Raw genomic sequence first — 57,671 nt, forward strand, 5'->3', positions numbered from 1 at the left:
AATGGCGAAATTTATGGAAGAAGGGGAATGGAATCGCCATATTAAACGCATGCGCCTTGTTTATAAACGAAAAATGCAGCACTTCGTTTGTGAATTAAGGAAGCATTTCAAACAACATATTTCTATCATTGGCGAGCAGTCTGGATTGTACTTATTAGTCAAAGTACACGTGGAGCGTTCAGAAGAATGGCTCATTCAACAAGCTTCCCTTCAGGGAGTGAAAGTCTATCCTACTTCACTCTATTTCATTAAAAACAAAACCGATCACCCAATCATCAAACTTGGTTTCAGTAATTTATCAACTGATGAAATCCAACTTGGTGTAAAGCTCTTAAAAAAGGCTTGGTTATAAAAAAGCTTTTAAGCGGGGACAAACACCCAAGCTGGTAAGAGAAAAAAGAAGAAATAAGCGAAAGCCTTTGGGATACCAACCGAAGCGCAATGGAAAAAAAGAAACCTGCCTTTAGCGTCCACCTCTGAAATACTTCGCAGAGGCGCGACTTTGGACGCGGGTTTCTTTTTTTCCATGGAGCTGGGCAGGGATGACCCCTTAGGAAGTAGCCCAAGAACTTGAGCGTTTTCTTCTTTTTTCTCCCCACCACCAAAGGCTCGATTTAGACCAAAACAATAAAGGCTTCACTGAAAAATCAGCGAAGCCTTCGTATCCACATGACTACTTTGTTTCTTCCATTCTCTCCAAAGCACCATGCACAATGTTCCCTTTAAACATAACAGCAGCTCGACGAGATTTTCTCGCAATCGCTTCCGCAGAGCAGGAGCTTTCTGCAAACACGATGCTTGCATCGTCGCCAATCATTGGCCATGCACGGTTGCCATCTTTATCGAGCGTTGTTTTTCCTCCGGTGATGAAGTACAACGATTGCACCAATGATTTCTCATCGACCCAACGGTAGCGCTCGACCAGACGGTTTAGCTTATCCAGCATATCGCCTGTTCCATATGGCGACCACGAATCGTAGAATCCATCGTAACCAAGTGCGACATGTACGCCTTTGGCATGAAGCATCGGAACAGGTGGCATGGCACGATTAATCGGAACTGTTGTCATAATCATCGTTCCCAGCTGGGACAATCGGTCTGCCATGTCCGAGCTTTCCTCCATCGACACGTCTCCGAGCGCAAAGGCATGACTGATCGCCATACGGTTCTGCCAGCCAGCTTCTTCAGTCAGATCGAGCAGTCTTTTGATCGTATAGAAGCCGAGTGTCCCCGGATCATGCAGGTGAATATCGACATCCGCATCTGCTTCCACCGCAATGTCCATCATTTCACGCAAGGAGCCTTCCAATTCATTGTCAATCCCAGCCGGGTCCAATCCCCCAACCAACGTAGCGCCTTCCTTCATCGCTTGTCTCATCAAGGAGCTTGCTTGTGTACGCAGGAGCCCCTGCTGCGGGAAAGCAACGATTTCATACGTCAGACGATCGCTGTACTCTTCCAGGGCTGCACGCACACCCTCCAGGTTTTTCAGCCCGATGTATGGATCGATGTTGACGTGTGTGCGCACATGTGTGGCACCGCCTTTGATATGCCACTGGAGCATTGCTTGTGCGCGTTCTTTGGTCGTCCCAGTCATCAGCGGCATTTCTTTTGCTTCGAACTCCAAGCGATCGATCAATTTTTTCGGAGGGAGGCAAGATTTCCAGGTTGCGCCCGCATACGTTTTATCCAGATGGTTATGCTTCTCGACAAAAGAGGGGAGGGCCAATAAACCTTTTGCATCTTCTTGCGGTAAAGTGGTGTCGAGTGGTTCGCTCGCCGATACGATCTCTGCGATTTTGCCGTCTTCGATCTTCAAATGACAGATTTCTGAGATTGTGTGAAAGACGCCGTCGTCACCTGTTTCAAATCCTTTATCGAGACGAACGTTGGTTAACCAAAAAGCTTGCATCACTAGAAATCAGCCCTTTCTCTATATTGCATGTAGTGGATGAGAGTCCAGTCTAGCTGTCTATGTTAATTGTAGTGAATATTTCGAACAAGGTTGTTCATCTTTTTTACTAGTTTTTGCATGATTTTTACGTATTGCTTGGAATCTTGCCTGTTTTCGAAAAGGAGTAAAGATTGTGCAAATACACGTAAAAGTTTTGAAACATATTTTACAGAATATTTCCTATAATAACGAAGGATACAATGGAGTGAAGAGGCCGGAACGAGAAAGAGCAGGGAGGATCATCATGAAAAAGAAAATAACCGCAAAATATGTCATCGGTTTTGACGGCGAAGATCATGTGATTATCACAGATGGGGAAGTCGTTTACGAGAATGACACCATTGTGTATGTGGGGCACCATTTTGATGGCGAGGTAGATGAAGTGATCGATGCTGGCAATGCAGTAGTCAGTCCGGGCTTCATTGACCTGAATGCGTTGGGGGACATTGATCACGACATCGTACATCTGGAGCAAGCTTCTGCTAGAAACAAAAACATGCTTTGGTCAGAAGACTACTACCGCAAAGGCTACCATGAGGTAATGACCCCTGAGGAAGAGGCGTTCAAATCTCTTTACGCTTACAGCCAATTGATTCTAAACGGGGTAACGACAGCGATGCCGATTACATCGGTCTTCTACAAGCGCTGGGCGGAAACGTATGAGGAGCTGGCAGCCGCAGCCGATCATGCAGGACGCTTGGGATTGCGTATGTACATGGGGCCGAGCTATCAATCCGGCATGCGTGTCGTGAAGGCAAATGGAGAGATCGAAGTACTGTGGAACGAAGCAGAAGGACAAGCAGGTCTGGAGCGAGCTGTACAATTTGTCAAAGATTTCGATGGGGCTCACAACGGACTCATCCGTGGAATGCTGGCGCCAGAGCGAATCGAGTCACAGTCTGTAGAGAACTTGATCAACACAAAGCGCTACAGCGAGGAGCTCGGATGTCCTATCCGTCTGCATGCTGCACAAGGTCTCTATGAATATACGGAAATCCATCGTCGTCACAACCAATCACCGATTCAGTTCCTGAATAAGATCGGCTTCCTTGGAAAGAAAACGGCAATTCCGCACGCACATTTCATTCCAGGCTTTAGTAAAGCGAAATTCGGAGAGGGAGACGATTTGGCGATCCTGCAAGAGACAGGTACGACCGTGATTCACTGCCCGCTTGTAGTTGGTCGTCATGGCGAGGCACTCGAATCGTTTGCCCGTTACAAGCGTCGTGGCGTCAACATCGCGATTGGAACCGATACGTTCCCACCTGATTTCATCCAAAACATTCGCACAGCCAGCATGCTTTCCCGCTTGGTGGAAGGCGATGTCGCAGATTCCAGCTACGCGGATATTTACCGTGCAGCGACATTGGGCGGCGCACGTTTCCTCGGCAGAGATGATCTGGGTCGATTAGCGCCGGGGGCAAAAGCAGATATCATTGCCATCGATTTGGACGGTTTCCACATGGGTGCGGTTGATGATCCAATCCGTACGATTATCACGTGTGGCTCAGGTCGTGATGTGAAGCTCTCCATCATCGCTGGACGCACCGTAATGAAAGACCGCCTCTTGCCAGGAGTTGATCTGGAAGAGATCAAAGCAAAGGGACAGCGCTACTTTGACAAACTGCGTCTGGGCTACGTGGAGCGCGACTATCAACAACTGGGCGAAAAGGAGCTGTTCAAGCCTTCTTTCCCAATCGTGAGCAAACGATAGCCTGAACAAATAAGAAGAAGCACAATCTGCTAGAAACGGCGGATTGTGCTTTTTTCACTTACCGGATGAACCCGCCTTCGGAATGAATAATCTGTCCGGTAATCCACTCCGCTTCGTCACTTGCCAGAAAAGCGACAAGACGCGCTGCATCCTCGGGCTGTCCAATCCGTCCCAAAGGAAATCGTTGCAAAATGTTTTGCTTGATTTCGTCGTTCATCCAGCCTGAGTCGGTAGGCCCGGGATTTACAGCGTTGACCGTAATCCCTCGCGTAGCTACTTCGGCAGCAAGTGTCGTCGTCAGGGCATCCACGGCTCCTTTTGTTGCGGCATACGCGATCTCACCGACCATCGCGCCTTTGGACTGACCAGATGTCATGTTGATGATTCGTCCTCCGCGTTGCTGAGAGAAGCGACGTGCAAATTCCACACTGAGCATTGTGGTTGCCCGCACATTGATGGCATAATGTGCGTCCAAACTGGCGATATCCAGTGCCTCGTAGCCGTCATTTGTCGAGTAGCAAGCATTGTTGACGAGGATGCTTGGTTCGCCCAGTTGTACTGTAGCTGTGTCGAGCACCTTCTTGTAGGCATCAGGCAGTGACAGGTCGATCTCGATTCCCGCACATCTGACTCCGTAGCGTCTGATCTCTTCCTGCAAGATAGCGGGTTCATCCTTTTGAATCCCATGCGCCATGGATTGGTCATAGGCGGTCCAATACGTATGGAAAATATCGGCGCCGTGTGAGGCCAGCATTTTGCAGATAGCAGCCCCAATCCCTTGAAGGCGGCTGGCTCCTGTTACGATGGCAATTTTTCCGTGCAAGCGAAGATGTGTGGTCATACATATCCCTCCTCATTCTGTCCCTATCCATTCTTTTCGGGGTACCTATTCCTTTCATCCTGCCTACGAAGAAAAAAATCGATCACGAAAATTTTGCGAAGTTTTCGCTAAATAACCATAAATTGTAGGGGTAGCAGAAACTTACGCTGGAAATCATGCAAAATTGTTGCTATTTTGTATATATAGGAAGTTGTTCAAATAGTGGATTTAATACTAAGGGAGATGTAGAAGATGGAGTGTCAGTTAACAATTACCCGGACAGAACAGAAAAAAGAGAAACCAGCTTCTGACAAGCTGGGGTTCGGTGTTCATTTTACCGATCATATGTTCACCATGGATTATACAGAAGGTAAAGGATGGCATGATCCACAAATCGTCCCATACTCTCCGCTGACATTGGACCCGGCAGCAATGGTTTTCCATTACGGGCAAGCTGTATTTGAAGGCTTGAAAGCTTATCGTAATGAAGAGGGCAAGGTTAGCTTGTTCCGACCTGATCAAAATTTCAAGCGTATGAACCGTTCACTGGAGCGTATGAGCATGCCGTTGATCGACGAGGATTTCATGGTCGAGGCATTGAAACAGCTGGTAGCGGTAGATAAAGAATGGATTCCAACAGAAAGCGGACAGTCTCTCTACATTCGTCCCTTCGTAATTGCGACAGAGCCATGCTTTGGTGTGCGCGCTTCGCATACGTACAAATTGGTGATCGTGCTCTCTCCAGTTGGAGCGTACTATGCGGGTGGCATGAAGCCTGTGAAAATTTATGTAGAAAACAACTACGTGCGTGCGGTAAGAGGCGGAACAGGAAACGCAAAAGTGGCAGGTAACTACGCAGGCGGTCTGAAAGCACAAGTAGAAGCAAAAGAAAAAGGCTATGAGCAAGTGCTGTGGCTCGATGGTGTAGAGAATAAATATATTGAAGAAGTAGGCAGCATGAACGTGTTCTTCAAGGTAAAAGGGGAAGTGTGGACCCCAGCATTGAACGGTAGCATTCTCGAGGGTATCACGAGAGATTCGACCATCCAATTGCTCAAGGACTGGGGAATTCCAGTCGTAGAGAAGCGGATTTCCATGGAAGACCTGCATACCGCTTACGTCAACGGTGAGCTGGAAGAAGCATTCGGTACCGGAACAGCGGCTGTTATTTCCCCAGTCGGTGATCTGAACTGGAACGGACATCAGATGATCATTAACGGTGAAAAAACCGGGGAATTGACAACGAGACTGTACGATGAGATGACAGGAATCCAGTACGGTGAGCGTGAAGACAAGTTTGGCTGGTCGGTAGAAGTGACAGAATAATCACGTCAGTAAAACAAGAGGCATAGCCTTCTCTTTTTCGGAAGAGGGCTATGTCTTTTTTGATCGTGTAGGAAAGTTCAATCACTTCATCTCTTGACAGGGGAGAGTGTAAAATACTACCATTTGTGGTAATACCACGAAAAGTGGTTGTAGGACCATCATTACAGGGAGGCGACAATGACAGCGGAGAAAAAAGGGGGAAAGAAAGAACGCTCGTCGGATCAAATTGAGATGAAATTAATCAAGGCAATTTTGACTCGAGAGTATCCTACAGGAGGTACGCTGCGGCCGGAACGGGAGTTGGCAGAATACTACGGGGTAGGTCGGCCAACCGTTAGAGAAGCACTGCAACGTTTGGAAAGAGATGGCTGGATCACTGTGCGGAAAGGACATCCGGCAATTGTCAACGATTATTGGCATCAAGGCAATATAATGACCCTTGTCCATATCATTCAAAACCAAGACGATGTTACAGATGAGTTTATTTCGCACTTGCTGGAACTGCGGATATCGTTGGCGCCTGTTTACATTCGTAACGCAGTTGCTGCTCATCAGCCGAAGGTAGTCGCATTGCTTGCCAATCTCGATCAACTGAAACCTGATGCTGATTCTTATGCAGCGTTTGACTGGGAGCTGCAGAAAAATCTGACGAGACTTTCCCCAAATCCTATCTATTTACTGATTGTAAACAGTTTTGATTCCTTTTACCTAAATATGGCACGAAAGTATTTTTCTATCCCAGAACACCGCGAGGCATCTTGGCACTATTACCATGAACTGTTGAACGTCGCTTTACAGGGAGATTTCATCGAAGCAGAGCGTGTAGCCAGAAAGGCAATGGAAAAAAGTTTGGAGCTGTGGAGAAACCGAACCGTGATGGAACAAGGTAAGTGAAGGAACACAAGAGGAGGGCGTTCTGTTGAAGGCAAAGTTTCTGAAAGAATTCTTTACGTTTCCAGATATCCTCATCATGAGCATCCTATTCCTGATTAGCTTGTCTTTCACTATTTCTGAATGGTACGTGTTGGAAACATGGGTGGCACTTGTGGCGGGAATGATTGGATATGCGGCAAGCGAATACTTGATTCATCGATTTCTCTTTCACCTCAAACCGCCTCGAAATCCATTTTTTCTCCAATTGTTAAAGCGCTTACATTACGATCATCATGCCGATCCGAACAACTTGCACCTGTTGTTCTTGCCCGTGTGGTATAGCTTGCCGCTCATTGTAGGAACCGGAGCCATTTGTTTTCTGCTTACTTCCGACTTGATTGTGACCAATGCCTTTGTTACAGGCGTGATAGGATTTCTGCTATTTTATGAATGGAAGCACTATATCGCCCATCGACCGGTTCAACCCATATCTCCATGGGGGCGCTGGATGAAAAAGCTCCATCTATGGCATCACTTCAAAAATGAACATTATTGGTACGGTGTTACCAGCCCTGTTTTTGACGTCATCCTGGGAACTTACAAGAATGAACAGGATGTCGAGAAAAGTTCGACGGTGAGGGATCTGGAAAGACGCTGGGACAAAGATGTTGAACTGTAAATGTTCTTTCTTTGCCCGTCATTTGTATTCGTATAGAAGAGCACATTCCATCATCTTTTGCACGCCCACCCTTTTTTGAGGGATGGGTTTTTTCTTTCTAAGTTTTAGAAGGTATCGAAAACCGCCAAAGCTAGTGAGAAGAAAAAGCACAGGGCTCGCAGACCTTGACAATGCCTACCCAGTCGGAACTTAAAAAAGGGGACCACGCTTGTCGAACACTTCTTCTTTGAGAAACGTCCGCCCGTAGGGTGGCTTTGGCTCGACGGGCCCCTTTTTAAAGTGGAGACGGCCAGTGAATCCCCCTTGCGGGCATGTCAGAGTCGAAGAGACCTGTGCTTTTTCTTCTCCTCCATTATGTAGCTAGCTTCAATAGAGTTATTTTGAACATTCAAAAACCACATGGTAAAGAAAATGAAAAGAAAGGTAAAGATAATGAAAAGATTAATAGTAAGAAAATTAGTAATATTTAGTCATGTCATATTCTTTTCATTCTATCATCCAGAATAAGGGGGCATTCACAGTGAAGAAGAAGCACATGCTAGGATCTATTCTTGCCCTGTCTGTCTTGCTTTCCACAGTTTTGGCAGGCTGTGGTGGCGGTCAGACATCCAGTGGGACGAATTCCGCGTCCAACTCCAATCAAGCTTCGACTAGCCCCGCGTCTTCATCGGCCGCAGCGGGTGGAGGCGGTACCTTGATTATTGCGCGCTTGTCCGATGCGAATAATCTGGACCCGCATTTCAGTACCCAGATTAATTCCATGGCAGTGACGCAGCACAAGCTCTATGAAGGTCTGGTCATGATGGATCGGAATAGTGAGTACAAACCTCTTTTGGCAAAGGAATGGAAGCAAAAAGACGATGTTACCTGGGAATTTACACTGCGTGACGGTGTTACCTTCCATGATGGGGAACCCTTCAATGCGGAAGCTGTGAAAAAGACAATCGACCGTATTTTGGACAAAGACAATCCGACTCCGAAAGCAAACATGTTTGGCATGATTAAAGAAGTGAAGGTCATCGATCCATTGAAGGTGGATATTATTTTACATTATCCGTTCGCAGGGCTCTTGTCCGTACTAGCGAGTGCAGAGGGTGGCATCATCAGTCCGAAGGCGATGAAGGAATTTGGCAAAGAGTTGTCCAAGAAACCAGTAGGAACGGGGCCGTTCATCTTTGAATCATGGACGCCTGGACAAGAAATCGTCATGGTGAAAAACGAGAAGTATTGGGGGAACCAACCGAAGCTAGAAAAAGTCGTTTTCAAGACCATTCCTGAGGATGCGACACGTGTAGCCATGGTGGAGACAGGTGAAGCTCATGTCGCAGAACAACTACCGGTCACTGAACTGGAAAGGGTACAGAACTCGCAGAGCATGTCTTTAGGCCGGTTCGAATCATTCGCAGTTGACCACATCGGGATGAACGTCAAGCAGAAGCCTTTTGACGATGTTCGCGTCCGTCAGGCCATCGCCCATGCGATCGATAAGGAAGCGATTATTAAAGGGGTTTACAACAATGTCGGAAAAGTAGCCATCTCGTCATTAGGGCCAAAAGTCATCGGCTACAGCCCGAATATTAAAACGCCGGAATACGATTTGAACAAAGCGAAGCAATTGCTCACCGAAGCAGGCTACGCCAACGGATTCAAGGCAACGATCTATCTCAATGACAACAAGGCACGGATTAATGTGGCAGAAGTGCTGCAATCCCAGCTGAAGGGAATCGGCATCGACTTGCAGATTCAAGTGATGGAGTTCGGTGCGTACCTGGAATTGGCGGCAAAAGGTGAAGCGCAAATGTTCATTAGTGGCTGGGGCAATGCGACCGGGGATGCAGATTACAACCAGTACAACCTCTTCCACAGCACGTCAGCAGGTGTGCCAGGAAACCATTCCTTCTATAATAATCCGAAAGTCGATGCGTTGATTGAAGCGGGGCGTAAGGAGAAAGATCCAGAGAAGCGCAAGGAAATCTACGCAGAAGCACAGCAAATCGAGATGGAGGAGGTGCCATTGCTGCCATTCCGCAGCAGTGAAAACCTCGCGGCCATTGCGAAAAATGTACAGGGAGTGTATATCAGTCCGTCCGGATACATTGACGTGAGCCAAGTGACGATTCAATAGCAGGAGCTTGAGACCTTCTCCAACAAATGGAGAGGGTCTTCTTTAGTGGTTGTTCCAAAAGTCGACTTTTTGAACAACCACTGTTCGCATAAAAGTAGAAAAAGTGAAAAAAAGAGTAAAGAAAGTGAAAATACAAGTAAAGAGAGTGAAAATGCAATGACAGAATAGTGGGTAAAATGAAATATGCGCGAATGGTCAAAATATTCAAGTGCATCTGGCGCAAAAAACGGTCACGACCGTTTTTTTGACCGCAAGCGGTCACATCAACATTTATGAAAAACGTCGAGACGTTTTTCACAAAAGAGGGGGATCACTACATGAAAAAGACGCGCTTTTTCCAGACGCTGCTTGCCATGACCGTTGCGGTTTCTACAGCGTTGGCAGGCTGCTCACAAGCACCTGAAGCAGGAGGGAGTACCAATTCTTCAGGGCAAACCAATGCTTCTGCACCAGTCGGCAAAGAAGGCGGGACACTCGTCATCGCCCGTTTGTCTGATGCGAACAACCTTGACCCGCATTTTCTAACGCAAATCAACTCTGCTGCCATCATTCATCACAAGGTATACGAGGGTCTTGTTCGGATGGACAAAGAAAGCAAATATGTAGGCTCACTCGCTTCCGAATGGAAGCAGCTCGATGATGTGACATGGGAATTCAAGCTTCGCTCTGGTGTGACGTTCCACGATGGCACGCCATTCAATGCGGAAGCTGTGAAAAAGACGATTGCTCGTGTCCAGGACCCGGCCGTAGGCTCTAACCGCGCCAATTTGTTTGAAGCCATCAAAGAAGTAAAGGTCGTGGATGATACAACGGTTCAATTCATCCTGCACTATCCATACGCACCACTCCTGTCCGTACTCGCCAGTGCAGAGGGTGGCATTTTGTCACCAAAAGCGATCGAACAGTATGGGAAAGAGTTGACCAAGCATCCAACGGGAACAGGGCCTTACAAATTCGAATCATGGACACCTGGTCAAGAAGTCGTCCTGGTGAAAAATGATAGTTATTGGGGCGACAAACCGAATTTGGACAAGGTCGTCTTCAAGACTGTTCCAGAGGATACGACCAGACTCGCGATGGTCGAGACAGGAGAAGCGCATATAGCTGAGCAATTGCCAGTGACAGAAGTCGATCGGGTGAAAAATTCTCCGAGTATGGCACTTGGTCGTTACCCTGCATTCGCTAGCGATCATATCGGAATTAACAACTCGAAGAAGCCATTCGATGATGTACGCGTTCGTCAAGCGATTGCACATGCGATCGATAAGAAAACCATCATTCAAGGGGTCTACAACGATGTCGGAACGGTTGCTCATTCTTCCATTACCCCGTCCATGGTTGGTTACAGCCCGAATGTAAAAGACTTGCCTTACGATCTGGAAAAATCCAAAAAGCTGTTGGCGGAAGCTGGATACGCGAACGGTTTCAAAGCAACCATTTACTTAAATGATAACAAGGCACGGATTAGCTTGGCAGAAGTGCTGCAGCAACAGCTGAAACAAATCAATATCGATTTGGAAGTGAAAGTGCTAGAGTTCGGTGCTTATATTGAAGCAGCTAACAAAGGCGAAACAGAATTGTTCCTCAGTGGTTGGGGCAATGCCACAGGAGATGCAGACTACAACCAATACAATCTGTTCCACACGAAGTCGCAAGGGGCAGCCGGTAACCACGCTTTCTACAGCAATCCGGAAGTGGACAAGCTGATCGATGAGGGCCGCAAAGAGAAAGACGAAGAAAAACGGAAGCAAATCTACGAAAAAGCACAGCAAATCGAAATGGACGAAGCGGCAATGGTACCGTATCGCTTCTCAGAAAACCTCGCAGCGATTCAAAAAGGTGTAGAAGGAGTTTGGATTAGCCCAGCAGGACACATTGAGATCGACAATATATCATTGCCATAATTTTCAGCAAAAAATGCTTCATGATCAGCATAGCTTCGCCCACTGGGAACGAGCTATGCTGATTGATTATACAAAGAAGAAGTAAATGGGGGCGAGTCTATGAAAAAACAAAAAATGATAGGTTCAATGCTGGCAGGTATCCTGAGCGTTGGCCTCGTGCTTACAGGCTGTTCATCGGGTACAGAGCAAGGTGCGGCAGGAACTCCGACTGCGAAGGAAGCTCCAGCAACAGATCAGACGCTGGTGATTGCGCGCCAGTCAGACGCAAACAATCTAGACCCGCACTTTATTTCAGCGATCAATGCAGCGAGTGTCGTTCATCACAAAGTGTACGAAGGTCTTGTCCAGCGAGATGATAACATGGCATTCAAACCGATGCTAGCCACGGAATGGAAGCAATTGGACGATGTCACCTGGGAGTTCAAGCTGCGTCAGGGAGTTCATTTCCACGATGGTACGCCGTTTAACGCCGAGGCGGTGAAAGCAACATTCGCACGGGTCCTCGATGAAAAGGTCGCCTCTCCACGCGCGTCTCAGTTCAAGATGGTATCGGAAGTCAAGGTAGTGGATGATTACACCGTCCATTTCAAGCTAGCCTACCCGTATTCCCCATTACTGTCGATCCTCGCCAACCACGAAGGTAGTATCATTAGTCCAAAAGCAATTGAGCAATACGGCAAGGACCTGAGCAAACATCCCGTCGGTACAGGGCCGTTCGTATTCGAATCATGGACACCTGGCCAAGAGATCGTACTCGTGAAAAATGACAACTACTGGGGAGAAAAGGTAAAATTCAACAAGGCCGTCTTCAAAGTCGTACCAGAGGACACGACACGAGTAGCCATGGTCGAGACGGGAGAGGCGCATATCGCTGAACCATTGCCGGTGACAGAGATTGACCGTGTCAGTAATTCCCCTCATATGAGCTTGTACCGGACAGAGGGATTGGGGACAGATTTCATCGGGTTCAATACCAAGAAAAAACCGTTTGACGACGTCCGTGTTCGCCAGGCGATCAACTATGCGATTGAGACCGATGCGATCATCAAAGGTGTGTACAACGATGTCGGAACGAAAGCGAATTCCGCAATGAGTCCGAAGGTTCTGGGATACGATGAGGCGTTAAAGGGATACGAGTTTGATCCGAACAAGGCGAAGGCCCTGTTGAAAGAAGCAGGTTATCCGGACGGCTTCAAGACAACCTTGTGGACAGGCGATCGCAAGGAACGAATTAATGCCGCGGAAGTGATCCAATCCCAGTTAAAGGGGATCGGCATCGAAGTAGAGGTAAAAGTGCTTGAGTACGGAGCTTATTTAGATGCAGAAGACAACGGTGAAACAGAGCTGTTCATCAGTGGCTGGGGCAATGCCACTGGCGACGCTGACTACAACCAGTACAATCTGTTCCACTCCAGCTCTTTGGGCAAAGGCGGAAACACAACTTTCTACGTGAATAAAGAAGTGGACAAGCTGATCGAAGAGGGGCGCCGCGAGCAGGATACGGAAAAGCGCAAGCAAATCTATGCAAAGGCGTTGGAGATTGAAAAGCAAGAAGCACCAATCGTCCCAATCCGCAATCTTGAGCATGTCGCTGCAATCAGCAAAAACATCAAAGGCTTCTGGATCAGCCCTTCTGGGTACATGATGATCAATGGCATTACGATTGAGTAACGCAAATATTTAGAGAGGAAAGGATGGAGACGGAGCATGAACGAAAGCTTGTGGATCAAAAATGCGAGTCTGGAATGTGGTTATACAGAGGCGAATGGCATCGTGACGGGAACAAAGACGGAGCGTTTTCATGTCTTGCTCACGGACGGTCGCGTGGAGAAAATCGTACCTGCTTCGTTGGATATACCTGGTGGGGTATCTGTATGGGATGCACAAGGTCTACTGATGCTTCCTTCTTTCCGGGAAATGCACATTCATTTGGACAAAACATTTTATGGAGGTCCGTGGCAAGCTGTTCTTCCTGCTCCCAATCGTTTTTTTCGAATCGAACAAGAGCAGGAGCTGTTGCCTCGGCAGCTTCCCGTCGCCCGTGAGCGTGCAGAAAAGCTGCTGGAGTTAGTGCAATCGCACGGTGCTACCCACGTACGAACCCATTGCAACATTGACCCGGTCATTGGGCTGAAAAACCTGGAAGCCACATTGGAGGCATTGGCAACTTATCGTGAAAAACTTTCCTGGGAAATTGTCGCGTTTCCCCAACATGGGTTGCTGCGCAGTGATTCTGTTTCCCTCGTTCGCGAGGCGATGAAGCATGGAGCTGGTCTCGTCGGTGGTGTCGATCCTGCCACGTTTGACGATGATATCGAGAAATCTCTTGATACGATGATGGACATAGCGGTAGAAGCGAATGCGGATGTTGACCTGCACTTGCACGAGCCTGGACATTTGGGTGTTTATATTATGAAAAAACTGGCTGCTATGACGAAGGATGCGGGGTGGCAAGGTCGAGTCACTGTCAGTCATGCTTACGGGCTAGGAGAGGTTCCGACTGCTGTGGGAGAAGAGGTTGCGGAGCTTTTTGCCGAGCAGCAAATCGCTGTCATGTCAGCTGTGCCCATTGATATGCCGACCATCCCGATTCCATTGCTTCATGCCAAAGGCGTCCATGTTGGATTGGGCAATGACAACATCACCGATCACTGGGACCCATTTGGAACCGGAGATATGCTGCAAAAAGCAAACCGTTTGGCTGAACGGTTCCGTTGGATCGATGAGCGATCTCTATCGCAAGCACTGGGATTCGTTACAGGTGGCGTGACTCCACTGGACCAAGCTGGGAATCAGGTTTGGCCGAAAGCCGGAGATGAGGCAAATGCGGTTTTCGTCCGTGCCAAATGCTCCGCCGAGGCTGTGGCTAGACTATCTCCTAAGGAAGCAGTGGTTTTCTCGGGCAAGCTGGTTTGGCAGAAATAATAAATAATTTGGAACATATCCGATCTTCTTCAGGAGGTCGGATTTTTTGTTTATAAAAGTGGCCGTAGTAATGGAAGAAGTGCATTTCCAGTCTACGCTTCGGCCTCCGCCCCGCAAGGGGGTGAAGTCTGTCCGCTTCGGAATGAATGGCGAGAGCGCTTCAAACGTAGACAATTTCGAGGAAGTATCTCATAAGTGAAGCTGAAATTCCCCACCATTAATTCCTACGCTGGGACGGGCTCCAGAGGCGCTTGGACTGAAAATGCACTTCTTCGGGCGTAGCTTTGATTGACTACTTGGTAGTCGATCAAAGAAGGTTACTTAGCTAATTACATGTGGTTTTCATATCAAATTCATTCAATAGAAAGCTACAAAAGAACAATCAAGAAAAACAGTCAATGAATTTCTTGCTGCTTTTCATTTATAGATCGAAAAATAGACAAAAGCAACGTCAAAAGAAGCGTGTTTCCAGTCAGAGCGCCTCTGGAGCCCGACCAAGCAGAGGGATGAATGATGGGAGCGTATTTAGCTTCAACGTGCGAATACATCATCGAGGCTACCACTTTTGAAGCGGCTCCCGTCATTCATACCGGAGCGGACAGTCCTCCCCCTTGCGGGGCGTAGGCCGAAGCGTAGACTGGAAACACGCTTCTCCACCGAAGCTACGAATCCAAGTATCTTTCCATCTGCACGAAATTAAATAAAAGTAAAAATATTATAAATTGATGTAAAGATGCTGAAAGGTTCGATTGGGAATCTACCGTATAATGCAAATAAGAAATACATTCAGAATTTTCGACAGTATTCTACAGGGGGTAGACACAAATGAAGAAAACGCGCATGGTCGGTTCCTTGTTGGCTCTGACATTGACGGTTAGTGTTGCGCTGACTGGATGTGGTGGTGCGAGCTCGGAGCAATCCGGTTCGACAAATACAACTGCTGCTGAAGCTCCGAAAGAAGGGGGAACCCTGATTGTAGCCCGCAAAGCAGACGCCAACAATCTGGACCCGCATTTCATCTCCAATATTCCTTCGGCAAACTATGTGTATGGAAAAGTATATGAGAGCTTGGTTTCTCGCGATAAAAACGGCGAGTACAAGCCTACACTCGCAACTGAATGGAAACAGCTCGACGATCTGACATGGGAGTTTAAGCTTCGTGAAGGCGTTACGTTCCACGATGGTACACCGTTTACAGCAGACGCTGTGAAAAAGACGTTCGAACGTGTACTCGATCCAAAGGTTGCATCACCGCGTGCATCCAACTTCTCCATGATCAAAGAAATCAAGATTGTGGATGACAAGACTGTACATTTCGTGCTGGAGTATCCTTTTGCACCGCTGCTCTCGATCTTGGCTAGCTCAGAAGGAAGTATCATCAGCCCGAAAGCAATCGCAGAGCATTCCGATACATTGGCGAAGCAGCCTGTGGGAACCGGGCCTTTCAAATTCGCATCGTGGGCACCGGGCCAAGATATGAAACTCGCAAAAAATGATACCTACTGGGGTGAAAAGCCAAAGGTAGATGAAGTATTGTACAAGGTCGTTCCAGAAGATACGACCCGTGTAGCGATGATCGAAGCAGGCGAAGCGCACATCGGCGACCAGCTTCCTGTGACAGAAGTAGAGCGCGCACAGGCATCTCCTGGCATGAACATGGTACGTGCAGAAGGCTTGGGTGTGGATTATATCGGCTTTAACGTGCAGAAGAAGCCATTTGATGATGTACGCGTACGTCAAGCTGTCGCGCATGCTATCGAAAAGCAAGCCATTGTACAAGGGGTATACAACAATGTAGGGACACAAGCGGTTTCCTCAATGTCACCAAAAGTAATTGGCTATAACCCGAATCTCCAGGATTACTCGTATGACGTCAATGCAGCAAAAGCACTGCTCGCAGAAGCAGGTTACCCGAACGGCTTCAAAACGTCCATCGTGACAGATGACCGTAAAGAGCGCATGAACGTAGCAGAAGTCATCCAGTCACAGTTGAAAGGTATCGGCATTGATTTGGAGATCAAAGTAATGGAATACGGTGCGTATCTGGAGCACACAGACAATGGTGAGCATGCGATGTTCATCGGGGGCTGGGGCAATGCAACAGGGGATGGCGACTACAACCAGTACAACGTCTTCCACAGCACTTCGAAAGGCAGCGCCGGTAACATGGCGTTCTACAACAACCCAGAGGTGGACAAGCTGATTGAAGAAGGACGTCGCGAAAAAGATACGCAAAAACGTAATGAAATTTACGCAAAGCTGCAAGAAATCGAGCTGAAGGAAGTACCGATCCTTCCCATCCGCACGATTGACCATGTGGCGGTTACATCCAAGAATGTAAATGGCTTCTGGCTGAGCCCTGTTGGCTACTTGATGCTAGATGAAGTATCGATCAACTAATGGTGATAGAAGGGATGGCGTTTGTCGCTGTCCCTTCTTTCGTCCATAGAGAGGAATTCACGATCTGGACCGGGAATGTAACTTGGGGAAAAGAAAAGCGCAAGAGACAAGTCATGGGGTGGAAAACATGCAGGAAGAGCAGCTAGACATATTTGACGAAGCAGGACAGCACATCGGGGTTGAAGCGCGTAGCGAAGTACACCGCTTGGGGCTGTGGCACCAAACCTTTCACTGCTGGATTTACCGTGTAGTAGATGAACAGATCGAATTGTTGTTCCAAAAAAGACATCCACAAAAGGATACTTGTCCGAACTTGCTCGACATTACCTCTGCCGGTCATCTTCTCGCTTCGGAACAGCCATGTGACGGCGTGCGGGAATTGGAGGAGGAGCTGGGCTTGTCCGTGGGCTTTGAGGAATTGGACAAGCTAGGCGTGATTCGTGATGTAACGGTTGCCCCCTCCATCATGGATAAGGAAATGTGCCATACCTTTTTGTATGAATGCGATCAACCCTTACGTGCGTACCGTGTACAGGAAGAAGAAGTCACGGGGCTCTTTTGGGTCAATCTGCAAGAGCTCGAGCGGTTGTTTGCGAACGAAATCGGGCAGATAACGGTGATTGGATTTTTGCTATTGGAAAATGGTGAGCAAAAAGATACAGCGATGATCGCGGCAAAACCTGACTTTGTTCCACATGAAGTGTATTATTACCAGCAGGTGTTTGCAGCAGTGAAACTACGCGCAGCCAATCGATAACCCTGATCGGAAAAACAATGCCTCGCTTGTCATCGACAAGACGAGGTTTTTCGTTGGGCGAGAAAGATTGGCGAAGACACGTTCTCTAATGTGATATACTAAACAATGCTTTTTCACTGCTCGCAATCATGCGTAGATAGAGAGAGGAGATCGAGATGAGACTACAGATTATGATTGCCCTAATGCTCTCGACATTCCTTGCTGCGATGGAAGGAACGATTGTGAGTACAGCCGTACCACGCATTACGAGTGATTTGGCAGGCTTTGAACAGGTGAGCTGGGTATACGCCATCTACATGCTTGCCACTGCCGTATCTGCTCCCATTTACGGCAAGCTGGCTGATTTATTTGGCCGAAAAAACGTATTGTTAATCGGTATCGGTATCTTTTTGTTAGGTTCCACGCTCTGTGGAGTGGCGACGTCGATGTGGCAGCTCATTGTTTTCCGTGCCATTCAAGGCTTGGGTGCAGGTTCAGTCATGCCGATTACGATGACTATCATCGGAGATTTGTACACCGAGCAGACTGCCAGAGCAAAAGCGCAGGGCTGGATTAGTGCTGTATGGGGACTTTCCGGTGTGGCAGGTCCGTTGGTCGGAGGATTTTTGGTCGATACTCTGACGTGGCGTTATATCTTTTTTCTTAACTTGCCTTTTGGCCTCGTATCGTTTTTCATGCTCGTCTTTATGTATAAGGAAAAGCTTGCCGTCAAAGAAAAGCGTCATATCGATTATCCGGGCGCGCTTATTTTTTCGGTCGGGACCATCGCTTTGTTGTATGCCTTGTTAACAGGTAGTCAGAATCAATCCTGGACCAGTCCGGTGACGATTTCCTTGATCGTATTTGCATTGGTGAGCTATCTAATCTTTGTATCAGTGGAAAAGAAATCGCCTGAGCCGCTGATTCCGCTGTCGCTTTTTACCAATCGAAACGTGACCATGATCAATTTGCTGACACTCTTGACCAATGGAATTGTCATCAGCATGGTGGTTTACTTGCCGATCTGGAGCCAGGGAGTCTTGGGAGAAAGTGCGACAATGGCTGGCTTTGTCCTGACACCGATGCCGGTTTGCTGGACGATCGGCTCTATCCTTGCAGGAAACTTGTTAGGCAAGCTGCGAGCTGAACAGTTGTTTGTCGCAGGAACTGCCGTTCTGACGGTAGCGACAACATTGTTGAGCTTCCTGTCCGCTCAGTCAGCGGGATACCTCATTTATGTGGCTGTAGGCTTAATTGGTTTGGGAATGGGACTCATTTCTCCGATCATCATGGTAAAAATTCAATCGTCCGTTGCAGTAGACAAGAGGGGCACAGCGGTTGCCCTCAATACGTTCACGGGTACATTTAGCCAAACCTTCGGGGCAGCTGTATTCGGAATGTTGTTCAACATGGTGACTGTAGCAAGTGGTCATGCGAATTTAGGGGCCTCGTTTGAACACGGATCGATTCCAGTGGCACAGCTGGCACAGATCCGAGACTTGTTGGCTAGTGGTGTTCATGTAGTCTTCACAGGCACCTTAGTGCTTGCGATAGCCAGCTTTGTTCTGACGCTTGTGATCGCAAAAGGAAACCGAGTCAAACAGACACACTAAATTCAAAGACGTCCGCCGAGTGCGGGCGTTTTTCAAATAATTGGTTACAGTTTTCCAAAAAATACAAACTACATATTGCCAGTTGGTACATTCATCGATACTATTTTCCTAGATGCCCAAATTCTTGCGGACAGGAGTGCATGGGACGATGGAGGAGATTCGACCAGTTTCCATTGACGATATCGATGAGGTCGTTAGGATTGCAGCGATGAGCTACCCTGGAAGCAATCTACTGGGTGCAGAGAGCAGACAGCGATTTGCCGAACGGGTAAGGGAGACGATCGAAAACGACCCACATGTCAGCTACCACGGATGCTACCGTGATGGACGACTAGTGGGGATTATGAAATGGTACGATTTTCCTATGAATGTTCATGGTACACCGCTTTTGACTGGCGGGATTGGGCTGGTCGCCGTAGACCTTTTGCATAAAAAGGAAAAAGTGGCCATGTCGATGCTGCGAGGTTTTCTTTCCAGCTATCGGGAGAGGGGAATCTCGCTGGTCTCTCTCTATCCGTTTCGTGTTGATTTTTACAAGCAAATGGGTTTTGGAGTAGGGACCAAGGTTCACCAATACAAGTTCAAGCCGTCCAGCCTGCCGTTTGTAGGCAAGGACAAAATCGTCTATATAGGAAAAGAGGACAAAGAAGAACTGTCTGCTTGCTATCATCGAATCGCACGTGAAACACATGGCATGATTAAGCGAACAGAGCGGGACTGGGACAGACTCCTCGATGTTCCAGAAATGATTGTCGTCGGCTACAAAAAGGAAGGAAGGTTAGAAGGCTATCTCGCTTTCCAATTCCATGGCGCCCATGAAAAAAACAAACTCTTCAACAACATAGAAGTAAGAGAGCTTCAGTATGAGAACCGCGAAGCACTCGCGCAATTGCTCTCTTTCCTTCGTAGTCAAGCCGATCAGATTCAACGGATTGAGTTCACGACGCCGGATGAAGACTTTCACTTGTTGTTATCTGATCCGGGTAATGGAACGGATACAATGTTGTGGAGCATATATCATGAGAGTCATGCATCTGGAGTCGGTCTGATGTATCGGATCATTGATGTGCCGGGATTTTTCCGTCAGCTGTCCCACCACCATTTTGGTTCGGAAACGGTAAATGTGAAGCTGACGATCCGCGATTCGTTTCTGCCTGAGAATGCAGGAACATGGCTCATCAAGTTTATCGATGGTCGTCCGGAACTAGGGGAGGCAGTGGAGCCTGACATTGCGGTGCAGCTAGATATTTCGGATTTTTCTTCACTCGTGATGGGGGTAGTAACTGCCCACAAGCTGTATCAATACGGCCAAATGGAGCTGGATGCTCCAGAAAAGCTTCCGATTTTGGATAGGCTGTTTGGTGTTCCCGAGAAGCCGCGATGTGTGACTACCTTCTAAACAAGAGGATTTGTCACGTTTTTGACACATTTGGTTATCTTATTTTGCTTCCTCCCATATGTTGTTAGTAAATGGGAGGAGGCAGGTTATATGATCTTTCTTACACTGGTTATCTTTTTTGCGTTTCTTTTGATTGTTTGGGTGGTCGTTAGACTCCTCTTCCGGCTGGAAAGGCATGATTCCATCACACATGATGAGAGAGAATTATGGAATCGCTTTCAGGTGAAAGAGCAGGAGATCAAATACCGAAAGCCCAAAAAATAAAAAGAAAGGCGCCAAGGTGACAGGCGCTCTTTCTTTTGCGTATTACCCACTATGAGAAGAGAAAGAAGGAGAAGACAATGCCAGGTAGATCAGAGGGGCATCAACGTGAATTTTTTCGCTTACGTCTAGAATACGCCCTCTGTGCAGACATGACTATTGTGCTGATCAAAGGGAAAACCATGGAGATTGGGAGCACACAGGTATTGATCGAGGATATCGGAGCAGGTGGACTTCGATTTCTCTCTCATCTCAAAATGCCAGCCAATGACCAGCTCGTTCTGCAGTTTGCGACGGAATTGTGCGGACAGGCTCTGAAAATGTACGGCCACGTCGTTCGCACGATTCCGTGGGAAACGGACTATTACGAATACGCCGTACGTTTTACAATGGAAGAGGAACAGCATCTGGAGATCAATCGTATGGTAAACCGCTTGGCGATCCGCTATCGGCAAAACCGGACATCAACAGAGGGGCGTTTCTATAAAGGCGATCGCCTGGTATTTTTAAAAGAGCTGGCCCAAGCAAGTCTTGCGATGCGAGCCAGTGAAGCATAGACAAAGAGGCTTTCTGTTGTGCAAATACACAACAGGGAGCTTTTTTGTTTGACACAAAACAAACGCAGTGATAAGTTATCTATAATAAATCAAACGATTAAAGGTTGTGTTTATATATGAGTCTTCATGAAGCATTTTGGAGCGCTTCCCTTCAAGAATGGAAGCAAGGTTACATCGAACAAGACGAACATTATATGTGTTTGCTCTGTGGGGAACAGGTGGAGAAAGGAATTATTTATCCAGTGGAGGGTGCCCTGTACGAAGCGTCCCGCTTTATGCGCCATCACATCGAGGCTGTGCACGGTTCTGTCTTTACTCACTTGAGCCAGTTGGATAAACGATTGACGGGCTTGTCTGATCATCAGGTTAATTTGCTTCGCCTCTTTTACCAGGGCAAGACAGACGCCGAGGTTCAAAATGAAATGGGGATCGGCAGTGCATCGACGATTCGTAATCACCGCTTTGCACTCAAGGAAAAAGAACGTCAGGCCAAGGTGTTCCTGGTCATGATGGAGTTATTGCATGAAACGGATAAACATCAAACGACCAACGATGCCAAATCAAGCAAGCAAAAGAATACCTCGAAAGATGGCGATGCCGCAGAGTATGCCGCGATCATAAAGAAACTCTTGCCGAATGGACTATCAGGTCGATTAGAACGATTCCCGCGCAAGCACAAGCATAAACTCATCTTACTCGAAGAGATTTCCAAAAAATTTGAGCTCGATCGTTTCTACACGGAGCGGGAAGTGAATGAGATTTTGGAAGGTCTCTACGACGATTATGTGACCTTGCGGAGATATTTAGTCGATGTTGGTTTGATGGATAGACAGGCGGACGGCAGTCAATATTGGCGGATCGCAGTGGAAAATGAAGGAGAGGAACGGGGGGCGCAACAGATGAATCGCAAGCAAGAGCTCAAGCAGATGTACAAGGAAGTAGAAACCGATGCAGGCGTTTATCAAATTAAGAACAAGCAAAATGACAAAGTGTTCATCGCCAGCACGAATAACCTAAAAACGATCAACGGTAGAAAGTTCATGCTTCAGCATGGCTCACATCCTAATCGTGAGCTGCAAAAAGACTGGGATAAATACGGTCCGGACGCTTTTGAAATCGAGGTATTAGAGAAGGTTGAGAAGAAAGACCATCCGTATTTTGATGGAAAGGATGCACTGGAAAAACTCGAAGATAAATGGATGAAAAAGCTGGCGCCATATGGTGATCGAGGCTATCACGTGCAAAAAGATCCGTCCTAGTCTCGTCCATCATCCAACATACGGAAGCGCTCCAAGTGATCCCACAGACCTTCCTTATGCAAAATCTGAATTTGTTTTTCACCAAGTAAATCAAAATGTGGGAAGGGTGCTCGGTTATGAATGTAGACAGGATCGAGCCCGTTGGCAAGGCACCAGTCTGTCAGTAACGAATAATTGGCACAGCCTACTTTTGTAACGGTTTTGATTCCAGGAAACCGTGGGTCCAGCCAATAGTGGGTGAGAAATGCCAATTCGCCTCGACTAACGGCTTGCTTCCAACGGTTCAGTTCGTCTCGTGTAATCCCAAATGCCACTCTTCCTCATCCTTTGCAAAGCGGTCGTGTTTCTCACTCATTAATAGCATGGAATGGTGTAAACGTCAAAAAGACAGTTCTCCCCCGGGGATAGCCGATGGAAACTGTCTTTTTGTGCTTGGTTGCTTACCGAACTCCTGTTGGAAGCTGAGGCGGAATGTAATTCAACTCTTCGTCCGCAGTGATGTAATCGGTGTTGACCATGAGGAGCAAATAGCGTTTGCCGGTTTGCGGATCGCTGATAATGATGTGGTCGCGGCCAGCTGTTTCGAGGACACCACGGAAAATTTTGGCGTTCCATTGGCTATTGTTTTCAAACGTTTGGTACACCGTAATGACTTTGCCTCGATTCAGGCGAAGGATGTTTTCGATGTACGATTCTTCCATCACTTGCCCAGGAGTAATGGGCATTCCAGGAATCAAGGATCCGCTTGGCTGCATCGGAACCAGTTGAGGTTGCTGCTGCTGAATCATCTGCTGCTGTTGCTGAGGCATACCGTATGGATACTGGGCGGATGGGTACATGTCGTAGCCGTATTGTTGTTGAGGGAAACCAGTGTAAGGCATTTGTTGACTCATGATGAACTCGCTCCTTTATCTATCTAATCCTTTTAATAGACGCGTGGACAATCTGCTGGTGTTGGAACGAAGAAGCAGTGTGCCTTATAGCGACCGGAGTTTTGTTGATCCCACCAGGTAGGAGGACAGTTTCCGGCAGGACGGTAGAACCACAATGCGTTGCTCGCGGGGCGGGTTTTCTCTCCATTGACTGCGCGCTGTGCCAGTCGTTTGTCTCTTTCCCTGGCACGTTGATAGAAATACGGCTTCTGGACCGCTTCGAATCCTCCCGGAGATTGATAGACCATGTCACGCATGCTGCGAATGTTTTTGAAGTCAAGGCAGTTCCCTAAAATCCGATTTACCCCAACGTTGCCAACCATCAACATGCCCAACTCACCTTCACCCTCAGCCTCAGCCCGAATCAGTCTGGCAAGCATATCGACATCACTGGAGTTCGCTTTAATGACGGCCATTGCTTCACCTCCTTCCACAAAAATCACAATAACAATATATGGGCGAATAATAGATTGGTGATTGGCCCGATAAATTTTTCATCAAGTTGACGTTTACGTAAACGGCAGTTACAATCATTTTATTCGGTAAATTTAGAATTTTATAAATGTAAGTGAGGGGCGCTGGACATGAGCAGAGAAGGAATACAGAAGGATGAATCGTGGACCATCTCTGATCTCGCTCAACAATTAGACGTAAGCACCCGAACGATTCGGTACTACGAAGAGCTCGGCTTGATTTTCCCCAGTCGGACAGAGAAGGGAAGCAGGTACTACAACCGAAAGGATCGTGCCAGGCTACGACTCATTCTGCGAGGAAAGCGATTCGGATTTTCGTTGGATCAGATTCGCGAGATGATTGAGCTGTTCGACGAGGACCGTACAGGTCGTGCGCAGCTTTTGCGAACGATTGAGTACGGCAACCAAAAGCTGGCTGAGATCGACGAGAAAATCATGGAACTCCGACAACTGAGAGAAGACATTCTCGTCTACAAGCAAAACTTTGAACAAAAATTGCTTGAAGAAAACGAGGAGGAGAAACGATGAATGTATCAGCTCTGCTCGCAGCAAACGGAAGGAAATACCCTGACAAGTCCGCGCTGATTGCAGGAGATGTAGAGGTCAGCTTTTCCCAGTGGGACACACGTTCTACTCAGTGGGCTTGCCATTTGCAAGAGCTTGGCATCGAGCAAGGGGATCGGGTTGTCATGTTGATGCCCAATTGCCCGGAGTTTGCCATTTTTTACGTCGCCGTCATTCGCAGTGGTGCCCTCGTCGTACCGATCAATGCGCGCTCAACCCAAGAAGAAGTACGACATATATGTGAACATGCCGGAGCAAAGGCACTTCTTGTTCACGATGCCCTCGTGCCTATCGTAAATGAGTGGGTCCTGCAAACGTCACAGCTTGTGGCAATTAAAACAGGTGCGAGCCAAGGGAATTGGCATGGAATCGCTGACTGGGATGCCAGTGACGTGTCTTTCGAAAAAATGAATACGCTTTCTTCACAGCCGTATTTGGCGAACATGAACGAAGATAGCGAGGTTAGCATCCTGTATACATCTGGCACGACTGGACGCCCTAAAGGGGTGCTCTATACACATAGAAACTTGTTGACTGTCGCGAAGATGATGTCGATTGAACTGACGGTGACACATCGTTCGCGAATTTTGCATTTGATGCCGCTGAGTCATTCGGCTCCCCTCCATCTCTTTTTCATTGCAGGGCTCATGCTTGGCGCCACCCAGGTAATGGCCCTGACCTTCTCGCCGCAGCTTCTCTTGGATTTGGTGCAGCAGCATCGAATTACGCATTTCTTCGGAGCGCCAGTGGCCTATTTGCTGACGATGAAGCACCCAGAGTTTACGGCGTACGATTTGTCTTCGATCGAATATTGGATGTATGGCGGGGCTCCGCTGTCCAAAGAGATGGCTTCGCTTATGGACGCGATAAACTGGCGTGCGTCTACGGCTTGACGGAGGCAGGGCCGACCGGAATGTGCCTCTTACACCGAGAGCATCCGGACAAAATCGGCAGTATAGGCAATCGTGGTGTATTGTTCGTCGAAATGGAGGTTGTTGACGAGCGAGGAGAGCAATGCGCCAGTGGAGAAGCGGGCGAAATTCGCTTGCGCGGAGAAGGGACAATGAAAAGATACTATAACAATCCGGAGGCGACAGCAGAAACTATAAGGGATGGTTGGGTGTACACAGGCGATATTGCACGCGTGGATGAGGATGGATTTCTGTGGATGATTGATCGCAAAAAAGACGTGATGATTACGGGCGGGGTAAACGTCTACCCCAAGGAAATCGAGCAATTGTTAGAGCGTCATCCGTCGATTGGTGAGGTAGCTGTTGTAGGTTTGCCGCATCCTGAGTGGGGTGAGACGGTTACGGCCTATGTGGTACTGAAACCAGGAGTCGATACCAATCGAGAGTGGCTAAAAGAAATCCAAGGCTCTTTGCGTGGTCATCTCGCCGATTACAAGCTCCCGCGACAGGTGAATATCGTTCCTTCATTGCCGCGGAACACGAGCGGAAAAGTCCTGAAGCATGTACTACGTGATGTCAGTTCCCAAAAGGAAGTGGAACTGCGATGAGTGATTTGCAAACGAGCATTGATCAGCGAACATACAGCGATAACATCCCGCACCCGCGTACGCCACAGGCACAAAACTTTTTCAAAGCAGATCCTAACCTCGATTACTTGCTACAACGCTATCTCCCTGCTTCCATGCATGAATGGGCCAGACAGCAGTTGAGCTGGCTAGGGGCGCAAGTGGCAGGCCCCATCGATGAGCGTGCCGCCTATACAGACAGAGAAGGCAAGCCGAGATTGCGCAAGTACAATCGGCTGGGTGAGGATATTTCTGAGATCATTACCAATGAAGGCTACAAGGAAACAGTAGCAGAAGTTTACGGAGCAGGCATCGTCAGCTACTTATATCAAGACATTCCTGAGTTGGGGAGAAAAGCGCCGTACAGCTATTCCTTTTTCATGGGCTATCTCGTGAGTCAGTCTGAGCCGGGTTTCTATTGCCCTGTCACCTTGTCGATGTCAGCCGCTTATTTGATTGATCGTTACGGCAGCGAAGAACAGAAGGAGCAGTACCTGACAGGACTGACCTCTCGCGATCGTACTCGCTTGTATGAAGGAGCTACTTGGCTGACAGAGAGACAGGGCGGTTCGGATGTCGGTGCGAATTTGACTGTAGCAGAGCCAGTAGCAGACCGGCCGGGTGTGTACCGATTGACAGGAGAAAAGTTTTTTGCGAGCAATGCTGGCGCATTTGTTGCCACTGTTTTGGCGAGAATCGATGAAGAGAAAACGGGGACAAAAGGGCTCGGACTGTTTTTGGTGCCTTGGATAAAGCCTGACAACGAACGCAATCACATTCAGGTCCGCCGCCTAAAAGATAAGCTGGGCGTTAACGCCGTACCATCTGCGGAGATACTGTTGAACGGGGCAGAGGGCTATTTGATCGGGGAGCCGGAGAACGGCTTCAAGTACATGGCAGAAGCACTGAACCTCTCTCGCATTTGCAACGCGATTGCTTCGATTGGGATCATGCGTCGAGCTTTTTATGAAGCGAGGTATTATGCCGAGCAACGTCGTGCATTCGGGAAGCCAATCGATCAGTACCCGATGGTAAAAGAAATGCTGGTGAGCCTCTTATTGGATACGGAGGTGAGCACGGGTGCGGTGTTTGATATGATTGCTGTTTATGATCGCTTGCAGTCTAATTCCGCTAGCAAAGAGGATAACGCGCTTGCTCGCCTGCTGATTCCTTTGCTGAAATACCGCACAGGGGAAGAGGCTGTCGAATCGACCCATACCGCAATTGAAATTCATGGCGGTAACGGTTATATCGAGGAGTACGTGACGCCGCGTCTATTGCGTGATGCGCAAGTTTTGACCGTATGGGAAGGCACCTCGAATATACTCGCACTCGATATTTTGCGTGTGATGCAAAAAGAAAACAGCCACGAAGTGTATTGCAGATTGCTTCGGGAGCGTATAGCTGGCTGGAAGCATGCCTTTTCGCAGCCGTATGCCGAGTTGATTCGGACAGAACTGGCCATCCTGGAGGAGAATATCGCCTATCTCATGCAACAGACCCACGATTATTTAACGTATAAATTAAAAACGCTCGCGGATCATATGGTAGATTTGTACACCTTATCATGCATCGTCAGTGAAGCAGAGGATCAGGTGACCGGGGAGGGAAATGCGCGAAAATACATTTTGGCAAAGCTGTATGCCGAAAAGCATTTCCATTCACAAGAAAAACGGGGGATTCAAGCCGATTCTTTGCTGGATGTACAGTTCTTTACCCAACTGATGGAGTATCAGTCTGTCAGCGTAGAAGAGTGGACCCAACAGTCCGCTATTGTTCCGACCCGATAATCAAAAAGCGCCTTTAGACCACTTGTTGAGGTGGCGAAGGCGCTTTTGATTTTTACGCATACCGCTTGCGGCGCATACTCCAAATGAACCAGATCGCAGCAACCCCTGTTGCGACCGCCAGCAGAGTGATCTCAAAGTATTCATCGATCAGAACCTTGGCGTGTTTTCCATATAAATAAAACAAGGTGCCAATCAAATAAAACTTCAATCCCCGCCCGATGATCGCATAAAACATGAGCTTGGTCAGCGAGTAATTGAATACGCCGGAGAGCACAGTGAAAACCTTGAAAGGAATGGGGGTAAAAGCTCCGATCAGTACGGCAGCATCCCCGTTTTTTGCGAATTTTTCCGTCGCTACGATCACCCATTTTTCAGGGAGAAGCTTGTGCAAAAGTGGTTTTCCTAGCCATCTCCCCAACAAAAATCCGATGGGAGCGCCGAGGACGGAAGCAGTAAAGGCTACTGTTGCAAACTGAATCGCTGAGCCTGGATCGAGCAGACTCATCGCAATTTGCATAAAAAACGGAGGAATCGGACTAATAAATGAGTCCAAAAATGCCATGGCAACAAGTCCCCACATCCCATATTGCATGAATAGCTGTGTGATATGTTCGAGCATGAGCATCTCCTTAGAAGGTTTTTTCTATTGTAGCTATCCTATGCCAGTTTGTCCAAAGAAAGACCACAACTGAAGGTGGATGTCGAGAGGGAAATTAAGGAAATGGGACGATTGGCCCATCAATCGGTTTCCAAAATATCCCGAAGATAAGTTGGTATGGAAGTCATTACGAAAGGGATATCTTTTACATGAAAATGCCATTATCAATCAAAGTTATTCAAGGGTTAATGCTGTTGCAAGTCATCGTATTGGGGGGACTATATTTTGTGGTTTCACAGGTAGATCCGATGAACTTGAATCACTGGGCCAGTAAAATGGTTTTCAGCGTTGTGACTATGCCAGAAGATATGTTAGATCAAAGCTATGTGTTAGGAAGAATGCAAGGAAGATTAATGCTTCCGCTGATCATCACGACTTTATTGTTCATCTTCATACAGATGAGGTTTCTCAAGTCGGCGATTGTCTGCATAAGTCTGGCGATTTTACTGGATATAAGCAACGGAGCTTTCTTGATTGCAATCGTGTATGTAACTCTTCTTTTGGTTGTGACCCACAACAAACAATCGAAGGCATATTTTAATCGGAATCATCATCAAGTTATCCAAACGGTTTCAAAATGAGTGGTCCAATGAGCTTATCCTAGGTCGAATATTGATATTGAAGTCCTTGTTTTTTCATTGACGCTAGGAAAGATTATCCACTAAAATGTAGGGAAACAGGACAAACATCATGGGAGGAACCAATGAAAACATTGGGTTCGGGAAAAGTCGTTTTCTATGCGCCAAACGGGACTAACTTGCAATTGTCAGGGGAAATTGACGTACGTGGTGATCGGGTATCCATAACAGAAATCATTTATTTTAATGGCCAACCAAACGGAGCACGCGAAACGAATTTGCCACTCGCGCAAACGGTGATTTACTGGGAGCCAGAAGTATACGAACAGATCGGATATGAAGAACAATAAGAATAATGGCGATTCCAAGCCCTGTCTCTAGCAGGGTTTTTTCGCGTATGGCAGCGAATCTGCCAGCACCTCGGGCTATAGCCGATGTCCCGGTATTGTGATATGATGTGGGATGGAATTTACGTATGGTACAAGGAGTGATCCTTATGATCGATTCTATATTGGAACGTGCTCTCGCAGGTGAACGTCTGGGTCTTGAAGATGGTCTGGCTTTGTTTGCGAGCAATGAAATCGAAAAGATCGGACATTACGCCAATCTGGTCATGCAAAAGCATCATCCAGAACCGATTGCGACTTTTGTTATTAGCCGCAACGTCAATTACACGAACGTATGTGACACCTATTGCCGATTTTGTGCTTTTTATCGAGCGCCAGGCTCTTCGGAAGGATACGTTCTACCCAGAGAGACTATTTTCGAAAAAATTCAAGAGACCGTAGACGTAGGCGGTACGGAAATCTTGATGCAAGGCGGTACCAATCCGGATCTGAAGCTGGATTATTACACCGACCTGTTGCGCGCGATCAAGCAGCGCTTCCCGCAGATTACGATGCACTCTCTGTCTGTAGCGGAAGTGATGAAAATCGCGGAAGTTTCCAACATGTCTGTCGAGGAAGTGCTGAAAGAGCTGAAGGCAGCGGGTCTCGATTCCTTGCCAGGAGCGGGTGGCGAAATCCTCGACGATCGTACACGTCGGAAGATTTCCCGATTGAAAGGCTCTTGGACTGAATGGATTGACACCCAAAAAGCCGCACACCGTGCAGGGTTGCCTGGTACTGCTACCATGGTAATCGGTTTTGGGGAAGAGATGGAGGAGCGCGTACTGTCCCTTTTGCGCATTCGTGATGCCCAAGATGAGACAGGCGGATTCAAAGCGTTCATCGTCTGGACATTCCAACCGGACAACACCAATATGAAGGCAGTCAACAACACGCCAGAGGAATACTTGAAAACACTGGCAATCAGCCGCCTCATGCTGGATAATATTGAAAACTTCCAATCTTCTTGGGTGACGATGGGCCCACATTACGGTCAGCTTTCCCTCTCTTACGGAGCGAATGATTTCGGCCAAACGATGATGGAAGAAAACGTGGTTTCCGCAGCGGCATGTACGTACAAGGTCAACACGAACCAAATTTTGGAGCTCATTCGCGGCGCAGGCAAAATCCCTGCACAGCGCAACACAAAGTATGACATTCTGCGCGTTTTCAAAGACGGAGAGATGTCAGAACGTGATTTTGTCATGCAAAACTAAATAACCTCCAAACGCTTCTCTGCCCCCTCCCAACAAAGGGAAACCGGCAGGGGAGCGTTTTTTGGTTTTTTATTCAGGAATTTTTTACCTGCAACCTTCCCTGAGTTTCCAACCGTTTAAAAGTATATCGCTCCTGACGGGACATATACTGTAACTACAATGGCGGTTGGGGGGATGGTTATGCAGACGTTTCGCGTATTGCTGGAGAATGTCCCTGAGCATTGTGACACGTATCGGGCTATCGTAAATGAGATGACGGAGCGGGTCAACACTGCACCGGTGCGCATTACATACAGGGAGCAAGAAGAGAATGGATACCTCTTGTTCTACTTTCAAAGCTGGTGTGAGACTGAGTATGACGCGCAGACCATCGAGTGGGCGAGAGCCTTCGTTGCTCTTACATTAGCCGAATGGGTCATTCAGGTGAAGGAACCGAAAATTATGGAAGAAATGGCCGATGACTTACTCGCTGCCGAACAGATGGAGAACGAGTGGGCAGAGATTTTTCCTTATATTCAACGCATGTGCCAAGAAGTCGAGCTTGATGGTAGGGAACTGTTAACAGCTACGACACGCAAGGCAAACGTATATCGCAAAGTTTTCACGTATCTGGAGTGGGAGAGAACGATCAACGTCTTGGGCTTCGTTCGGTTTCGACTGCAGGAGCATTGGAACGAGCTATTCGAGCTCGTGGAAACTGGCATTGATGAATATCTGGAAGACAAGCAATACCAAGAGTTTGTCGAGTTGTTGCGCTATTTCATCGCTGTACAGGAAACGAAGCAGGAAGTCGTTCATGTCGTTCCTAGTGTGGACAAACCTTTCCATCTTTATGACAAAAAAGGGGATCGTCTTTGGCTTGAACAGTTGGATACCGTTCTGAACATGGATGAACAAAAATGCAGGGACGAGGATTATTTGGTCAGTGCTTTGGTTACACTGGCTCCTGAGAGTATCGTGCTCCATATGGCTTCGGAAAAGCCTGGGCTTGCACAGACGATCCGCAGTATTTTTGACAGTCGGCTCGTTACTTGCCACTCTTGTTCGCTTTGCCTATCCGAGCGACGTGTACTTGACGGGAATAATCCCTCTAAACTATAATAGCAACAACAACTTTACATCGCTTATAAATACGATGAGAAGGACACGGACAATAGTAAGGACGCTCTAGAGAGGCGGGCCACAGGCTGGAAGCTCGCTGCGAACTGTTATTGATCTACCACCTTCGAGTAGCTGCCGGGAACGAAGCGTAGGCTTTTACTATCGGTATGCCGGTTAAATACCGTTACATGGAATGAGGAGTCTGTTTTTGTGAACAGACTTGAAGTAGGGTGGTACCGCGAGAACACACTCGTCCCTTTTTGGGATGAGTGTTTTTTTATTTTCTCAACCAAACAAGATACAGGAAGGAAGAATCCGCAGTGGCACAAATTCATGTTACTTTCCCAGATGGAGCCGTTCGTCAATACGACGCTGGGATTACTATCGAAGACATCGCAGGCTCCATTAGCTCTAGCCTGAAGAAAAAGGCAGTAGCTGGTAAAAAAGACGGCAAGGTTGTCGATCTGTACACAGAACTCACAGATGACGCAGCGATTGAAATCGTTACCCTCGATTCTGCTGACGGGTTGGAAGTATACCGCCACAGTACAGCTCACTTGCTCGCTCAAGCGGTAAAACGCATTTACGGCGCTGAAGTGAAATTCGGAATCGGTCCTGTAATCGAAGATGGCTTTTACTACGACATGGATATTCCGGTCTCCCTTTCCCCAGAGGATTTGGGCAAAATCGAAGCGGAAATGGAAAAAATCGTGAAGGAAGACCTGCCGATTCGCCGCAAAGTCGTAAGCCGCGAAGAAGCAACTACGATTTTCCAAGAACTGAACGATCACCTGAAGTTGGAGCTGATTCGCGACCTGCCAGAGGATGCGACTATCACGCTGTATGAGCAAGGCGAATTTTTCGACCTCTGTCGTGGTCCGCACTTGCCGTCTACTGGCTTCATCAAAGCATTCAAGCTGATGAGCGTAGCAGGTGCATACTGGCGCGGTAAAGCAGAAAACCAAGTTCTGCAACGCGTATACGGTACAGCTTGGCCGAAAAAAGCAGACATGGATGAATATCTGCACTTCATCGAAGAAGCGAAAAAGCGCGATCACCGCAAATTGGGTAAAGAACTGGGACTGTTCATGTTCTCCGAGGAAGCGCCAGGCATGCCGTTCTACCTGCCAAAAGGCTTCACTGTTCGCAACGAGCTGGAGCAATTCTCCCGCCGTCTGCAACAATTGGCACAATACACAGAAGTTCGCTCTCCGTTCCTCATGAACGAGCGTCTCTGGAAAGAATCCGGTCACTGGGATCACTACAAAGAGAACATGTACTTCTCTGAAGTAGACAACGCGACTTACGCCTTGAAGCCAATGAACTGCCCGGGTCACATGCTGATCTATAAAAACGAGATGCACTCCTACCGCGACCTGCCGATCCGTTACTCCGAGTTCGGGCAAGTTCACCGCCATGAGTACTCCGGGGCATTGAACGGAATGCTGCGGGTGCGCACCTTCTGCCAGGATGACGCGCACGTATTTGTCCGTCCTGATCAGATCGCGAGCGAAATCAAAGGCATGATCACTTTGATTGACAGCATCTACAAGGTATTTGGCTTCGAATACAGTGTGGCTCTGTCCACTCGTCCGGAAGATTCCATGGGCTCTGATGAGCTGTGGGAAGCAGCAGAAAGCTCTCTGAAAACAGTGTTGGATGAGCTCGGTATGGCCTATGAAATCAAAGACGGAGACGGTGCGTTCTACGGACCGAAGATCGATTTCCAAATTACCGACGCGCTGAAACGCCGTCACCAATGCGGAACGATCCAGTTGGACTTCCAAATGCCTGAGAAATTCGACCTGACTTATGTTGGTCAAGACAACGAGAAGCATCGTCCAGTTGTCTTGCACCGTGCGATGTACGGCTCCATGGAGCGCTTCATTGGTATCCTGATCGAGCACTACGCAGGTGCATTCCCGATTTGGCTGACTCCAATTCAAGCACGCATCATGAACATCAGCGAAGTGCACATGCCATACGCAGAACAAGTAAGAGAAAAGCTGCAACAAGCTGGCATTCGCGTAGAGTTGGATGGCCGCAATGAGAAAATCGGCTACAAAATCCGTGAAGCACAAGTTGAAAAAATCCCTTACATGCTGGTCATTGGTGAAAAAGAGGTGGCTGACGGTACATTGTCCGTCCGCAAACGCGGAGTGGGCGATGAAGGCGCGATGACAGTGGATGCGTTTGTAGAGAAAATCCGCGCTGAAATCAATGAAATGAAGTAATAGCGTATAGGAGTAGAGCCGCCCTGAAGTTTCGGGCGGCTTTTTTCATTATACGTTTACTTGGAAAAAAGAACGGGAAAAGGATGTAGGGTAATTATAGATATGGACATCAAGAAGAACTGCGGGGGATACGTATGCGGGTAAGCATCAAACAAAGACTGATAGCAGCATTTCTTGCCATTATTTTAATCCCGATTGGAGTGATTAGCTCATTTGTCTATGTCAAAATGGAGGAGCGAATCCAGACTTATTTTATTGAATCCACGACAAAAGAAGTGGCTCAAGTAGACAATGCGATTAACTTGCATTTCGACTCGATTCGTGAAAACGTAAACCTGATAGCAGGCAGTCCCTTATTAAAAAGTGCAGATAACACCATTACGACGTATATGGACAAACCAACCAAAACCAAGCATACGCCCCTGCAAAATGGCGGAGTAGAGGCGGCCATTTTTCAAGATTTCCTGCGATTTGTCGATTCTCATCCGAATACTGCATTTATTTATTTAGCGACCAAGTACGGAGGATACATACAGTGGCCGACAGATGATGTCATTCCGAATTACGATCCGCGTACAAGGGATTGGTACAAAAACCCAATGGGAAATCCCGGAAAAGTGATCACGACAGATCCGTATCTCTATTTGGGCGATAACAGTCTCGTGATCAGTAACGTGACGATGCTTGCGGATGACAAGGGTGAACCACTGGGCGTTGTTGGACTGGATGTGAATTTAAAAGGGCTAACCGATATTTTGAAAGACATTAAGATCGGCAAAACGGGTTATCTCATGCTGGTTGGCAAAGACGGAACGATTTTGGCTAATCCCAAGAACCCCGAGCTCAATTCGAAGAACCTGAAAGATACGCAAATTCCTGAATTGGCTGCTATCGCAGAGAATACCGCAAGCAGCTTTTCGGTCACGATGAACGATACCGAGTATTTGGCTAACGTCTTTACTTCAGAAAAAACTGGCTGGAAATATATTTCGTTTATTGAAAAAGCTGAGCTCTCTGCTGAAGCCAATCAAATCGGTTTCATCATCGGGGCATTGAGCCTTTTGTTTGCTTTATTAGCGGTTATCGCTTCCGTTCTTTTCTCGCACAAATTCACCAAGCCATTGCTTGCTATCGTTGACCAGATTGCGCAGATCGGACGTGGTGACTTTACCGGTGAATTGCCCAAAAACCTTTTGGAAAGAAAAGACGAAATCGGCATGCTTGGTCAGAGCATTCAGGTGATGCAAGTATCCATCCAAGGACTCATTCGGGAAGTCCAAAAAGCGGTTAACACCCTCTCTACTTCGTCAGACAACATATCGGTTCGCTTGGCAGACAATGTAGACACTACGAACAAGATTTCTACCACGATACAGGAAGTAGCGAGCGGGGCGCAAAATCAGCTCAGAGGTGCGGAAGAATCCGCAAGAGCGATGGAAGAAATGTCGATCGGTATCCAACGCGTGGCGGAAACAACCTCCATCATCTCCGAATCATCTACATGTACGGCGGATGAAGCGCAGCTAGGAAACCAGTCCATCCAAAAAGCTATCCAGCAAATGGACTCCATCCGTGGCTCTGTGGAACATTCCGTATCCGTCGTCAAGCAATTGGGTGAGCGATCCAAAGAAATTGTGCAAATCATTGACGTGATTACAGGAATTGCTTCCCAAACGAATCTGCTTGCTCTCAATGCAGCCATCGAAGCTGCCCGTGCGGGAGAGCATGGACGAGGTTTTGCTGTCGTAGCAAATGAAGTAAGAAAACTCGCTGAACAATCGGATGAGTCTGCTCGGCAAATCGCCAACCTCATTCAGGAGATCCAAACAGATACGACCATGGCGGTCAACTCGATGGATTCTGTCAATCAAGATGTTCAGGATGGATTGTCTACTGTACTGGAGTCAGGGGAAGCCTTCCGACGCATCTTACAAGAAATTCGACAAATAACGGATCAAATTCAGGAGGTATCTGCTGTCTCTGAGCAAATGTCTGCCGGATCGGAACAAGTAGCAGCATCTGTGGACGAGACTGCCCAAATTGCAAGGATTTCAGCGCACAATGCTGAAAATCTGGCTGCTTCCTCCAATGGTCAATTGGCCACTATGGAAGAGTTTGCCGTTTCATTTGAATCCTTGAATCAGATGGCTCGTGAACTGGAAAGAATGATCAGTAAGTTTAAAATATAAGAATGCATAACGGAAAGAGTACGAATGTCGGGAGGTATTCGTACTCTTTTTTTGCAAAAGTAGTCCCATTTATGACACAATGTGCTGTTTGCGTTTGAAAATTTGGCTATTTCGATTTATGATTATAGACTGGTACTAAGTCGAAATGCGATATGATAGTAATGATGAAGGGGAAAATTCGTCCTATATAGATAAAAGGAGAGTGAACATCTATGTCAGAAAAAGTGCTTGATTTGCGGAACCGTCCTCTCCGAGATTTACGAATATCTGTCACCGATAAATGTAATTTTCGTTGTCGTTATTGCATGCCTGCCGAAATTTTTGGACCGGATTTTGAGTTTTTGCCGCAAAGTAAGTTGCTGACCTTTGAGGAAATTACCCGTTTGACCCAGATCTTTACTTCACTTGGGGTTGGGAAAATCCGCATTACCGGCGGAGAGCCATTAATGCGCAGAAATCTGCCTGAGTTGATTCGAATGATACGTGAAGTAGAAGGCGTTCAAGATATTGCCATGACGACTAACGGTTCTCTCTTGTCCCGCCATGCGCAAGCACTAAAAGAAGCGGGTCTGGATCGGGTGACGGTCAGCCTGGACAGCTTGGATAATGAGCGCTTTGGGGTGTTGAACGGAAGAGGCTATCAGGTAGATGCCGTGCTGGAAGGGATTCGCGCAGCGGCAGATGCCGGGCTTTCGATCAAGATCAACATGGTGGTACAACGCGGAGTCAATGATCAAGATATTTTGCCGATGGCACGGTACTTCCGTGAGCAGGGGCACACCCTTCGATTTATTGAATTCATGGATGTGGGAAACAGTAACGGGTGGCGGCTGGATCAAGTCGTTCCTTCCCGTGAAATTGTGCGCATGATCCATACAGAGATGCCGTTGGTAGCGACTGAAGCGAACTACTATGGAGAGGTGGCTTCTCGCTATCGCTATGAGGGATCGGACCAGGAGATCGGGTTGATCTCATCGGTTACCCAAGCTTTTTGCTCCACTTGTACGCGAGCTCGCTTGTCAGCAGAAGGGAAATTGTACAACTGTCTCTTTGCTTCATCTGGAGATGATTTGCGCGAACCAGTCCGCGATGGACGCACGGATGAAGAGATTCGCGAGCTGATACGTGCAATCTGGGAGCGGCGTGACGTGCGCTACTCGGAGGAACGACTAAGTGAAACGCCTGGTCTCGCCCAGCGTGAAAAGGTCGAAATGTCCCATATCGGGGGATAATTAGGTATGAGCCTTGACAAAACCCAAGCTACCTTGTAATATAAATTGCGTGTATAAACACTTCATACTTCGAGAACAAGCAGAGGCGCCCAGCTTCTCACCTGGGTCGACGTCGTATACGACTGTTGACAGGTAACTCTTACGCAAAGATCCTCGGATCTGATGAAATTGCTTAGGTGAGATATGTGCGGGCGCAGAATGCGTTCGCACATTTTTGTTCCTTCTCGAAATTGACGGGGGTGGCAAGTATTAGCAAGGATCAAATGTTAATTAACGAAGCGATCCGTGCCCGTGAAGTCCGTTTAATCGGTGCTGACGGGAGCCAATTGGGAGTCGTACCTTTTAGGGAAGCATTGCGCATTGCCCAGGAAGCTGAATTGGATCTGGTAAACGTTGCTCCTACAGCCAAGCCGCCTGTATGCCGTATCATGGACTATGGAAAGTTCAAATACGAGCAGGCGAAAAAGGAAAAAGAAGCACGAAAAAACCAGAAGATCATCGAGCTGAAAGAAGTGCGTTTTTCTTCTAACATCGAGGAACACGATTTTCAAACAAAGCTTCGCAACGTCCGCAAGTTCTTGGAGGATCAACACAAGGTGAAGTGTACGATCCGTTTCCGTGGACGTGAAATCACCCACTCCGAAATTGGACTAGGCGTTATGGAACGTGTAGCTGCCCAGTGTGAAGATCTCGCTACGCCTGAGCGCAAGCCGAAGATCGAGGGCCGCAGCATGATCATGATTCTGGCTCCGAAAGCGGAAAAGTAAGATAGTAGTTTAGACAGGAGGATTTTTCAGATGCCTAAAATGAAAACCAACAAGGCTGCTGCGAAACGTTTCAAAAAGACTGGAAGCGGCCAATTGAAGCGCGACCGCGCATTTGGTAGCCACTTGTTCGCTAACAAAACGACTAAAGCAAAACGCCACCTGCGTAAAGCTGCACTCGTTTCCAAAGGCGATCAAAAACGCATTGAGCAAATGCTCACTTACCTGTAAGTTATTTTTTATTACACACCATTACGCAGCATGAGCTCCCTAAGCGCCTAGCAGTAGGCCGCCATGCTGGAAAGACCAGGAGGAGTTTAGTATGCCAAGAGTAAAAGGTGGCATTGTTACACGCCGTCGTCATAAGAAAATCCTGAAGCTGGCGAAAGGATACTTCGGTTCCAAACATCGCCTGTTTAAATCCGCTAATGCGCAGGTAATGAAATCCCTGCTGTATGCATACCGTGACCGTCGTCAAAAGAAACGTGATTTCCGCAAACTGTGGATCACTCGTATCAACGCGCAAGCTCGCATGAACGGTCTGTCCTACAGCCGTTTGATGCACGGCCTGAAAGTTGCTGGCATCGAAGTTAACCGCAAAATGCTGGCTGACTTGGCTGTTAACGACAAAGCTGCGTTCAACGAACTGGCAACAGTTGCAAAAAGCAAACTGAACGCTTAATTTTTGAATAGAAGAGCCGATCTTTCCGATTGAGGGAAGGGCGGCTTTTTTGTTGTGGTCTAGATGGTGGTAGAAATCAGAACGTAGATAGGGAAATTTGAGTCAAAGAAAAAACAACCGAAAACACATTCGGTTGTTTTTTCTATTTTTATTCAACAAATGATTCGCTGTCGAATGGCGTCCGCCACACCTTGTGCGCGATTTTGCACACCGAGCTTTTTTAAGGCGGACTTGATGTAATCCTGCACGGTAAACTCACTAATTCCCATCCAGTCCGCCATCTCCTTAACGCTTTCGCCCCATGAAATCCGCTGCATGACTTCGACTTCTCGGCGTGAGAGCTTGACGGTTTTAGGGCGATGGGAGTCGGTTGCCAATACTTTGCCCAGCATCAGACAGTATGCGCTCAAAGATTGTACCAATTGTTGGTTGATGCCAGAACAGCCATCCTGATGCCAGGAGATACCGGCGTAGCCGAGTACGTTAGGCCCGTAGCTGATAGGGAGAATGAGCGCATAAGGGGCGCCGTACACTAAATTGGGCGGGAATTGACGGATTGCTTCAGAATCTAGCAGTACGGCTCTCTGTTCACGGATCGCATGCTGGATAAGGGGCATGTTGCGCATGTCCACCCGTATATCGCGGATGGAGCATAACTCTTGGTCAAGGATCGACCATAGTCCCTCACCCATTTGACTGAGCGTCGAGTAATTGCACAGAATGGCTCCCATGAAAGGAAAGAGATCCACGAAGCCACGTACAGCAAGCACCAGTTTCTCCTCGTAAAATGCCGTTTCTTCGATTCGATCGATGTACATGTTCAGCTCTGGACTGACCATGGAGTGATTGCCACCTCCATTTGAGTGATGAACACCCCCTGATTTTTGGGGATATGAACGATCGTTCAGCTTGACCTATAATCAACCTATAGCGCCTTCATTTTATCAAATGGCTGATCTGAGCGTAAAGAATGGAATTGGTATAAATTAACAATATCATGACTTCTTTCATTCATTCGAAATAGAAGGCGTATGAGAAAAAAGAAAGGTTGGATGGGGATGAGGAATGGTTTTGTTTCGACCAGCCAAAAAGGATTGAATCAGGAGCTGCTACCGTACCAATTGTATCAAAAAGCGAAGAGATACGGCATTTGGAACCCGCAGGACATTGATTTTACGCAAGACCGCGAAGATTACGCGAATATGAATCTGGAGCAGAAGGAAGAAACTTTGGGACGGATTGCTGGTTTTCTGGGTGGGGAAGAGGCAGTCACCCTTGATCTTTTGCCTTTGATCATGGTTATTGCTGAGGAAGGGCGATTGGAGGAAGAAATGTATTTGACGACCTTCCTCTTTGAAGAGGCCAAGCACACAGAGTTTTTCCGGTTGGTTCTCGACAACATCGGCGAGTCAGGAGACTTGCATCATTTTCACGATGATGTGTACAAGCGAATTTTCCATGAGATCTTGCCAAATGCCCTCAATCGTCTGCTGACAGATAAATCCCCAGAAGCCATCGCAGAGGCTTCTACTGTCTACAACATGTTTGTGGAAGGCGTGCTCGCAGAGACAGGCTACTATGCGTTTTACGAAGCACTCAGCAAAACGGGGCTCATGCCTGGTTTAATGCAAGGAATTGGGTATTTGAAGACAGACGAATCGCGGCACATTAGCTACGGAACATTTCTGCTGCAGCGATTGATCTGTGAGCATCCCCATATTTACGATGTCATTGCCAAAAAGATGGATGAGTTGGCTCCAATGGCAAGTCATCTGTACGACTGGATGGATGACCTACAAGGGGTGAGTGCATTCGGAGTGAAGGTCGCTGATTTGCAGCAGTTTGCGAAAAAGCAATTGAGTGTACGCATGGAGGTACTTGCCCGAGCAAAAGGGCAGACGATGGAAGAACTGTATAAGCATACAAGAACAATGATCGATGTGTAAGAAAAAAGCGATCGAACGTATTCGACGGCGAAAGCATCCACAACGGGTGCTTTTTTTCATGCCTATAGATCCACTTTGACTTGGATTGGGGCATCGATAAATGGTTGACCAACAACTTCGAAAGTGGTTGTCTGTATTGACGGCTGGTTCTGAGGCTGCCCGAACTCGGCTTATTCGTTTTGAGGCGAGTCGTTGCTTACAGAACTGGGCCCTGGTCCTAAAGCAGAATCCGCCCGAGGTCTGAGCAAAAAACAACCTCCCGTCCGTGTTATATAGCTTGGCTGATCCCTTAAAATAAGGCCATAAGAGGAAAACATTGGATAGGGAGAGAGATCAAAATGAGAAAACAAAAGTGGATGATGATGGGAATTACAGCAGTTGTTTGTTCAGCGATGTTCGTGCCAGGGGCGTTTGCCAAAGACAAAGATGACTCATATTCCGTGACGTCTTCTATCTTCGCGCCTGGTCCGTACTCGGCTCCAGTAGTCCAGAAAACAGATGCGGTAGCAGGCAAGCAAACAGCAGGAAGTGCGTTTACTTTCGCTCCAATTGTAAACGAAAAAGAAGAAAACTAATGGGCTTCAAGCATCCGTACAGGATGCTTTTTGTTTGGAATAAAATGGATGTAATCCTTAAGTCTGAGCAAAAAACAATCTTTCGTCCGTGTCGAGCAGACTCCCCAATGCCATACAATAAAAAGCGTACAGGAAAACATTGGATAGGGAGAGAGACATAGATGAGAAAACAAAAATGGATGATGATGGGTGTAACAGCGATAGTCTGTTCAGCGATGTTCGTGCCAGGAGCGTTTGCGAAAGACAAGGATGATTCTTACTCGGTGCCGCCTTCCTTCGTAAGCCCTGGTTCATATGCGATACCAACCGTTCAAACGGTTCAAGTAACCGATGCCAAAAAGACGCAACAAATCGGCCCTTCGTTTATTTTCGCCCCGGCTGTAAACGAAAAAGATGAAAAATAAAGCAGCAGAAAGCTGTCAGACCCTGTCTGGCGGCTTTTTTTTGTGAAAAACGCCTCGACGTTTTTCATAAAAGTGGATGTGACCGTTTGGTTTGGGCGAGTTGGATATAGGTGGACGATGCGCCACTTCCAGTCACTAGGCATATGATGGTGGGTGAATCCTAGCAAGAGAGGAGCTTCGCTGATGAGCAATCGCCAGAAAATGGCGGATGAGGAAATACAGGAATGGGCAAGCCGACTGGAAGGTCAAGCGCCGCAGGACGTGCTTGTGAACGCCGTGGAAAACTATGCAGCCAGTCTAATCCTAGCTGCCAGCTTTGGCGCAGAAGATGTCATGTTAATCGACATGCTGCACAAATTGGCTCCCACTATTCCTGTATTTTACCTCGATACCAACATTCATTTTGCTGAAACGTATGATACGCGTGACAAGCTGCAAGCCAGATACGGCACGACATTTATTCAAGTGCAGCCACAGTTGACGTTAGCCGAGCAGGCAGAAAAACACGGAGACAAACTGTGGGAGAGGGAACCGAATCTTTGCTGCGAGATTCGGAAGGTAGAGCCGCTAAAGCGCGTCCTGTCCAACTATCAGGCGTGGATTACGGGCATTCGCCGCGAGCAATCACCTACCCGAGCAAATACCAAAAAAGTGGAGTGGGACGAAAAATTCAACCTGGTAAAATTCAATCCGCTAGCAGATTGGACGGAGGCCCAGGTGTGGGAATATATCCATGCGCATGATGTCCCTTACAATCCATTGCACGACCGAAACTATCCAAGCATTGGCTGCCGAGTATGCACGCGCGCTGTCATGCCTGGCCAAGATTCTCGGTCGGGACGGTGGGCTGGCTTCGAAAAGACCGAATGCGGTCTGCACAAATGAACAGTGCAGGAGGGAAAGATGTGAAGCAAATCATCTTGCCGCACGGGATCAAAAAGGCCATTATCGTGGACAAATGGACCCTGTCGGACATCGAATGTCTTGCTATCGGAGCATTTTCGCCGCTGGCTGGATTCATGGAAGAGGCGGATTACCACACGGTCGTGGAAACGATGCGTCTAGCCAATGGAACGGTTTGGCCGTTGCCAGTGACATTGGCTGTCGATGCAGATGAGCACGACGATCTTGTACCCGGCGACAGTATTCTGTTACGTGGGGAAGATGGAGTGGACTATGCGATTTTGCAGGTGAAAAGCTGCTTTGTGCCAGATAAAATGCGTGAGGCAGAGCTCGTTTTTCGCACGGTGGATCTCGCTCACCCTGGTGTGAAAAAGCTGTTTGAAAAGCCAAACCTATACGTGGGTGGGCCTGTAGAAATACTGCAAAAGCCTAAGCCTGAGCGCTTCTCTGATTTGTATTTGACGCCGGCAGAAACGAGAGAAAGATTTCGAGAAAATGGCTGGCAAACGGTGGTTGGTTTCCAAACGCGTAATCCCGTTCACCGGGCGCATGAATATATTCAAAAGGCGGCATTAGAGATTGTCGATGGTCTTTTTCTCAACCCATTGATGGGGGAAACGAAATCAGACGATGTTCCTGCACAAGTACGAATGAAAAGCTATCTCGCCCTTCTCGAAAATTACTATCCGCACAACCGTGTATTGCTCGGCGCTTTTCCGGCTGCCATGCGATATGCAGGTCCGCGTGAAGCGGTCTTCCACGCATTGGTACGAAAAAATTACGGTTGTACACACTTTATCGTCGGCCGCGATCACGCAGGGGTAGGTGATTACTACGGCACGTATGATGCGCAACACATCTTTTCCGAGTTTGTCCCAGGTGAGCTCGGTATCCAGCTGCTCTTTTTTGAGCACAGCTTTTACTGCAAGGCATGCCAAGGGATGGCAACGACCAAAACGTGCCCGCATGACAAAGAATCTCATATGACCTTATCGGGAACAAAAGTGAGGGAAATGTTGAGAAACGGGATCACGCCACCTCTGGAATTTACACGTCCGGAAGTCGCAACGATTTTGATAGAGGGATTGAAATCCCCGCAATAAAACGGAACCGAAAAAGCAGGAGAGGGACGGCAATGCCGTTCTTTTTCCGATGCAAAAACTGGACGAGTTTTCCTTTTCTTGTATCCGCTTTCACGCAAAAACCGCGCTGTAAAGCCATTTCCAACTGAGCATTCGTTCGGACGAAAGTCCAGTAAAATCTTTTTGTTTTCGTTGACACCCCCTAGGTGCCTAGCTATAATCAGACGTAACACTTTATTCTGACAACAACAATATTGAAAATATTGTTTTAATAGTAGGCCATGACGAGGATGGTGCGCGTTACCCCTTTTACAGAGAGCCCTGATGCTGAGAAACGGGTATAGGGTATGTCGCATTGCTCACCTCTGAGCCGTTTTGCTGAAACTTGCCTTGCAGGTAGTAGGCCAAACCGCTTAACACCCGTTAACGTGTTACAGTCCACATTTGCTGTGACTGGCTGAGATCGGCTGACCGTGAGGCGCCGATAAAGTTGGGTGGTACCGCGAACCCTTTCGCCCCAAAAGACATGGAAATAAAACCGTGTCGGGGCGAAAGGGTTTTTCTATGCGTCTATAGTTATTTTCAATACCTGTTGAGAATTGGGAGGAGGAGAGGTCAATGAGTGTTGAAATGGCCGAATTGCAGAAAAAGAACGGCATTCCACCGATTCAGTTCGGGGAAGAAGTGACAGGAGCAGAAACGCTGCTGCGCTGTTTGATCCTGGAGCAGGTCGAATACATTTTCGGCTATCCAGGCGGGGCGGTTCTCCCCATTTATGACTCCCTGTACGGGAGCTACTTCAAGCACATTTTGACTCGCCACGAGCAAGGCGCTATCCACGCTGCTGATGGATATGCCCGAGCGACAGGCAAACCGGGTGTATGTATCGCTACGTCCGGTCCGGGAGCAACGAACCTCGTAACGGGGATTGCAACCGCTCAGATGGACTCGGTTCCGCTGGTCTGCATCACAGGTAACGTGGCACAGTCGCTGATTGGTACCGACGCGTTCCAAGAAGCGAACATTACGGGAATTACCATCCCGATTACGAAGCACAGCTACTTTGTCCGCGACATTCGCGATCTTCCACGGATGGTGAAGGAAGCTTTCCACATCGCGACAACCGGTCGTCCGGGCCCAGTATTGATCGACATTCCTAAAGACGTCGCCAATGCGAAGGCACCATTTACCTACCCGGATCAAGTGGAGATTCGCGGCTACCGCGCTTCACTCGTACCAAGCGACGAAGAAGTACAAGAGTTTGTCAAAGCCGTTAGCGAAGCGAAGCGTCCAGTCATTTTGGCGGGCGGGGGAATCATTGCAGCTCAAGCAGAGAAAGAATTGCGCGACTTTGCAGAAAAAACACGCATCCCGGTGATCAACACCTTTATGGGATTGGGCGGTTTCCCTGGAACACACGAGTTGTCGCTGGCAATGCCAGGTATGCACGGAAATTACACAGCGAACCAAGCGCTCTTGAATGCGGATTGTGTGATTGGTCTGGGAGCACGCTTTGATGATCGGATCACGATGGGACGCACGAAGGAGTTCGCACCAAAAGCACGCATCGTACATGTCGACATCGATCCAGCAGAGCTGGGGAAAAACGTTGAGACAGCCGTCACAGTAGCGGGCGACGTGAAGAGCACGCTGGCAAAAGCAATTCCGCTCGCAAAAGCTTGTGATTCGGAAGCGTGGATCAGCCAGTTGAAAGAGTGGCGAGAACAATATCCGTACAAGTACAAAAAAGATGGCGACGTATTGAAGCCACAAGCAGTCATTGAACTCTTGTACAACTCCACAGATGGGGAAGCGATCGTCACAACAGACGTTGGACAACACCAGATGTGGACAGCTCAATACTATAAGTTCAAGCACCCGCGCTCCTTTATTTCTTCCGGTGGTCTCGGCACGATGGGCTTTGGCTTTCCGGCAGCAATTGGCGCACAGATCGCTCACCCGGATCGCACGGTAATCTCCGTCGTTGGGGATGGCGGATTCCAGATGACCAACCAGGAGCTGGCAATCGTCTCCCAATACAACATTCCGGTCAAAGTAGCGATTGTAAACAACCAGTGCTTGGGAATGGTTCGTCAATGGCAGGAGCTCTTCTACGATAATCGCTACAGCCAAATCGATCTGACCTGCAGCCCAGATTTTGTCAAGCTGGCGGAAGCATATGGCGTAAAAGGCTTGCGAGCAAGCACGCCGGAAGAAGCCGAGGCAGTTTGGGCAGAAGCGCTTGCGCATGATGGACCAGTCGTGGTGGACTTCCGCGTTGCACAGGAAGAAAACGTATATCCGATGGTTGCATCAGGCAACACACTAGATCAGATGGAATTGGGGGACGATTAGGATGCAGCGACATACCATTTCCGTACTCGTCAACGACCAACCAGGCGTTTTGACCAGAGTGGCGACACTGTTCGGCCAGCGTGGCTTCAACATCGACAGCATTACGGTGGGAGGCACGGAAGAACAGGGGCTGTCCCGGATGATCATTACAACCGGGGGAGATGACCGCCAAATCAATCAGCTCATGAAGCAATTGCACAAGCTGATCGATGTCATCTCCGTCACGAATCTCAGTGAGAACCCTTTTGTATCACGGGAACTGGCGCTGATTAAAGTGACGGCATCGCCTAGCCAGCTGGCAGAGTTAAACGGAATTGTCGAGCCGTTCCGTGCCGCGATCGTTGATGTGGGTCCTAGCTCACTGATCGTGCAAGTAACGGGTGACACCGAAAAGATTGATGCGCTGCTCGTTCTATTACAAAGCTACGGCGTTATTGAACTGACAAGAACGGGTTCAGTAGCGATGGCGCGCAGTATTGTTCCAGCAACAGCCGCAGCAACGGTTTAAATTGCCAAATTTCAGAATAAAAATTCAAACTAAACATTTTTAGGGAGGCTATACAAATGGTAAAAATGTATTATGAAGCAGACGTAAAACAAGAGGTACTGCGTGGAAAAACAATTGCAATCATCGGCTACGGTAGCCAAGGTCATGCACAAGCACAAAACCTGCGCGACAGCGGTTATAAAGTAGTTGTTGGTCTTCGTCCAGGTAAATCTTGGGATGTAGCAGCAAAAGACGGTTTTGAAGTTTTGACTGTAGCAGAAGCAACCAAACGCGCTGACGTGGTTCAAATCCTGATGCCAGATGAGCGTCAAGCACAAGTATACCGCGACGAGATCGCGCCAAACCTGAAATCCGGCGCTGCCCTGTGCTTCTCTCACGGATTCAACATCCACTACGCGCAAATCGTGCCACCAGCTGATGTAGACGTAATCATGGCAGCTCCAAAAAGCCCGGGTCACCTCGTTCGCCGCGTATACCAAGAAGGCTTTGGCGTACCTGGTCTGATCGCGATCTACCAAGATGCGACTGGCAATGCGAAGGACCTTGCACTCGCCTATTCCAGCGGTATCGGTTGCACAAAAGCAGGCGTAATCGAAACATCTTTCCGTGAAGAGACAGAAACAGACCTGTTCGGTGAGCAAGCAGTATTGTGCGGTGGCGCAAGTGAGCTGGTAAAAGCAGGCTTCGATACATTGGTGGAAGCAGGTTATGCTCCTGAGATCGCCTACTTCGAGTGCTTGCATGAGCTGAAGCTGATCGTTGACCTGATGTACGAGGGTGGTTTGGCTCGTATGCGCTACTCCATCAGTGACACTGCTGAGTACGGTGACTACAGCACAGGTCGTCGCATCATCACAGATGAAACTCGCAAAGAAATGAAAAAAGTACTGGCTGAAATCCAAGACGGTACATTCGCTCGCAATTGGATCTTGGAAAACCAAGCAAACCGTCCTGGCTTCACTTCCCGTCGTCGTCTGGAATCCGAGCATGGCATCGAGGTAGTAGGAGAGCAGCTGCGTGGCATGATGTCTTGGATCAACAAAGACACGAAAAAAGAAGAAGCGAAAATCGGCCAATAATTGCCGTATACAAAATCTATATATAATGTAGGGAAAAATGTGGAGGTGAAAAGTTCATGCGGACCATTGAGATTTTTGATACGACACTGCGTGATGGGGAGCAGTCTCCGGGCGTCAATATTAGCACGAACGAAAAGGTGGAGATCGCCCTTCAACTCGAGAAGCTGGGCGTAAACAGAATTGAGGCGGGCTTCGCTGCTGCCTCCCCTGGTGACCAAAAGTCTGTGGCCGAAGTTGCAAAACGGGTGAAGAATGCAACCGTCGTCAGTCTGGCTCGTGCCGTAAAAGACGACATGGATAAGGCATACGAAGCGCTTCGCAACGCACAAAACGCTTCCCTCCACGTCTTTCTCGCAACATCTCCGATTCACCGTCAGTTCAAGCTGAACATGAGCAAGGAAGAAGTCCTTGCTCGGGCGGTGGAGGCAGTTACTTATGCGAAAAAGTACTTTACGGAAGTTCAGTTTTCCGCAGAGGATGCGGCGCGTACCGAGATCGACTTTTTGGCAGAGGTTGTAGAGGCGGTCATCAAGGCAGGGGCTACTACGGTAAATATTCCAGATACGGTTGGCTACATGACGCCATATCAGTACGGAAACATTTTCCGTGAGCTGAAAAAACGCGTGCCTTCTACCGATCTGATTCGTCTGAGCTGCCATTGCCACGATGACCTCGGGATGGCAGTCGCCAACAGTCTCGCTGCAGTCGAGGGTGGAGCTACGCAGGTCGAGGGCACCATCAATGGAATCGGAGAGCGCGCTGGAAATGCTGCTCTGGAAGAAGTGGCGCTTGCATTGGAGACGCGCAAGGATTACTACCAGGCGACGACCAAGCTGAATTTGAAAGAAATCGCACGGACCAGCCAGCTAGTGAGCCGTTTGACAGGGATGATCGTGCCAGGGAATAAAGCAGTCGTGGGGGCAAATGCTTTTGCGCACGAGTCCGGTATTCACCAGGATGGTGTGTTAAAAGAAGTCACCACGTACGAAATTATCCGTCCGGAATCGGTCGGCTTCAAGTCAAACAAACTGGTTCTTGGCAAGCACTCTGGGCGCCATGCTTTCAAGGAAAAGCTGGTTGATCTGGGCTATCACTTGGAGCAAGAAGAGGTAAATGTAGCGTTTGCAGCGTTCAAAGTATTGTGCGACAAGAAGAAAGAAATCACGGATGACGACATTCTCGCTCTGGTAGACTCCAAAATGGTTCGCGGACCAGAAGCATTCCAGCTGGAATCCGTACAGCTCGCTTACGGCAACATTTCCGTTCCGACAGCGAGTGTGCGACTGGTTCGTGCCGACGGATCAGTATGCGAAGAAGCCGCATGTGGAAATGGATCGGTTGATTCCATCTACAAAGCGATTGACCGCGCTACTGGAGAAGAAGTCTCCCTCGTCGATTACAAAATCCTTTCCGTTACTCACGGACAAGATGCGCTGGGTGAAGTGTTCGTTCGTCTACAGCAGGGCGATCTGATCGTTACCGGCCGCGGCGTGAGCACAGATGTGCTAGAAGCGAGCGCGATCGCCTACGTCCGGGCAGTGAACAAGATCATGGAGCGTCGTGGCGAACCTACGCCCGTCAGTGCAACGATATAAAGATAGGTCAAATGTGGATAGGATCATAGGAACCAGCAGCGTTCGGAAACCATTACGTATAGAAAAGGGATAAACGATGAAGAAAAACTATCGCATCGCCGTTCTTCCTGGAGACGGTATTGGACCAGAAATCATGCAGGAAGCGGTCAAAGTCCTTACACTCGTAGGGGAACTTGAAGGAGTCACTTTTACATGTGAAGAAGGCCGGATCGGTGGTATCGCAATCGATACGGATGGAACACCGTTGCCAGAAGAAACGGTAACGCTGGCTAAGCAAGCGGATGCTGTGCTCTTAGGAGCTGTTGGCGGACCGAAGTGGGACCAGAATCCTGGGAATCTTCGCCCAGAAACAGGGCTGCTCGGTATTCGCAAAGCACTCGGGTTGTTTGCGAACATTCGCCCAGCTACCATGCACAGCTCTCTGGTCGATGCTTCCTCCCTCAAACCAGAAGTCGTTTCTGGCGTTGACTTGATCGTTGTACGTGAACTGACCGGGGGGATTTATTTCGGTGAGAAAAAACGCTATGACGGTCCAAACGGTGAAGTCGCAGAAGATCAGTGCATCTATCATGAAGCGGAAGTCGAGCGAATCATTCGAGTCGGTTTCGACATTGCGCGAAAACGCCAAAAGCGTCTCGTATCTGTAGATAAGGCGAACGTCCTCGAAAGCTCCCGCCTCTGGCGCAAGGTAGCCGAGCGAGTAGCGGCGGACTATCCAGATGTAGAGCTGTCTCACCAGTTGGTAGACTCCTGCGCGATGCAACTCGTACGTGAACCAAAGCAGTTTGACGTCATCGTGACGGAAAACATGTTCGGCGACATCTTGAGCGATCAGGCAGCGATGCTGACGGGTTCGATTGGGATGCTGTCCTCGGCGAGTTTGGCAGCAGGCAGTTTTGGCCTGTATGAACCGGTTCATGGCTCTGCCCCTGACATTGCTGGAAAAGGCATTGCCAATCCGCTGGCAACCATTTTGTCCGTAGCGATGATGCTTCGTCTCTCGCTCGGTATGGATGAAGCGGCAGCAGCAGTGGAAAACGCAGTTTGGTCCGTACTGGAAGCAGGACATCGCACTGGCGATATCGCGGCAGACAGAAGCAAAGCGATTGGTACAATCGAGATGGGCCAACTGGTTCGCGACGAGCTGTCCAAACAGTGGCAAAAACAATAAATCATACAAAACGAAACCCTGCCAAAGTCCTTCGGGTGCTTTGGCAGGGTTTTCTCCATTTTTATACGGTTTATCCGATCGTGATCTTCCCTTTCGGATAGCGGAAGTATTCCTTTTGTTTGCGCTGTGCGAGGGCAAAGGCAATCGTGAGTGGTCCCACCCGACCAGCAAACATCGTCAATACGATCAGCGTTTTTCCGATCGGAGTCAGATGAGGGGTCAGCCCCATGGATAGTCCAGTCGTAGCAAACGCGGAAGTGACCTCGAACAGGATCATTTCGAATCGGGCGGTTGTCTCCGTAATCGAGAGCACCATCGTCATGACAAGTACAATGGACAGAGCGATCATGGTCAGCGTCAGTGATTTGTAGACCATGTGAGGCAGGATGCGTTGGCGGAAGAAAATGACATCTTCCTTTCCTTTAATTTGGGCGATAACAGCACCAAGCAGTGTGGCAAAGGTTGTCGTCTTGATTCCGCCTCCCGTTGAGCCCGGAGATGCACCGATGAACATCAGGATAATAATGAGGAAAAGTGAAGACTGATACATATCCCCGATATTCAATGTGTTCGAACCTGCCGTACGAGGTGTAACTGACTGATAAAAGGAGCCAAGCACTTTGCCCATCATGGAAAGGGGCTGCAAGGTCTTCGGATTGTTGTACTCCAAAATGAAGATAAGCACGGTCCCAGCCGTAATCAAGAGACCGGTTGTTGCCAATACCACTTTCGTATGTAAAGACAGGCGACGGGTTTGACGATAATCGTATAACTCACTCACAACAATGAAACCAATACCACCAAGAATGATCATCAAACAGACGACGAGATTGACGAGCAGATCATCTACATAAGCTGTTAAGCTGGCGAAATCGCCCATCAGGTCAAATCCAGCGTTATTAAAATTAGAAATCGCATGGAAAAAGCCGAAGTAGATCGCCTTTGACAGAGGAAAGTCAAAGGCAAAACGAATAGAGAGAAGCACTCCACCTATAAACTCAGTGACGGCAGTAAAAATCAAAATCATTTTAGCTAAACGTACGACCCCTTCTATCGATATCTGATTCAGTGATTCTTGAAGGATGAGCCGTTCACGCAATGAGATTTTTTTACGCATAATCAGTGCGAAAAAGGTAGCGAATGTCATAAAGCCAAGTCCGCCAATTTGAATGAGCGACAAAATGACGAGCTGACCAAAGGTAGTGAAGGTCGTTCCAGTATCGACGACAACCAAGCCTGTTACGCACGTAGCAGAGGTGGCCGTAAACAGAGCATCAAGCCAATACAGGCCAAGTCCATCAACGGTAGAGACCGGGAGTGTCAAAAGCAGCGTACCCAGGAAAATAATCAAGGCAAACCCAAGTACAAGCGTTTTTGGTGGATCAAGGTGAAGCTTTTCTACGATTTTTTTAATCATAGCAGGTTATACCTCGGCTTTTTTCGAGTCTTGTGTATGAGAAGAAGGGAAACCCATCTCTTAGTATGGCATTTCCCTTGGAAAACTTACCGAAGAAGAGCAGCGCCCAATCGGTGAAGCCAATGTTTCAACTCTCGCTCTTCCAATGGAGCAAGCGGGAAACGGACAGCCGGGCAGCGCAGAATATCGTCAGGCTCATCCGCTACGCGAAAGGCATGGCCGCCTGTCAACTCGAGACCTTCCTCCCGCAGAATAGCGACGACTCTCTCTTCCTGTTCGGTTGCTCTTGCGGTTGGCGTGCCCCATTTGATCCATGTATTTAAGCCGCCTGTGATGGGGAACATCCGCGCATGATCGGGGAGTGCTTGCCGTCTTTCTTGCCAGAGTCGCAGGAAGCGGGCCTGGAATAGGGAACGTCGATCTGCAAGAAACTCTTCATAAAACCAAGGATCATCAAGGAGTTGAACGGCTGCTTCTACGACGAGCAGAGAAGGTTCCGCTCCGGTCATGGAAACAAGCTGGCTGTAGCGCTCCAATTCATCATCCGATAAATCAGAGGGAAGCATCAACACGCCCAATTGCAGGTCGCGAGCCAGTGTTTTGGACAAAGAATGCAAATAGTAGACCTCAATAGAGTTTTTTGCCTGCGCAGCCATGTGGTACAGTGGAACGCTCGGCTCTTCAAACCAGAGGTCGCCATAATGGTCGTTTTCAATCAGACGTACGTTATGATTATGTGCCCATTCGAGCAGCTCTTCCTTTCGTTTCAATGAATAGCTGATGCCCGTTGGGAATTGGTAATGCGGGTTAATCAACAGCCAATTGGCGGGGTAATGCTCCTGCTCTTCATTGAGGGCTTGAATACAGACGCCTTCTTCATCCATGCGAATCGGGCGAACCGTAATACCGCACTGGCTCAGTAAGCGCAGGAATACGGGATAGCTATACTCCTCCACATAGACGACATCGCGCGCATTCATGATGCGCTGTGCTAAAAAGGCGAAGCCGCTCGTGCTTCTGTTAAAAAGCAGAAGTCGTTCAGGTGAGTGTGGCAGTCCTCTGCGGCTGAGATGATCAGCGAAAACTTTGGCAGCCTGCGTTCGCATGATTTTCTTCTTCGCGGACGGTTCATCCAATACGGTCAGGCTCTCATAAAAAGCACCACGCAAACGCTTCACCAGCTCTTCGCTTGGACGAGGGGAGGAATCAGCTAGGGAAGCAATCGGAATATCTGTGAGCGGGAGGCGATTTTCCAAACGAGCTTCTTTGGCAAGCTGCGTCAAGTAATAACCTTTACCGTGCACAGCTTCCAGCCAGCCTTCCAGCGCAAGATGATCGTATGCTTTTTTGACTGTCTCCAACGAGCAGCCGCTAATTGTCTTCATATCTCGCAGCGATATCAATTGTTGTCCATCTACAAGAAAGGCACCACGCAGAATCGCTGTTTTTAATTGTTCAGCGAGTTGTACATAGATTGGTGTGTGCGATTGTTTGTGGAAATGAAAAGAAAAATAAGGTCGCTCTGGCATTCGCGCACGCCTCCTTGTCTGTCGAAAAAATAGCAGTCATCAGCATTATATAGGAAAGCGAAGCATCTCGGGTATAGGGAGTGAAGAAATTGTTGCCGGAACGACGAGGGTATTGGAAACTCGAACATGGTATCATGAGAAAAAGATATATATTGAAGAAATGAGGAAATTACGGATGAGTACGCAGGAACACAAGGCGCTAGCGCCCAAGCAAGTCACATGCATGGTCATTACCGTTTCCGATACTCGGACAGAGGATACAGATAAAAGCGGTCAGTTAATGAAGCAGCTTCTGACTGAAGCCGGTCACAGCGTTGCTCTTTATCAAATGGTAAAGGACGAGCCTGAACAGGTCATTGCGGCGATTGAAGCGGGAATCGCACATGGCGACGTTCAAGTCATTCTTCTCAATGGCGGTACTGGCATTTCGCCAAGAGACAATACCTTTGAGGCTGTTTCTGGCTTGCTTGATAAGGAAATGCCGGGATTTGGCGAGCTGTTTCGGATGTTGAGCTTTACAGAAGACATCGGTTCCGCAGCGATGCTCAGTCGTGCGATTGCGGGGACACGGAAAGGGAAGATGATTTTTTCCACACCAGGCTCGACAGGTGCGGTGCGATTGGCGATGAATCGGTTGATCGTGCCAGAGCTGGGGCATGTGGTGCGCGAATTAAATCGGTAACCATTCGGGTTCAGCAACCTTGTAACCGGATGGATTTGCCGTTAGTAGTCTCGTATGGTACTGTTACGAAAGGATAAAGATCGGTCAGACCATGAACCATCGATTGCAGATGGTTTTTTGGTGCCGAATTTTGCAAGGAGAGTAGGCCCATCCATGAAGATTTTACTATCGACCTTAAACGCCAAGTTTATTCACTCCTCACTTGCTTTGCGCTATTTGCGAAGCTATGCCCAGGAAGCATTTCCTTCGATTGAGGTGGTGGAGTATACCATCAACGATGTAACGTTAAATATAGTAGCAGATATACACAAGCGCAAGCCGGATGTCGTTGCATTTTCCTGTTATATCTGGAACATTCGCGAGACCCTCAGTGTCATGCGCACGCTGAAAAAGATTTGCCCGGATGTTCCGATTATCCTCGGGGGACCAGAAGTGACCTACGATGCGGATGAATGGATGAAGAAGCATCCTGAAATCGATGTCATCTGCATTGGTGAAGGGGAGCAGACCTTCTTGGAGCTTTTGCAGGTGTATCAGGAATCCTTGCAAACCAAGCAGCCCCCACGCCTGCGTGATGTAGCCGGGATCGCTTATCGCGAAGAGGAGTACGTGCGTTTTTCCATGCCGCGTGCGCAAGTGGAAGAGATGGACAGCATTCCTTCCCCATACGCGGACCATCTGGACGAGCTGAACAACCGCGTCGTCTATTTTGAGGCGTCCCGTGGGTGTCCGTTCAAATGCCAATACTGTCTGTCTTCGATTGAAGACGGCGTACGCTATTTCAGTCTGGAACGAGTGAAAGAAGATCTCATGCGCTTGATCAATCACGGGGTCAAAACGATCAAGTTCGTGGATCGCACGTTTAACATCAATAAAAAATATGCGTTGGAAATCTTTCAATTTTTGATCGACAACCACAATGGCACAGTCTTTCAATTCGAGATCACGGCAGACATTTTGCGCGCGGACGTACTCGACTTCTTGACCGAGAATGCACCTCCAGGCATTTTCCGCTTCGAGATTGGGGTTCAGTCCACAAATGATGAAACGAACCGCCTTGTTCAGCGGATTCAGCGTTTCGATCGTCTTGCGCGGACAGTGACACAGATCAAGGATTCGAAAAAAATCGATCAGCATCTGGACTTGATCGCTGGTTTGCCTGAGGAAGATTATGCATCCTTCCGCAAAACCTTTAATGACGTGTTTGGTTTACGCCCGGAAGAGCTTCAGCTCGGCTTTTTGAAAATGCTGCGAGGGACAGGTGTTCGTGCGCGTGCGGCTAATCACGGCTATGTTTTTATGGATGAGGCTCCTTACGAAATTTTGGGGAACAATGTCCTTTCCTTTGATGACATGCAAAAAATCAAGCGTGTAGAAGACATTCTAGAAAAGTACTGGAATGCGCACCGGATGGACTATACAGTGGAGTGGCTGTTGGCGAATCAATTTGAAACAGCTTTTGACTTCTTCCAGACATTTGGCGACTATTGGGAAAATCAAGGCTGGAGCCGTATCGGTCATCAATTAGAGGATTTGTTCGTGCGTTTGCAGAAGTTTTTGCAAATCCAGCAAGTGGACGGTATGGGGCATGTGCTCAGCATGATGAAATTCGATTTCCTGCGAAATCAGAAGCATCGCCCGCGCAAGCTGTGGTGGGAGGATGTCATGGACAAGGAAGAGATGCAACAGACGTTCGCTGTCCTAACCGAGCAGCGTGAGCGACTCCGCGATGATTTTGCGGCACATGCTGCGTTGGAAAAAGATTACTTCAAGCACACGCTGACTGCCAAAGTGACCTTTGACATTGAAAGATGGATGGAGACCGGTGAGTTTGTCGAGGGAGATTTTACACTCGTCGTGTATTATCCGTACAAAGATGAAGAGCAAAATGCTTTTGCTGTCGTCAAGCAGGACGTCCAAGTAGCAGGCTAAACCACCGGATGATGAGATGAGTGGAAGGGGGGAGAGGCAGATGAACGCAAGCGAGTATACGGAGGCTGTCGAGGAACTGTTGCGTGCACATGGTGATTCGATGGTGGCTGGGCCAATGGAGCAGTACATGAAAAATCATTTTCCTTTTCTGGGGATAAAATCACCACAGCGCAAAGAACTGACTAAACAAATCTTTCGAGATTATGGCGTACCCGAAAATTGGGAGCAGGTCGTTAGTTCCTTGTGGGCTTTGTCAGCGCGAGAGTACCAGTATGTAGCTCTTGACGTACTCGAGAAGTCCAAAAAGCGTCTCACCCCTGACCATCTCCCGTTCGTAGTCGAACTGATCACAACAAAATCGTGGTGGGATACCGTGGATTATTTGGCTTCCCATACAACGGGCAGATTGTTTGCCTTGCATCCCGAACTGATCGAACCGAATACGACAGCCTGGATGAATGGAACCAACATGTGGCTGCAACGAACGGCGATTTTATTTCAGTTGTCATACAAAGACAAGACAGATCAGCGGCTGCTCTTTTCCTTGGTGGAGAGATGCGCGGATTCCAAAGAGTTTTTTATTCAGAAGGCAATCGGCTGGGCGTTGAGAGAGTATGCGAAAACAAATCCCGACGCCGTACGTGAATTTGTAGAAGCGACGCCACTCGCGAGTTTGTCCAGACGTGAAGCGCTCAAACATCTGTCATGATAGAGTCGTCTGGCGTATCTGTGCTTGATAAAATACGTAAATCTATTGCAAAATAAACAAGTACCTTTTTTGGGGTTCATACGTAATACATAGAGTCAGATATCGTGCGATGCCATAGCTGCTAGTATGTCAAGAAATGACCGCACTGTGGCAAGGATAGGGGATTTTGCCTCATGGAAGTCGACCTGCTGATGTCAATCATAGAGCAATACGGTTACGTAGCGATTTTTTTCCTGCTCTGGCTAGGGATTGTCGGTTTGCCGATTCCCGATGAGCTGGTTGTCGCTACAGGAGGATTTCTTGCCTCCATCGGCGTGCTAAACCCATGGTATTCTTTTTTGGCGGGATATTTAGGGGTTGCCTCCGGATTGACGATTGGCTTTTTACTTGGAAAGTATTTTGGGAAACCGATATTGCAATGGCTATGCAAAACCGAGAAAATGAGGAACGCTGTGAATCGATCAACGGGCTTGCTGGAGAAGTACGGTACTACTGCTCTTTGCATTAGCTACTTATTTCCGGTTGTCCGTCATGTTGTCCCTTATTTGGTCGGACTGGGCGGTATGTCGTTCCGGCGTTATGCGATGCTGTCTTATCCAATCGGGTTGGTTTGGACCGTTGCTTTCTACTTTCTCGGCCATGTATTTGGTAATAACGTGGAAGCGATTATCGAAGTCATCCGTAAATACGGTTTTTATGCTTTGCTGGTGCTCGTGGTTGTTTTGGGTGTGGTATTCTTCGTACGCAAGCAGTTTATGGGAAATCGGGCATATCGGGCAAAAGGAGAATAAGAAATGTACCATCAACAATTAGCTGCCCATCGCCGCAATTTCGTGCTGATGCTCGTCATAAGCTGGGTCCTCCTGTTGGCAGGATACTTCAATTCGAATGTCTGGGTGCTG

The 57,671-nt window shown here is 48.1% G+C and carries 52 protein-coding genes, 1 pseudogene and 1 other annotated feature (2 of these 54 cut by a window edge); of the genes and pseudogenes, 44 read left to right on the plus strand and 9 right to left on the minus strand.

Annotation, left to right across the window (positions count from 1 at the left end):
- On the plus strand, positions 1-352 hold the final stretch of the coding sequence (gene pdxR, locus HP398_RS08210; RefSeq protein WP_173622352.1) for a MocR-like pyridoxine biosynthesis transcription factor PdxR. 1,028 nt of this gene lie to the left of the window's left edge; only the last 352 of its 1,380 coding nucleotides appear in the window; its start codon lies beyond the left edge, outside the window; the stop codon is at positions 350-352.
- Positions 353-673: 321 nt separating this feature from the next.
- On the opposite strand, the gene HP398_RS08215 is transcribed toward pdxR, so the two are convergent.
- Positions 674-1,915, minus strand: coding sequence for an amidohydrolase family protein (locus tag HP398_RS08215; protein ID WP_173622353.1), 1,242 nt, complete (start codon positions 1,913-1,915; stop codon positions 674-676).
- Between the two features lie 283 nt (positions 1,916-2,198).
- Between HP398_RS08215 and HP398_RS08220 the strand changes: the two genes are divergently transcribed.
- Positions 2,199-3,668 (plus strand): amidohydrolase family protein, encoded by a 1,470-nt coding sequence (locus HP398_RS08220; protein ID WP_173622354.1) that lies wholly within the window; start codon positions 2,199-2,201, stop codon positions 3,666-3,668.
- A gap of 58 nt (positions 3,669-3,726) precedes the next feature.
- Here the strand turns inward: HP398_RS08220 and HP398_RS08225 are convergent, their stop codons facing one another.
- The gene (locus HP398_RS08225; RefSeq protein WP_173622355.1) at positions 3,727-4,509 is read right to left on the minus strand and encodes an SDR family oxidoreductase; all 783 of its coding nucleotides are present in this window, start codon (positions 4,507-4,509) and stop codon (positions 3,727-3,729) included.
- Positions 4,510-4,740: 231 nt separating this feature from the next.
- Here HP398_RS08225 and HP398_RS08230 point away from each other — a divergent pair, with 231 nt between their 5' ends.
- The 14 genes from HP398_RS08230 (at position 4,741) to HP398_RS08295 (ending at position 22,545) form a co-directional block, all read left to right on the plus strand.
- Positions 4,741-5,814, plus strand: coding sequence for a branched-chain amino acid aminotransferase (locus HP398_RS08230; protein ID WP_069845630.1), 1,074 nt, complete (start codon positions 4,741-4,743; stop codon positions 5,812-5,814).
- Positions 5,815-5,991: 177 nt separating this feature from the next.
- Complete coding sequence (locus tag HP398_RS08235; RefSeq protein WP_173622356.1) at positions 5,992-6,708, plus strand: GntR family transcriptional regulator; 717 nt, start codon at positions 5,992-5,994, stop codon at positions 6,706-6,708.
- 25 nt (positions 6,709-6,733) lie between these two features.
- Complete coding sequence (locus HP398_RS08240; protein WP_017251003.1) at positions 6,734-7,366, plus strand: sterol desaturase family protein; 633 nt, start codon at positions 6,734-6,736, stop codon at positions 7,364-7,366.
- Between the two features lie 520 nt (positions 7,367-7,886).
- On the plus strand, positions 7,887-9,491 hold the full coding sequence (locus tag HP398_RS08245; RefSeq protein ID WP_173622357.1) for a glutathione ABC transporter substrate-binding protein: 1,605 nt from the start codon (positions 7,887-7,889) through the stop codon (positions 9,489-9,491).
- Between the two features lie 317 nt (positions 9,492-9,808).
- The gene (locus HP398_RS08250) at positions 9,809-11,395 is read left to right on the plus strand and encodes a glutathione ABC transporter substrate-binding protein (RefSeq protein ID WP_017251006.1); all 1,587 of its coding nucleotides are present in this window, start codon (positions 9,809-9,811) and stop codon (positions 11,393-11,395) included.
- A 99-nt stretch (positions 11,396-11,494) separates the two neighbouring features.
- Positions 11,495-13,066 (plus strand): glutathione ABC transporter substrate-binding protein, encoded by a 1,572-nt coding sequence (locus tag HP398_RS08255; protein ID WP_173622358.1) that lies wholly within the window; start codon positions 11,495-11,497, stop codon positions 13,064-13,066.
- Positions 13,067-13,102: 36 nt separating this feature from the next.
- The gene (locus HP398_RS08260) at positions 13,103-14,320 is read left to right on the plus strand and encodes an amidohydrolase family protein (protein WP_173622359.1); all 1,218 of its coding nucleotides are present in this window, start codon (positions 13,103-13,105) and stop codon (positions 14,318-14,320) included.
- An 825-nt stretch (positions 14,321-15,145) separates the two neighbouring features.
- On the plus strand, positions 15,146-16,720 hold the full coding sequence (locus HP398_RS08265) for a glutathione ABC transporter substrate-binding protein (RefSeq protein WP_017251010.1): 1,575 nt from the start codon (positions 15,146-15,148) through the stop codon (positions 16,718-16,720).
- Between the two features lie 127 nt (positions 16,721-16,847).
- Positions 16,848-17,477: an NUDIX hydrolase gene (locus HP398_RS08270; RefSeq protein ID WP_173622537.1), complete on the plus strand. Its 630-nt coding sequence runs from the start codon at positions 16,848-16,850 to the stop codon at positions 17,475-17,477.
- 155 nt (positions 17,478-17,632) lie between these two features.
- Positions 17,633-19,069, plus strand: coding sequence for an MDR family MFS transporter (locus HP398_RS08275; protein ID WP_069845612.1), 1,437 nt, complete (start codon positions 17,633-17,635; stop codon positions 19,067-19,069).
- Between the two features lie 148 nt (positions 19,070-19,217).
- On the plus strand, positions 19,218-20,468 hold the full coding sequence (locus tag HP398_RS08280) for a GNAT family N-acetyltransferase (RefSeq protein WP_173622360.1): 1,251 nt from the start codon (positions 19,218-19,220) through the stop codon (positions 20,466-20,468).
- A 90-nt stretch (positions 20,469-20,558) separates the two neighbouring features.
- Entirely contained in the window at positions 20,559-20,732 is a 174-nt protein-coding gene (locus HP398_RS08285; RefSeq protein ID WP_017251014.1) for a hypothetical protein, read from the plus strand.
- A 77-nt stretch (positions 20,733-20,809) separates the two neighbouring features.
- Complete coding sequence (locus tag HP398_RS08290) at positions 20,810-21,286, plus strand: PilZ domain-containing protein (protein WP_017251015.1); 477 nt, start codon at positions 20,810-20,812, stop codon at positions 21,284-21,286.
- 116 nt (positions 21,287-21,402) lie between these two features.
- Positions 21,403-22,545, plus strand: a complete 1,143-nt coding sequence (locus HP398_RS08295; protein WP_173622361.1) for a DUF2087 domain-containing protein — start codon at positions 21,403-21,405, stop codon at positions 22,543-22,545.
- Here HP398_RS08295 and HP398_RS08300 read toward each other — a convergent pair.
- The 3 genes from HP398_RS08300 to HP398_RS08310 form a co-directional block, all read right to left on the minus strand.
- A complete protein-coding gene (locus tag HP398_RS08300; protein WP_017251017.1) occupies positions 22,542-22,859 on the minus strand; it encodes a hypothetical protein in 318 nt (105 codons plus the stop codon). The two genes, HP398_RS08295 and HP398_RS08300, sit on opposite strands and share 4 nt — an antisense overlap.
- Before the next feature lie 126 nt (positions 22,860-22,985).
- Entirely contained in the window at positions 22,986-23,438 is a 453-nt protein-coding gene (gerQ, locus tag HP398_RS08305) for a spore coat protein GerQ (protein WP_017251018.1), read from the minus strand.
- 32 nt (positions 23,439-23,470) lie between these two features.
- Positions 23,471-23,893 carry a cell wall hydrolase gene (locus HP398_RS08310; protein ID WP_017251019.1) on the minus strand — a complete coding sequence of 141 codons (423 nt, stop codon included), beginning with the start codon at positions 23,891-23,893 and terminating at the stop codon, positions 23,471-23,473.
- Positions 23,894-24,061: 168 nt separating this feature from the next.
- Here HP398_RS08310 and HP398_RS08315 point away from each other — a divergent pair, with 168 nt between their 5' ends.
- From HP398_RS08315 to HP398_RS08325, 3 genes and pseudogenes are all read left to right on the plus strand, one after another.
- Positions 24,062-24,478, plus strand: a complete 417-nt coding sequence (locus tag HP398_RS08315; RefSeq protein ID WP_069845597.1) for a MerR family transcriptional regulator — start codon at positions 24,062-24,064, stop codon at positions 24,476-24,478.
- Positions 24,475-26,033: pseudogene (locus HP398_RS08320) on the plus strand (class I adenylate-forming enzyme family protein). The gene HP398_RS08315 and the pseudogene HP398_RS08320 overlap by 4 nt, the downstream one beginning before the upstream one ends.
- Entirely contained in the window at positions 26,030-27,841 is a 1,812-nt protein-coding gene (locus HP398_RS08325) for an acyl-CoA dehydrogenase family protein (protein ID WP_173622362.1), read from the plus strand. The pseudogene HP398_RS08320 and the gene HP398_RS08325 overlap by 4 nt, the downstream one beginning before the upstream one ends.
- A gap of 52 nt (positions 27,842-27,893) precedes the next feature.
- Here the strand turns inward: HP398_RS08325 and HP398_RS08330 are convergent, their stop codons facing one another.
- Entirely contained in the window at positions 27,894-28,460 is a 567-nt protein-coding gene (locus HP398_RS08330; protein WP_017251023.1) for a YqaA family protein, read from the minus strand.
- 188 nt (positions 28,461-28,648) lie between these two features.
- Here HP398_RS08330 and HP398_RS08335 point away from each other — a divergent pair, with 188 nt between their 5' ends.
- From HP398_RS08335 to rplT, 10 genes are all read left to right on the plus strand, one after another.
- Positions 28,649-29,080: a hypothetical protein gene (locus tag HP398_RS08335; RefSeq protein WP_173622363.1), complete on the plus strand. Its 432-nt coding sequence runs from the start codon at positions 28,649-28,651 to the stop codon at positions 29,078-29,080.
- A gap of 122 nt (positions 29,081-29,202) precedes the next feature.
- Positions 29,203-29,427: a hypothetical protein gene (locus tag HP398_RS08340; protein WP_007728577.1), complete on the plus strand. Its 225-nt coding sequence runs from the start codon at positions 29,203-29,205 to the stop codon at positions 29,425-29,427.
- Positions 29,428-29,573: 146 nt separating this feature from the next.
- Positions 29,574-30,680, plus strand: coding sequence for a cyclic dehypoxanthinyl futalosine synthase (mqnC, locus tag HP398_RS08345; RefSeq protein WP_173622364.1), 1,107 nt, complete (start codon positions 29,574-29,576; stop codon positions 30,678-30,680).
- Positions 30,681-30,860: 180 nt separating this feature from the next.
- Complete coding sequence (gene ytxC / locus HP398_RS08350; protein WP_173622365.1) at positions 30,861-31,781, plus strand: putative sporulation protein YtxC; 921 nt, start codon at positions 30,861-30,863, stop codon at positions 31,779-31,781.
- Positions 31,782-31,806: 25 nt separating this feature from the next.
- Positions 31,807-32,042: a binding site (T-box leader), on the plus strand.
- A 59-nt stretch (positions 32,043-32,101) separates the two neighbouring features.
- Positions 32,102-34,015, plus strand: coding sequence for a threonine--tRNA ligase (gene thrS, locus HP398_RS08355; RefSeq protein ID WP_017251027.1), 1,914 nt, complete (start codon positions 32,102-32,104; stop codon positions 34,013-34,015).
- Between the two features lie 134 nt (positions 34,016-34,149).
- Positions 34,150-36,204, plus strand: a complete 2,055-nt coding sequence (locus HP398_RS08360; RefSeq protein WP_173622366.1) for a methyl-accepting chemotaxis protein — start codon at positions 34,150-34,152, stop codon at positions 36,202-36,204.
- A gap of 212 nt (positions 36,205-36,416) precedes the next feature.
- Positions 36,417-37,436, plus strand: coding sequence for a GTP 3',8-cyclase MoaA (gene moaA / locus HP398_RS08365; RefSeq protein WP_017251029.1), 1,020 nt, complete (start codon positions 36,417-36,419; stop codon positions 37,434-37,436).
- A 263-nt stretch (positions 37,437-37,699) separates the two neighbouring features.
- On the plus strand, positions 37,700-38,203 hold the full coding sequence (infC, locus tag HP398_RS08370) for a translation initiation factor IF-3 (protein ID WP_035291699.1): 504 nt from the start codon (positions 37,700-37,702) through the stop codon (positions 38,201-38,203).
- A 30-nt stretch (positions 38,204-38,233) separates the two neighbouring features.
- Positions 38,234-38,431 (plus strand): 50S ribosomal protein L35, encoded by a 198-nt coding sequence (gene rpmI, locus HP398_RS08375; protein ID WP_017251031.1) that lies wholly within the window; start codon positions 38,234-38,236, stop codon positions 38,429-38,431.
- Between the two features lie 91 nt (positions 38,432-38,522).
- Positions 38,523-38,882, plus strand: a complete 360-nt coding sequence (gene rplT / locus HP398_RS08380; protein WP_007728568.1) for a 50S ribosomal protein L20 — start codon at positions 38,523-38,525, stop codon at positions 38,880-38,882.
- 152 nt (positions 38,883-39,034) lie between these two features.
- On the opposite strand, the gene HP398_RS08385 is transcribed toward rplT, so the two are convergent.
- Positions 39,035-39,721 (minus strand): helix-turn-helix transcriptional regulator, encoded by a 687-nt coding sequence (locus HP398_RS08385; protein ID WP_017251032.1) that lies wholly within the window; start codon positions 39,719-39,721, stop codon positions 39,035-39,037.
- 213 nt (positions 39,722-39,934) lie between these two features.
- Here HP398_RS08385 and HP398_RS08390 point away from each other — a divergent pair, with 213 nt between their 5' ends.
- The 10 genes from HP398_RS08390 (at position 39,935) to leuB (ending at position 50,500) form a co-directional block, all read left to right on the plus strand.
- A complete protein-coding gene (locus HP398_RS08390) occupies positions 39,935-40,828 on the plus strand; it encodes a R2-like ligand-binding oxidase (RefSeq protein ID WP_256436327.1) in 894 nt (297 codons plus the stop codon).
- Positions 40,829-41,166: 338 nt separating this feature from the next.
- On the plus strand, positions 41,167-41,403 hold the full coding sequence (locus HP398_RS08395) for a hypothetical protein (protein WP_017251034.1): 237 nt from the start codon (positions 41,167-41,169) through the stop codon (positions 41,401-41,403).
- A 161-nt stretch (positions 41,404-41,564) separates the two neighbouring features.
- Positions 41,565-41,807, plus strand: a complete 243-nt coding sequence (locus HP398_RS08400; RefSeq protein WP_173622367.1) for a hypothetical protein — start codon at positions 41,565-41,567, stop codon at positions 41,805-41,807.
- 183 nt (positions 41,808-41,990) lie between these two features.
- On the plus strand, positions 41,991-42,692 hold the full coding sequence (locus tag HP398_RS08405) for a phosphoadenylyl-sulfate reductase (RefSeq protein ID WP_173622368.1): 702 nt from the start codon (positions 41,991-41,993) through the stop codon (positions 42,690-42,692).
- Positions 42,674-43,813: a sulfate adenylyltransferase gene (gene sat / locus HP398_RS08410; protein WP_173622369.1), complete on the plus strand. Its 1,140-nt coding sequence runs from the start codon at positions 42,674-42,676 to the stop codon at positions 43,811-43,813. The genes HP398_RS08405 and sat overlap by 19 nt, the downstream gene beginning before the upstream one ends.
- 597 nt (positions 43,814-44,410) lie before the next feature.
- The gene (gene ilvB, locus HP398_RS08415) at positions 44,411-46,147 is read left to right on the plus strand and encodes a biosynthetic-type acetolactate synthase large subunit (RefSeq protein WP_017251039.1); all 1,737 of its coding nucleotides are present in this window, start codon (positions 44,411-44,413) and stop codon (positions 46,145-46,147) included.
- Position 46,148: 1 nt separating this feature from the next.
- The gene (ilvN, locus tag HP398_RS08420) at positions 46,149-46,655 is read left to right on the plus strand and encodes an acetolactate synthase small subunit (RefSeq protein ID WP_017251040.1); all 507 of its coding nucleotides are present in this window, start codon (positions 46,149-46,151) and stop codon (positions 46,653-46,655) included.
- A gap of 56 nt (positions 46,656-46,711) precedes the next feature.
- Complete coding sequence (ilvC, locus tag HP398_RS08425) at positions 46,712-47,734, plus strand: ketol-acid reductoisomerase (protein WP_007728552.1); 1,023 nt, start codon at positions 46,712-46,714, stop codon at positions 47,732-47,734.
- Positions 47,735-47,790: 56 nt separating this feature from the next.
- Positions 47,791-49,329 (plus strand): 2-isopropylmalate synthase, encoded by a 1,539-nt coding sequence (locus HP398_RS08430; protein ID WP_017251041.1) that lies wholly within the window; start codon positions 47,791-47,793, stop codon positions 49,327-49,329.
- Positions 49,330-49,405: 76 nt separating this feature from the next.
- Entirely contained in the window at positions 49,406-50,500 is a 1,095-nt protein-coding gene (leuB, locus tag HP398_RS08435) for a 3-isopropylmalate dehydrogenase (RefSeq protein WP_069845575.1), read from the plus strand.
- A 70-nt stretch (positions 50,501-50,570) separates the two neighbouring features.
- Here the strand turns inward: leuB and HP398_RS08440 are convergent, their stop codons facing one another.
- Both HP398_RS08440 and HP398_RS08445 read right to left on the minus strand, forming a co-directional pair.
- Entirely contained in the window at positions 50,571-51,917 is a 1,347-nt protein-coding gene (locus HP398_RS08440) for a TrkH family potassium uptake protein (RefSeq protein ID WP_173622370.1), read from the minus strand.
- Between the two features lie 86 nt (positions 51,918-52,003).
- Positions 52,004-53,446 carry an aminotransferase-like domain-containing protein gene (locus tag HP398_RS08445; RefSeq protein WP_173622371.1) on the minus strand — a complete coding sequence of 481 codons (1,443 nt, stop codon included), beginning with the start codon at positions 53,444-53,446 and terminating at the stop codon, positions 52,004-52,006.
- A gap of 175 nt (positions 53,447-53,621) precedes the next feature.
- Between HP398_RS08445 and HP398_RS08450 the strand changes: the two genes are divergently transcribed.
- From HP398_RS08450 to HP398_RS08470, 5 genes are all read left to right on the plus strand, one after another.
- Positions 53,622-54,128 (plus strand): MogA/MoaB family molybdenum cofactor biosynthesis protein, encoded by a 507-nt coding sequence (locus tag HP398_RS08450; RefSeq protein ID WP_173622372.1) that lies wholly within the window; start codon positions 53,622-53,624, stop codon positions 54,126-54,128.
- A 153-nt stretch (positions 54,129-54,281) separates the two neighbouring features.
- Entirely contained in the window at positions 54,282-56,060 is a 1,779-nt protein-coding gene (locus tag HP398_RS08455; protein WP_173622539.1) for a B12-binding domain-containing radical SAM protein, read from the plus strand.
- Between the two features lie 40 nt (positions 56,061-56,100).
- Positions 56,101-56,769: a DNA alkylation repair protein gene (locus HP398_RS08460; protein WP_017251047.1), complete on the plus strand. Its 669-nt coding sequence runs from the start codon at positions 56,101-56,103 to the stop codon at positions 56,767-56,769.
- A 173-nt stretch (positions 56,770-56,942) separates the two neighbouring features.
- Entirely contained in the window at positions 56,943-57,560 is a 618-nt protein-coding gene (locus tag HP398_RS08465) for a DedA family protein (RefSeq protein WP_017251048.1), read from the plus strand.
- A gap of 3 nt (positions 57,561-57,563) precedes the next feature.
- Positions 57,564-57,671 carry the 5' end (the start) of a DUF1294 domain-containing protein gene (locus tag HP398_RS08470; protein ID WP_017251049.1) on the plus strand. Its footprint extends 276 nt past the window's final position, so only the first 108 of its 384 coding nucleotides appear in the window; its start codon is at positions 57,564-57,566; its stop codon lies beyond the right edge, outside the window.

The sequence above is a fragment of the Brevibacillus sp. HB1.4B genome (genome assembly GCF_013284285.1).
GTDB classification, from domain to species: Bacteria; Bacillota; Bacilli; order Brevibacillales; family Brevibacillaceae; genus Brevibacillus; species Brevibacillus porteri.

Coding starts and splice junctions, on each gene's coding strand:
- HP398_RS08220 (WP_173622354.1), top strand. CDS start 2,199: ATGAAAAAGAAAATAACCGCAAAATATGTCATCGGTTTTGACGGCGAA.
- HP398_RS08225 (WP_173622355.1), bottom strand. CDS start 4,509: ATGACCACACATCTTCGCTTGCACGGAAAAATTGCCATCGTAACAGGA.
- HP398_RS08230 (WP_069845630.1), top strand. CDS start 4,741: ATGGAGTGTCAGTTAACAATTACCCGGACAGAACAGAAAAAAGAGAAA.
- HP398_RS08235 (WP_173622356.1), top strand. CDS start 5,992: ATGACAGCGGAGAAAAAAGGGGGAAAGAAAGAACGCTCGTCGGATCAA.
- HP398_RS08250 (WP_017251006.1), top strand. CDS start 9,809: ATGAAAAAGACGCGCTTTTTCCAGACGCTGCTTGCCATGACCGTTGCG.
- HP398_RS08255 (WP_173622358.1), top strand. CDS start 11,495: ATGAAAAAACAAAAAATGATAGGTTCAATGCTGGCAGGTATCCTGAGC.
- HP398_RS08260 (WP_173622359.1), top strand. CDS start 13,103: ATGAACGAAAGCTTGTGGATCAAAAATGCGAGTCTGGAATGTGGTTAT.
- HP398_RS08265 (WP_017251010.1), top strand. CDS start 15,146: ATGAAGAAAACGCGCATGGTCGGTTCCTTGTTGGCTCTGACATTGACG.
- HP398_RS08270 (WP_173622537.1), top strand. CDS start 16,848: ATGCAGGAAGAGCAGCTAGACATATTTGACGAAGCAGGACAGCACATC.
- HP398_RS08275 (WP_069845612.1), top strand. CDS start 17,633: ATGAGACTACAGATTATGATTGCCCTAATGCTCTCGACATTCCTTGCT.
- HP398_RS08280 (WP_173622360.1), top strand. CDS start 19,218: ATGGAGGAGATTCGACCAGTTTCCATTGACGATATCGATGAGGTCGTT.
- HP398_RS08285 (WP_017251014.1), top strand. CDS start 20,559: ATGATCTTTCTTACACTGGTTATCTTTTTTGCGTTTCTTTTGATTGTT.
- HP398_RS08290 (WP_017251015.1), top strand. CDS start 20,810: ATGCCAGGTAGATCAGAGGGGCATCAACGTGAATTTTTTCGCTTACGT.
- HP398_RS08295 (WP_173622361.1), top strand. CDS start 21,403: ATGAGTCTTCATGAAGCATTTTGGAGCGCTTCCCTTCAAGAATGGAAG.
- gerQ (WP_017251018.1), bottom strand. CDS start 23,438: ATGAGTCAACAAATGCCTTACACTGGTTTCCCTCAACAACAATACGGC.
- HP398_RS08310 (WP_017251019.1), bottom strand. CDS start 23,893: ATGGCCGTCATTAAAGCGAACTCCAGTGATGTCGATATGCTTGCCAGA.
- HP398_RS08315 (WP_069845597.1), top strand. CDS start 24,062: ATGAGCAGAGAAGGAATACAGAAGGATGAATCGTGGACCATCTCTGAT.
- HP398_RS08325 (WP_173622362.1), top strand. CDS start 26,030: ATGAGTGATTTGCAAACGAGCATTGATCAGCGAACATACAGCGATAAC.
- HP398_RS08330 (WP_017251023.1), bottom strand. CDS start 28,460: ATGCTCGAACATATCACACAGCTATTCATGCAATATGGGATGTGGGGA.
- HP398_RS08335 (WP_173622363.1), top strand. CDS start 28,649: ATGAAAATGCCATTATCAATCAAAGTTATTCAAGGGTTAATGCTGTTG.
- HP398_RS08340 (WP_007728577.1), top strand. CDS start 29,203: ATGAAAACATTGGGTTCGGGAAAAGTCGTTTTCTATGCGCCAAACGGG.
- mqnC (WP_173622364.1), top strand. CDS start 29,574: ATGATCGATTCTATATTGGAACGTGCTCTCGCAGGTGAACGTCTGGGT.
- ytxC (WP_173622365.1), top strand. CDS start 30,861: ATGCAGACGTTTCGCGTATTGCTGGAGAATGTCCCTGAGCATTGTGAC.
- HP398_RS08360 (WP_173622366.1), top strand. CDS start 34,150: ATGCGGGTAAGCATCAAACAAAGACTGATAGCAGCATTTCTTGCCATT.
- moaA (WP_017251029.1), top strand. CDS start 36,417: ATGTCAGAAAAAGTGCTTGATTTGCGGAACCGTCCTCTCCGAGATTTA.
- infC (WP_035291699.1), top strand. CDS start 37,700: ATGTTAATTAACGAAGCGATCCGTGCCCGTGAAGTCCGTTTAATCGGT.
- rpmI (WP_017251031.1), top strand. CDS start 38,234: ATGCCTAAAATGAAAACCAACAAGGCTGCTGCGAAACGTTTCAAAAAG.
- rplT (WP_007728568.1), top strand. CDS start 38,523: ATGCCAAGAGTAAAAGGTGGCATTGTTACACGCCGTCGTCATAAGAAA.
- HP398_RS08385 (WP_017251032.1), bottom strand. CDS start 39,721: ATGGTCAGTCCAGAGCTGAACATGTACATCGATCGAATCGAAGAAACG.
- HP398_RS08390 (WP_256436327.1), top strand. CDS start 39,935: ATGGGGATGAGGAATGGTTTTGTTTCGACCAGCCAAAAAGGATTGAAT.
- HP398_RS08395 (WP_017251034.1), top strand. CDS start 41,167: ATGAGAAAACAAAAGTGGATGATGATGGGAATTACAGCAGTTGTTTGT.
- HP398_RS08400 (WP_173622367.1), top strand. CDS start 41,565: ATGAGAAAACAAAAATGGATGATGATGGGTGTAACAGCGATAGTCTGT.
- HP398_RS08405 (WP_173622368.1), top strand. CDS start 41,991: ATGAGCAATCGCCAGAAAATGGCGGATGAGGAAATACAGGAATGGGCA.
- sat (WP_173622369.1), top strand. CDS start 42,674: ATGCGGTCTGCACAAATGAACAGTGCAGGAGGGAAAGATGTGAAGCAA.
- ilvB (WP_017251039.1), top strand. CDS start 44,411: ATGAGTGTTGAAATGGCCGAATTGCAGAAAAAGAACGGCATTCCACCG.
- ilvN (WP_017251040.1), top strand. CDS start 46,149: ATGCAGCGACATACCATTTCCGTACTCGTCAACGACCAACCAGGCGTT.
- ilvC (WP_007728552.1), top strand. CDS start 46,712: ATGGTAAAAATGTATTATGAAGCAGACGTAAAACAAGAGGTACTGCGT.
- HP398_RS08430 (WP_017251041.1), top strand. CDS start 47,791: ATGCGGACCATTGAGATTTTTGATACGACACTGCGTGATGGGGAGCAG.
- leuB (WP_069845575.1), top strand. CDS start 49,406: ATGAAGAAAAACTATCGCATCGCCGTTCTTCCTGGAGACGGTATTGGA.
- HP398_RS08440 (WP_173622370.1), bottom strand. CDS start 51,917: ATGATTAAAAAAATCGTAGAAAAGCTTCACCTTGATCCACCAAAAACG.
- HP398_RS08445 (WP_173622371.1), bottom strand. CDS start 53,446: ATGCCAGAGCGACCTTATTTTTCTTTTCATTTCCACAAACAATCGCAC.
- HP398_RS08450 (WP_173622372.1), top strand. CDS start 53,622: ATGAGTACGCAGGAACACAAGGCGCTAGCGCCCAAGCAAGTCACATGC.
- HP398_RS08455 (WP_173622539.1), top strand. CDS start 54,282: ATGAAGATTTTACTATCGACCTTAAACGCCAAGTTTATTCACTCCTCA.
- HP398_RS08460 (WP_017251047.1), top strand. CDS start 56,101: ATGAACGCAAGCGAGTATACGGAGGCTGTCGAGGAACTGTTGCGTGCA.
- HP398_RS08465 (WP_017251048.1), top strand. CDS start 56,943: ATGGAAGTCGACCTGCTGATGTCAATCATAGAGCAATACGGTTACGTA.